Raw genomic sequence first — 57,671 nt, forward strand, 5'->3', positions numbered from 1 at the left:
CGGCAGGTCGAGGGCTTTCTTCACCAGCGTCGGGTTGGTGGTGCAGTCGACCGGGCGCAGGCGCTTGATGGCGTCGTAATCGCCGGTATCGGCGACGACGACGGACAGTTCACGCAGCTGCGCGAGCTTGGATGCAGTGCTCATGAGGTGCTCCGGATCAGGCGGGGGTGTCGCCATCATCGATGGCGGCGATGACAGCGGCGGTGTCCTGGTCGAAGGTCGGCGCGGCGAATGGCTGCGGGCCGGGGGTGCGACCAAACACGATGGGACGGGTGATGCCGCGGTAGCTGCCCAGCAGGGGGTGCTGCAGCGTGGTGATCATTTCTTCGGCCAGCACCTGCGGGTGCTCGAACATGTCCTCGACCTTGCGCGCGGCCGCGCACGGTACTTCTTCGCCGAACAGCGCTTCCCATTCCAGCGCACTGCGTGCAGCCAGTGCTGCATGCAGCTTGGCCAGCAGTTCGTCGGAATGCTCGGCGCGCTTGCGCACGGTGTCGTAGCGCGGATCGCTGCCCATTGCCGGCAGGCCGATCTTGTCGCACAACGCCTGCCAGAAGCGCGGCGTGTTGGCCGAGATGTAGAGATGGCCCTGCGCGGTCGGGTGGATGCCGGTAACACCGCCCGAGCGCATGTCGCGGCCCACGCCTTCGGGCTCGCCTTCGGCCCAGATCATCCGTGCCGACTGCATGGTCAGCGCACTGCGCAGCAGCGACACGCCCACGTACTGGCCTTCGCCACTGCGTTCACGTTCGAACAATGCCGAGGACACGCCGGCAGCGACCAGCGCGGCGGCGTAGTAGTCGACCACCGAGCCGTACAGGATTTCCGGCGCGCCGCCGGGCTTGCCCTGCATGGCGCACATGCCGGTCATGGTCTGCAGCACCTGGTCGTAGCCGGCCTTGTCCTTGAGCGGACCGTCCTCGCCGTAACCGGTGACCGCGCAGTACACCAGGCGCGGGTTGATCTTGTTCAGGCTGTCGAAATCGATGCCCAGGCGGGCCGGCACGCTGGGGCGGAAGTTGTGCACCAGCACGTCGGCCTCGCGCACCAGGCGCATCAGCACTGCACGCTGGTCGGCTTCCTTCAGGTCCAGCACCACGCCGCGCTTGGAGCGGTTCACGCCGAGGAAGGCGCGGCTCTCGGCCTCCAGCGTGGACGGGTATTTGCGCAGGTTGTCGCCAACCGGCGGTTCCACCTTGATCACTTCCGCGCCCTGGTCGGCCAGCAGGGTGCAGCCGTACGGCCCGGCGATATAGGCGCTCAGGTCCAGCACGCGCACGCCGCTGAGCGGGCCACGGGCACCATCACGCTGGGCGATGTCGAACGGAGATGGGTTGTTGCTTGCTGACATTGGCTGCACTCGAATCCTTGATTGCAGTTTCCTCCCGGTGGATGGGAAGAAACATATCGTGCGGGTATTTTCAGCGAGGACAAAAAGCAGGTATCGCGGTGTCATCGCCTTCAAAACCACCGCTGCCTTCACAGTTTCTGGTGACAGTCAGCGGTGACAGGCTTAGTGCGGGGCCAGCGACAGCCAGCTCAGGCGCCAGACGTCGTGCTCGCGGCCACCACAGCGGTAATACGGCTCGAACACCAGCGGCGCGCGGCATTCCAGCTGCATCGTCACCGGCGCGCCTTCACCTTCGTCCTGGCCTACCTGCAGCCAGCGCGAGGGATCCCCTTCCGGCAGCTTCACCGTTTCATCGGTCTTGAAGCCATCGATCAGCGTGGTGGCATAGACCAGCGGGCCGTAGCTCAAGCCAACGTATTCCCAGCGCAGCACTTCCTGCGCCACCGGCGAGCCGTCCGGTGCACGCGATTCCTGCACGTTGATGTTGGCTGCGCGGTGCAGCTGCGGCTGCATCGGCAGCTTCACGCTGACCAGATCGCCGGCCTGCCACTGGCGCTGCAGCTGCACGTAACCATCCGTGCCAACCTGCACCGGCACGTTGATGCCGTTGACCTGGATGCGGGCGTCCTCGGCCCAGGCCGGGATGCGCAGGCCGATGCCGAAGCTGGCGCTGTGCTCGGGCGTCACCCGCAGGCTGATCTCACCATTGAATGGATAGCGGGTCTGCTGCTGCAGCACCACCTTGCCGGCTTCCGCGTGATGAAGCGTGGCTTCACCGGCGCCGTACAGGTTCACCCGCAGGCCACCATCGGCGGCAACGCCATAGGCGACCTGCGGCAGCTCTTCCACCGCCATCGCGCCGGACGACTTGCAGCAACGCCAATACGTCGTATGCACGCGCTTGCCGTTGGGGAAGGTGTAGTAACACCAGTCCTCGCCGTTCGGTGCCATCGCTGCCAGCAGGTCGTTGTAAGCGGTGCGTTCCAGTTCATCGGCGTAACGCGCGTGGCCGCTGATGGCCAGCAGCTCGCGGTTGAGCTGCATCCATGCCAGCACCGAGCAGGTTTCCACATAGGCCTGCGGGAAGAAGGTGCGCGGTGCGTTGAACACCTCGCGCGAGCGATGGGCGACGCCGCCCCACGGGCCGCCGCCCAGGGTCAGGTGCTGCTCGCGGATGTTGCTCCACAGATTGTCGATGGCCAGCTTGTAATCGGCCTTGCCGGTGGCCTTGTACAGCTTGGCCAGTCCAACAAGATTCCACGACAGCTGGTAAGCCTTGCCGGTGGCGATGAAGGCGGCGTCTTCGTTGGCGATGCCCTTGTCGAGCAGGGCCAGGCGCGGATTGGCGTTGGCTTGCTGCAGGATCTTTTCGGCCAGCGCCAGATAGCGCGGCTCACCGGTGACCAGGTACAGGTCGGCGGCCGGGTCCAGCAGTACCGTCGCCGACATGCCGTGATGGTTGCCCAGCGTGGTGATGTCGATGCCCGATTCCAGCGCCTGCCAGCACAGGTCGGCGATGCGCCGCGCGGCCTGCAGGTAGCTGTCATCGCCCAGCGCACGCCAGGTTTCGAGGAAGCCGAGGATCAGGTAGCTGTGGGTCCAGATGTCCCAGGTGCGCAGCGCCGGCTCGCCGTTCCAGCTCTCGGGCTTGGGCGGCTGCGGCACGGTGAAACGGCGGTCGGCGGCGTAGTTGCCGAGATAGCCGTCTTCATCCTGCTGGCTGATCAGCCAATCGGCGACGCGGCGCAGGTTGGCTTCCAGTTCGGGCTGGTTGCCCTGTGCGACTGCGCGGGCGGTGGCTGACAGCCACTTGCCAGCGTGTTCGCCATACCAGTCACCTTCCTGGTTCTGCTGCTTGTGTGCCTGGCCGAAGATGCTGATCGAGGGGCTGGCTTCATCGACGATGAAGTGGCTCAGGCGGCCGCTGCGGTTGGCCGCCAGCATCTGCCCGAACACGCCGTCGAGCTTTACCGCCGCCGGCGCGATCAGCTGCTGGCCGCTGGTGATGGCCGCACTCATGCCGCGTCCACCACGCAGCGGAAGCCGAGCATGCCGCTGCGGTCCTTGGCCGGTGCCATCAGCAGGTACTTGCCGTGCTGGTCCAGGCGGTAGGCCTGCGGGAAATACCAATGCGAGGTCTGCGGCTGGTAGCTGGAACCACCGCGCAGGATCGCCGCACGGGTGTGCTCGTCGCTGAACTCATCGGTCCACTGCCACACGTTGCCGACCAGATCTTCGACGCCGAACGGGCTGGCGCCCTGCGGATGCGCATCGACATCGGCCGGGGCCAGCAGGCGGCGGCCACGGTTGACCTGCGGCGCACGGCTCTGGTCCCAATCGTTGCCCCACGGATAGGTGCGGCCATCGTTGCCCTGCGCGGCGTACTGCCACTCCCATTCGTGCGGCAGACGCTTACCGGCCCACGCAGCGTAGGCACGCGCGTCTTCCAGTGACACCCAGATCACCGGCTTGTTGTCCCAGCCGGCGCGGGGTGCGCCATCCACCCAATGGGCGAGGAAGTTGATGTCATCGGCCGGGTGATAGCCGGTGGCATCGATGAAGGCCTTGAACTGCGCATTGGTGACCGGATGGCGATCGATATGGAACGCCTGCATCTGCATCAGCTTGCGGTGATGGCGACGCGGGCAGTCTTCCCACGGGAACTGCACGTCCTGGCCGGCCCAGTTGAAGCCTTCGATCTCGACACCGCCAACGGCGAACACGAACTCGCCAGCCGGGATGGTGACCATGCCCGTCGGTGCTGCAGCCTGCGCGGTGGTGGCGGGAATCTCGCGCAGCTGCTGCGGGATTGCCTTCCATGCGCCGGAGAAACTGTTGAGCGGCTGCCCGGCGCGCTTCGCAGCTTCGATCAGGAACGCATCAAGGCCTTCAACGGCAACGCCCGGCTGCACGCTCAGCACCGCACCAAAGCCACGCGCTTCCATCGGCAGCTCGATGATGGCCACGCCATCACGCACGGCCGGTGACAGCTCAACGCCATGCCAGACATCGTAGTAACGGGTGCCGTCCACATGCGGCAAGCCGATCTGCTCACCATTGACCGCGTACTCATTGCGGTTGATCAAGGTGTGCAGGCTCAGGCCGTCGACCGGGAACTTGCTGGCGAAGATGCCGCCCTGGTAGCAGACCTGGTAGGGCTCCCAGTCCATGGCCACGATCAGCGCCGGGAACTGGCGATAGATGGCGGCGATGCGGCGCAGGGTTTCACCATCACGCGCGGTGAACTGGTTCCAGATGCCCCAGATGTTTTCCCAGGCGTTGTAGCCGATGCCGTTGAAGAAGCAGTACTGCAGGTCGTGGTTGCGGTTGCGGCCCCAGCGATTCTCGTAGTTGACCATGTGGCGCGGCTCCAGCCACTTCCACTTGGACACCGGCGGCACCGGGCCATCGGGTGCCTTCTTGCCCCAGCTCTGCACGTTCCAGATCAGCTGCTCTTCCGAGCTGATGGTGGACTCGGGCTGCACCACCACCGGGTTGCCGTTGGCATCGCAGGCATCGAAGAATGCACGCGGCACGCCGTTGAAGGTGTCGCCGTTGATGCCGTCGGCACCGGTGGCCTTGATGATCTCGGCCAGCCCGTCCCAATGCGTCACGCCCGGGTCACGGGTGCCGTGGTCCCACGGCTTGGCGGGCAGGAACACGCGCACGCCGCGCTTCTGGAATGCCTTCACCGCGGCGGTCAAACCTTCCAGGCCGCCCGGCAGCGTATGCGCCAGATCGAACTGGTTGCGGTCGTCGATGCCGATGTTCGGGTAGATGTACCAGATCAATACCGAGTCCAGGCCGCCGAAGCGTTCGATCAGATCGTCCAGGTACTTGTCGACGGTGTACTGCGCGGTTTCCACGTCGAAGAAATAGCGGTCCTCGACCATCATCTGCGCGTGCACGAAGTTGCGCTGCGCCCACTGCAGTTCGGGGCGACGGTAGTTCACGTCGGTATAGCCGATGCGCACCAGGTGTTCCTGGCGCCAGTCCTTCAGCTCGGTCAACCAGTCGGCGGCGCTGGCATTGGCATCGATCATCCAGCTGCCGATGTCGGCGAACGGCCACGCAGGTGCCTTGCCCGGCGTCGGCAGGTAGCGGCCGGTGGTGACGTGCGAGAACTTGTACTCGGTGTGGATCGCCTCACGCCCGTGATCGGGGGAATCGGTGTCGTAATCGGGGGCGGGGTAGGGGGAGGTCATGGCAGTCATCCAACAAAAACGGGGGGAGGCGTAACGGTTACAGCGCGCACCACGCCGCGAGTGCGGCATGGGCATCGGTGCCGGGCAGGCGGCTGGCGTCGGCCAGCAATGCCTGTACTTCGGCGTGTTCGGGAATACTGGATTGTGCACCCAGGCGCGTGCAGGCCAGTGCCGAGGCGGCGCTGGCAGCCAGCAGGGCCTGCTGCAGTGGCTCACCGCGGGCGAGCAGGGCGACCAGGGTGCCGCAGAAGGTGTCGCCGGCAGCCGTGGTATCGAGTGGCGAGATCGAGAACGCTGGCTGCACCAGGATCTGCCCATCAATGCGCGCCAGGCTACCGCGCGCGCCGAGAGTGACGATCACGCAGGGAACGTCGAGCCGTGCCAGGCCGGTGGCCAGGTCCGGCGGGTTGCCGGCAACCACGGCCAACTCGCCTTCGTTGACGATCAGCACGTCCAGCTGTGCCAGCAGTTCGGCCGGCAACACCTGCGCGGGTGCTGCGTTCAAGGCGACTTTCACCCCGGCGGCGCGGGCGGCGGTGGCATAGGCCTGTACCGAGGCCAGTGGCGATTCCAGCTGCAACAGCAGCCATTGCACGCCATCCAGTGCTGGCAGGTGTTCGGGCAGCAGTGCCATGTTGGCGCCGGGGGCGACGGTGATCGCGTTCTCGGCATCATCGGACAGGCAGATGAAGGCGGTACCGGTCGGCAGCTGCGCATCGCGCACGGCATGCAGCAGCACGCCAGCGTCGTTCAACGAGGCTTCAATTGGCTTGGCGAAGTCATCGGCACCTAGGGCAAGCAGCATCTGCGTGGCAGCGCCACCGGCACGCGCGCAAGCCACGGCCTGGTTTGCACCCTTGCCACCGGGGAAGGTACGGAATTCGCGGCCGAGCACGGTTTCACCCGGTGCTGGCACATGCGCCGCGCGCACCACGAAATCGAGATTGGCCGAGCCGGCGACAAGAACGGTGGAACTCATGGAATGGCCTGGTAAACGAGGTTGTAGAAACGTGTGGACGGTGAAGCAAGTGCCTTGTCACCGCTGGGCAGGTATTGCATCAGCAGGATGGCCACCAGCTTCTCCTTGCGGTCGATGGTGAAGTACGTGGACGCCGCACCGGACCAGCCGAACTGACCGACGCTGCCGAGCTTGCCGCGGTACGCCGGGTTGGTGATGACATAGCCGCCCAGCCCAAAACCTTCGCCCGTGCCATAGCTGCTGATGGCTGGCTCGAAGCCACCGAGCTGGTCGCTCATCATCAGTTCGACGGTCTTGCGCGCGAGCAGCTGCTGCTTCCCGCTGCGGCCATCATCGAGCAGCATGTGGGCGAACTTCAGGTAGTCGGCAGCGGTGGAATACAGGCCGCCGGCACCGCTGTCGTAGCCCTTCAGACGCACGCCCGGATTGCGCGCGCTGAGCGTGTCGGCCACGCGCAGGCTGCCATCGTCGTTGCTGGTTGGCAGTTCGACCACGCGACCACGCTGCGCCAGCGGCACTTCAAAACCGGTGTCGTGCATCGCCAGCGGGCTGAAGATGCGTTGTTGCAGGAACTGCGCGAACGGTTGCCCGCTGACCACTTCGACCACGCGTGCCAGCAGCTCGGTGTTGCTGCCTTCGTAATGGAAGTGGGTGCCGGGCGCATCGGCCAAGGGCAGCGTGGACAAGCGGCGTGCAACGTCCTGCAGCGAGGTCGCGCTGTCGACATCGGCCGCGGTCAACAGCTTGGTCGCCACCCGGTGCGTGTCCGACGCCGCCGCGAAGCCGCTGGTATGGGTGAGCAGATGGCGCAGGGTGATCGCACGCGGTGCATCTTCGGTCTGCGGATGCTGCAGGTCGCCGCCGGTCACCACGGTGCGGTCGGCGAACTCGGGAAGGTAGCGGGCCAGCGGATCGTCCAGCGACAGCTTGCCTTCCTCCAGCAACATCAGCACGGCAACCGAGGTCACCGGCTTGGTCATCGAATAGATGCGGAAGATGCTGTCGGCCTGCAGTGGCCGGTGGCCAGCACTGTCGGCGTGGCCGTAGTACTGCTGGAACACGATGCGGCCATCGTGCTCCACCAGCGCCACCGCGCCCGGAAACTGGCCCGGTGCGGTGCTGGCCTGCAGGAAACCATCCAGCCGCTGCCAGCGGTCTCCAGCGTGCAGCAGCGGCGCGGACAGGCACAACAGGAGTGCGGCGCCAAGGCGCAGCCAGCGGCGGCTGCGCGGTGTTGCGATGGTTTGATGCATGGCGTGCACTCCTGCGCTCATCAGCGGAACGTATACGAATAGCTCAGCGACACCACGCGACCGCGACCGGCCCAGTAGTTCTGCCAGCCATCGCCCTGCGAGCCGCTGAGGATGTAGTACTTGTTGAACAGGTTGTCCACGCCCAGCGAGAACGTACCGAAGCGCCCCGAATCATAGTTCACGCCCAGATCCCACAGCGTGTAGCCGTTGATCTTTTCGTCGTAGTCGTACTCTTCGCCGTCGTATTCGCGCACTGCCGAGCCGGTGAGGTGGCGATCGCGCAACATGCTGGCACCGAGGGTGGCGTCGAGGTTGGGCAATGCCTTCCACACCAACGCGACGTTGATCTTGTCCGGCGTCGCATCGAAGATGCCCAGCGGCTTCTTCATCGGGCCTGCGTCATAGCGGCCCTGCGGGTCCGGGCCCCAGAACGAGGTGTAGCCGCGCAGGTGCGTGTACAGGCCGGTGATCTTGAAGGTGTCGGTGAAGCGGAATTCGCCAGTGAGCTCGATGCCTTTGATGTCGGTGGGCGCGCGGGTCATGATGAAGTCGCTGGTCAGCGGGTCCACTTCCAGTGATGCGCCGAAGTCGGAGGTGGAGTGGTACCAGCTGCCACTCAGCGCACCGCGCGAACCACGCCAGTTGAAGCCGATGTCGATGTTGTCGACGATGATCGCCTGCAGGTCGAGGATGCCGGCCACGGTCTGGCCCGGATAATTCACGTTGCGCAGCGGGATGCCGATGTCGGGCAGGGTGAAGCCCTTGCTGTAGGCACTGAACAGGGAGAACTCATCGGTGACGCGCCAGATCGCGCCGATGTTGGGCAGGTTGGCGGTGTAGTCCAGGGTGCCGCCTTCGACGAAGGAATTGTTGCGGTAGGCGACGGTGGTATAGCTGTCGATGTCGAGCTCACCGTTCTCGCGACGGAAGCCGCCGCTGACCGTGACCGGGCCGATATCCCAGGACAGCTGCGCATACGGGGCAACGCTCCGGTAATCCATCGGCGGCACCCAGACGCGGTCGGTCATCACCAGTCGCTGCTCGGCGACGTCCTGCACGAAGTCCACGCCGGTATGCAGCTCCAATCCGTCCACGCCAAAGATGCTGGGGCGCGTCCACGAGGTACGCAGGCCCTTCTTGCGTGACTGGATCTCGGACTGGTCGAAGATGCGGTCGGCATCATCGGCCGGTGCCGGCTTCACCAGCTGGCGGTCGGCGCCGTTCTCCGGCAAGAACCGCATGCCCTGCTTGGCCTGGTAACCGACCAGGTCGAGCGTGCCGCCGTAGAAATCGCTGTGGGTGTACTGCAGGCTGTACTGGATGAACTTGTTGAGCGCATCGCGCTGGCCGTCGATGTGGCCCTTGATCGAGGTATTCGGTACTGGCGTGTCGCAGGGCGGCCAGTCGTTCGGGCCCTTGCAGCCGACCAGCTGGATGTAATCGCCGTTGCCGCCGATGTTGAAGTTGCTGTACGTGGCCTGCAGGCGCTGTTCGCCGTCCTCGCCGAAGTTGTAGCCGCCCTTCATGTACAGGTTGCGCGACTGCGAATCGGCCAGCGAGCCACTGGAATTCATGCCGATGCTGCGGTTCTTGGCGTCATAGGCCATGCCGCGCTCCAGCTGCGAGACGCTGGCCAGGAAGTCGTAGTTGTCCTGCTTGATCGCGTGGCTCAGGCCCAGCTTCCAGCCGACGCTGTCGTCGTTGAACTGGGTCTGGTAGCGCGCATTGATGGTGGTCTCGCTGCCGATCTGTTCCGGCACCTTGGAGATGTAGTTGATCACGCCACCGGTAGCGCCGATGCCCTCTGCAGCGGACGGACCGTTGATCACTTCGATGCGGCCGATCACGCCCATGTCGGTGAAGGTGCCGTTGCGGGTGCCTTCGCGCAGTGGTGAGCCTTGCGGGATGCTGTCGAACAGGCGCAGCGGAATGCGCCCACGCAGCGACTCACCGGAGTTGGTCATCGCCTGCGAGGATTCGGCATAGCCGGGAATGGTGCGTGCCAGAACCGCGGTGTTGTCCTCGGTGATGATCAGCGACTGCTTGATCTCTTCCGGGGTGATGATGGTGATGGCGCCGGGAATCTTGTCCACTGCCTTGGGCGCACGCACGCCGGTGACGATGACCCGGTCGAGCTCGGTGGCCTTTTTATCCTGCGCGCGCTTGTCGGCGCTGCGGCTGTCTTCTTCGTTTGCTGCCTGCATCTGCTGGGCCTGCACGCTGCTGCTGATCGCAGCGGCCAGGACCAGAACCCCCAACGCTACCGGTACCTTCTTCATGTTGTTTATCTCGTTTTTGTTTTAGATAAGACGTGCATGAACTGCTGCCGCGGACTGCGGCATTCCGATACTTCTGTTGGCTGCTGCATCCCTCCCGACGCAACTCCCCGACAACAGCAGCCTAGGCGTGCACAGGAGGGCATTGAAGGCGGGGGGCCTTGCTTCAGACGTGAGGTTTTGTTGCTTGAAGCAAGCTGTGGTTTTTTCTTGCGGCGCAACAAGAAAGGTTTTCTTGTTGCCGCTGGGCATCGTTTTTGTGGGAGCGGCGTAAGCCGCGAAGCAGGCCACCGTTCCTGTGACGAAATATCTGCAATTGCAGGATGCGCGGGCGCGGATGCTTCTCCAGCTTCGCGGCTTACGCCGCTCCCACAAACAACAAACATCAAACAAAAAAACGGCGCCACAGTTGCCTGTGGCGCCGTCTTCAAACTGCAGTCATCAGAACTTGATGGTGTGCGACAGCGACACCATCCGGCCGCGGCCGGAGAAGTAGTTCTGCCAGCCCGGCAGCTGCGACCAGGTCAACACGTACTGCTTGTCGAACAGGTTTTCGATGCCCAGCGACAGCTGGCCGAAGCGGCCGGTGTCGTAGTTCACGCTGAGGTCCCACAGCGCGTAGCCATAGGTGTTCTCTTCGTTGACGTAGACATCGCCGTTGGCCGGATTGGTGAAGGTCTCACGCAGGTCGCGGCTGAAGGTCTTGCTCACGCCCAGGGTGGCGTTGAGGGTATCGGTCGGGGTCCAGGTCAGCGAGGCATTCACCTTGTCCGGCGAGATGTCCAGGATGCCCATTTCCTTCTTCAGGCCCGAGCCCGGGTAGTACTGGGTCTGGCCACGGATACGCGAGTACAGGAAGGTGGCCTTCCAGTGCTGGTTGAACGTCCAGGCGCTGTTGAGCTCGAAGCCTTCGATCTCGACCGGCGAACGGGTCAGGATGAAGTCGTCGGTTGCCTTGTCCACGGTCAGGGTGGAGCCGAAGTCCGAGGTGGAGCGGTAAACCGACGCACCCACCTGGCCCTTGGCACCGCGCCAGTTGAAGCCGATTTCCTTGTTCTCGGTGATCAGCGGCTGCAGGTCGGTGATGCAGGACACGGCCTTGCACGGGCTGCTGGCCTGGATGTTGCGCAGCGGGATGCCGACGTTGGCGATGCCGAAGCCTTCGGAGTACGAAGCGAACACCGACCAGGCATCGTTGATGCGCCAGATCGCGCCGAAGTTGGGCATGGTGGCCTTGTAGTCCAGCTTGCCGCCCTGCACCGGGGTGTGGTCACGGAAGGCGACCGTGGTGTAGCTGTCGATCTCCAGCTCGCCGTCTTCGCGGCGCACGCCGGCGTCCAGCGTCACCGGGCCGATGTCCCAGCTCAGCTGCGCGTACGGCGCCATGCTGGTGTACTTCATCGGCGGCACCCACAGGCGGTTGGTCAGCGCCAGGCGCTGTTCGGCGGTGTCTTCCACCAGGTCCAGGCCGGCACGCAGGCGCAGGCCTTCGACCTTGAACAGGTCGCTGTAGGCGTAGCCGAAGCGCAGGCCCTTCTTCTCGCTGTTGATTTCCGACTGGTCCCAGATGCGGTCGGCATCATCGGTCGGGGCCGGCTTGGTCAGCTGGCGGTCGTCGCCGTTCTCCGGCACGTAACGCATGGCCTGCTCAGCCCAGTAGGCATCAACGCTCAGGTCGCCGCCGAAGAAATCGGCATTGGTGTACTTCACCGCGAACTGCTCGAAATCGTTGAACTCGGCCAGCGAGCCAGCGATGGAGCCCTTCTCGGCGGTGTTGGTGGTCGGGTTCGGGCACTCCACTGGATCGAAGCGGCAACCTTCCACCGGGATGTAGTTGTGCTTGCCGCCGATGTGGAAGTTGCTGTAGCTGGCCTGGATGCGCTGCATCTGGTCTTCGCCGAAGTTGTAGCCGCCCTTCACGAAGAGGTTCTTGCTGTACGAATCGGACAGCGAACCGGAGGTGTTCAGGCCGACGCGGCGGCCGTCGCCGTCATAGGCGATGCCACGGTCGATGTAAGCGCCGCTGATCACGAAGTCGGTCGCATCGCCACGGAAGGTGTGGGTGACGCCGATCTTGGACTGGTCGCTGTTGTCCTTGAACTGGGTGCCGTAGCGGGTGCTGATGATGGTCTGGTGGCCATCCACTTCCGGGTTCTTGGACAGGTAGTTGATCACGCCACCGGCGCCACCAATGCCTTCGGCGGCGGACGGGCCATTGATGACCTCGATGCGGCCGATCACGCCCATGTCGGTGAAGGTGCCGTTGCGGTTGCCTTCGCGCAGCGGCGAGCCCTGCGGCACGCCGTCGAACAGGCGCAGCGCGATGCGACCACGCAGGGTCTCACCGGAGTTGCTCATCGCCTGCGAGGATTCGGAGTAGCCCGGTACCATGCGTGCGAGCACGGCGGTGGCGTCTTCGGTCAGGTTGAGGGTGCGCTGCACCTGCTCCTGGGTCACCAGGGTGACGGCGCCGGGGACCTTCTCGATGGCGACCGGGGTGCGGCTGCCGGTGACGATCACCTGGTCCAGGTTGGTGGCGGCGTCGCCGGCGTCTTGTGCAAAGGCCGGGCTCATCGCGCTGGCGAGCAGCACGGCGCTGATGGCGGCCGAAAGTGGCTTGATCATGTTGTTCTCTCCCCCAGGTTTGAATGTGTGACGCGACCGGCCTGGGAGCCGGCAGAGCCAGAATGCGACGGGGACTAGCGCCCCTTTGATCCTGCCGTTTGCTGTTTTCGGTCCCCGACCAGGCGGGCACCGGACGCAACTCCGACGTTGGGCGAAGCCTAGGCGGCGCCCCGGCGCGATAGAAGCGCACCTGTGTATGTTCAAAGCCTAGGGTTTGTTGCGATTGGCCTTTGCATCGGTAGTGCCGAGCCATGCTCGGCAGGGGCTTTGCCGGGACGTATCCGGCAGACGTGTCCCATGTAGGAGCGGCGTAAGCCGCGAAGCCACCGCAAAATCAGAAGCGGAAGGGCTGACTCCTCCTCAACCCTCGGGAGCTGTAGTGCCGAGCCATGCTCGGCAGAGGCTCAACCGGTAACGCTCCAGCCGAGCATGGCTTGGCACTACAGGGGATCTACGGGTAATGCCCTTGCCGAGCATGGCTCGGCACTACACGTGAACTTCGTTCAGTCCGTCGGCTGCAGCAAAGCCGTGCGCGCCTCGTCCAGCAGCACATTGACCTGGCGCAGGCGCACCGAGGAGCGCGACCAGACCATGCCGATGCGGCGCGGCTCGCTGGGCTCGGGCAGGGGAATGCGCACCACCGAAATGCCTTCCGGCCACGGCTTGGCCCAATCCGGCACCAGCGACACGCCCAGGCCGCGATCAACCATAACCGCGATCGCATTGAGCGCATTCAGCTCGAACCGTTCGCGCGGCACGATGCCGGCCTTGCGCAGGTATTCATCGGCCTGGCGGCCGCCCCATTCATGGCGGTCGTAGCGGATCAGTGGTTCCTCGCGCAGCAGCTGGTGCGGATCGGCACCGGCCATGCGCGCCGGCGCCAGCACCACCAGCGGCTCTTCACGCAGCAGCTGCCAGTCGCAGGTCTTGGGCAGCGAGAACGGTGCCTGCAGCACCATCGCCGCATCCAGGTCACCCGATTCCACCGCGCCATAGAGGTCGGCCGAGTAACCGGGTTTGATGAAGACGTTGATCTCGGGGAACTTGGCCACCATCCGCGCCAGGATGTCCGGCACCAGCCCGCCCAGCGCGGTAGGGCAGGCGCCCAGCCGCAGTTCGCCGGCCATGCCGCTTTCGTTGGCGACGCTGCGCAGGTCGGCCACGCCACGCAGCAGGTCGCGCGCCCGCTGCAGGATGCGCGCACCTTCCTCGGTGACGCTGACGGTGCGGCCGGCGCGGGCGATCAGCGGCGCGCCCAGCTCGCGTTCCAGCGTGCGGATCTGCTGGGCGACGGCGGCCGGGGTGATGTGCAGCAGGCGTGCGGCCGCGGCCATGGAGCCACGGTCGACCACGGTGACAAAGGTATTGAGGAACTGGGTTTCCACGCGATTAGACCTCTCAGCTGCGCGCCAAACTACACCAGCAGGCGCGGCGGCGCGATCCGACCAACGTCATGGTCGTTGCTGAAGCTGGCTTCACGCCGCCGCGGAACCGGCCCGCAGCGGCGTGCCGACCGGTCTTCACACCGCGTCCTGCTTGTAGATGGTCAGGCCCTTCAGCGAACGGCTCGGGGCCGGGAAGAACAGGCTGGCCAGATAGCCGATCACGATGCACAGGAAGATCGAGATGGCCAGGTAGAAGTACGGATGGACCAGGTTGAACCACCATGCGACGAAGGTCAGCACGATGCTGGCGGCCACGCCGATCGCCACGCCGGCGGAGTTGGCGCGGCGGGTGAACATGCCCAGTGTATAGGCACCGGCAAAGCCGCCGCCGAGCAGGCCAGCCAGTTCGATCGACACGTCGAACAGCGAGTGGATGTCGTAGCGGGTCATGATCAGCGCCAGGCCGATCGCGGTCAGGCCGACCAGCACCGTGGAGATCTCGGCGAACAGCACGCTCTTGCGTGGGGTCGGGTTCTTGGCGATGCGCTCGTAGAAGTCGACCGAGATCAACGTGGCGACGCTGTTCATGATGCTCGACAAGGTGGCCATTGCCGCGGAGAACACGCCGGCGATGATCAGGCCGGTGACGCCAGGCGGCAGTTCGGCGGCGATGAACAAGGGGAAGGTCGCATCGATCGGCAGCAGCGGGTCAAGGCGCTGCGGGTTGTTCTTGTAGAACACCCACAAGGCGGTACCGATGCCGTAGAAGATGAAGCCGCCCGGGATCATGATCGCAGCGAACGCCCAGATCGAACGGCCAGCTTCCTTGTCCGACTTGGTGGCCAGGGTGCGCTGCATCAGCACCTGGTCCTTGGGGAAGGTCAGCACCACGTCGAACACGACCAGGAAGATGAAGCCCCACACCGTGGCCTTGGTCAGGTCGAAGCTGAAATCGAACAGCTTGGTCTTGTCTTCCATCGCCGCGGTGGCCACGAATTCACCGAAGCCGCCCTTCAGCGTCCACACGATAAAGAGGATGGCGAAGATCGCGCCGCCCATCTTCACGATCACCTGCACGAAGTCGGTCCAGATCACCGCCTTCATGCCGCCCATCGCGGTGTAGAGGATGGTGAACACGCCCATCATCATGATGCTCCACACCACGCTGATGCCGGTGATGGTGGCGATGGCCAGCGCCGGCAGGAACAGCACCACGCTCATGCGCGCACCGATCTGCATGACGATGCACAGCGCGCTGGCGAGCATGCGGATGGCCGGATGGAAGCGGGTTTCCAGATAGGAGAACACGCTCATCAAATCCAGGCGGCGCAGCAGCGGCACGATCCACACCGCCACGAACATCAGCCCCAGCACTGCGATCAGGTTGTTGGTCAGGTACTGCCAGTTGGTCTCGAAGGCCTTGGCCGGAATGGCGATGAAGCTGATCGAGCTGGTGTTGGTGGCGTACAAGCTCACGCCCGCGGCCCAGAACGGAATGCTGCGGCCACCGACGAAGAAGTCGGCGGTGCTGGCGCGCTTCTCACGGAAGTAGAAGTAGGCGCCCATGCCCAGCATCGCGCCGAGGTAGATGACGATCACCGCCCAGTCCATCCAGCCCAGCAGGTGCTTGCCGCTCTGCAGTTCAAAGGTGTGCAGGCTGCCATCGGCATTCGCCCAGGCCAGGCCATTGCCCCAGCTGGCGCTGGCCAGTGGTGCGTTGGCATCGGTATCGGCCAGGTCGGCCCAGGCGCTGGTGATGGTGTGGAAGGTACGCGCGTGGCTGCTGCCAACCGCGTCGGTCACCTGCATCAACAAGTGCGCCTGGCCGAGTGCACGCAGCGAACCCGGGACAACGTCGCCACCGATGGCGGGCAGCTCATGCCAGCCCTTCTCTGCGTTCCAGCGCAGCAGTTGCTGCGCACCGTTGTTGCCGACCACCGCGTACAACGCGCCTTTCTGCGCCTGCAGGGCGACAACCGCGGCAGCGCCCGGCCAGATCGGCTGCGGCTGCCACTGCGTGGCGTCGGTCGGTTTTTTGTACAGCTGGGTCACGCCGCTATCGTCGACACCGGCCACAAACAGGGCACCATCCAGGGCGGCTGCATGCGCATTGCCCAGTGGTGTTGGCAGTGCCAGCGACTGGCCCTTGCCGAGGCTTTCGCCCTTGAGCGTGAGCTGCTGCAGCTGATTGCTGTGGTTCGCATCCGGGCCGGTCAGCACCCAGGTTTTGTCGCCGCTGCGGACGATGTCCTGTACGACCTCGTTGCTGATGCCGGTGGCGGCCGTCCACGCCTTGCCGTTCTTGTCGAGCAGCCAGGCCTTGTCGCCGGAGCGGGCCAGCAGGCGGCCATCGACATCCAGCAACTGCTGCACCGGCGCGGCCTCCGGCAGGGCTGGCAGCGAGCCGGGCTTCACTGCATTCAAACTCTCGTCGGCGGCCGCCGTGCCGGCCAACGCCAGCAAGGTGGTGACGACGAGCAGACGGAAGCCGAGCGAGAAGCGGTGCGACAGCGCGGCGAGCGCGGTGGCCATGGGCGTGGGCATGGATGGAATCCCGGTAATGAACGGCGTGGCGGCGAACCGCCAGGTGGAAAGATCAGGCGCGCAGGGCGCCGGCGAGCAGGGCTTCGGCCCGGCGCAGGTAGGGCACATCGATCATGCGTCCCTCGAACAGGAACGCACCGCGGCCCAGATCGCTGGCCGCCTGCGCGGCGGCAACAATACGCCGTGCTTCGTCCAGTTCGGCCTCGGCCACGCTGAAGATCACATTGGCCTGGCCCACCTGGCGCGGATGGATGCAGCTCTTGCCGATATAGCCCAACTGCTGCGCGAGCATGGCCTCGGTACGGAAGCCCTCGGCATCGGCCACATCCGGCCAAGCCCCATCACAGGCGAACACGCCCGCTTCGGTGGCGGCCATTTTCACCGCGAACAGCACTGCATGCACATTGGCCGGCGTGCGGGCGATGCCATTGGGCGCGAACAGATCGCCCAGGCCCAACTGCAGGCCGGCGACGCGCGGATGCGCGCCAGCCAATTCAGCGGCCAGACGCAGGCCGCGCGGGGTTTCGATGTTCAGCAGCAGACCGATCGGGCGGTTGACGCCATTGGCGGCCTCGGCGCGTTCCAGCGCAACGACCACCTGCCGCACCTGCGCGGCCGATTCTACCTTGGGGATATTGAGCAGCCACAGGCCGGGCACCGCCATCGCAGCCAGATCGGCGGCGAAATGCGGGCTGTCGGTGGCGTTGGTGCGCACGATCAGCAGCTTGTTGCTGGCAAGCACGTCGGCACGGGCGAGGAAGCTGGCGATGGCCGCACGCGCCGCCTGTTTGCCAGCCTCGGGGACGGAATCCTCCAGATCGAAGGACAGGGCATCGGCCGCACTGGCCAAGGCCTTGTCGAACAGTTCCGGACGTGCACCGGGCACAAACAGCTTGCTACGCATGGCTTCCCCTCACTTTGAGAGGCAGTCTGCGCGAATCGGAACGCTGAAAAAGTGTATTCCCCGACATTCACCCGATAGGTTTTGTTGTGGTTTGCGGGGTTTGGCGGGTGGGGAGAAAGACTCAGCAAGGCATCCAAGCGCGGGCTGTCCCTTCCCCCGCCCGCGGGGGAAGGTGCCCGAAGAGCCTGCCCCCGCGAAGGCGGGGGGCGGAAGGGGGGCGCTTTTGACCTTGCCTCAGTTGCGGGGAGACAAGCCGCAGCGACGGGAGAGCCAAAGCCAAAGCCAAAGCCAAAGCCAAAGCACCCCTCCCCAACCCTCCCCTTGGCCTGCGGCCAAAGGGAGGGAGCAGGCTGCTGCGGCACCCGGCCATGCCAGGCCGCAAGCAACACCGCAGAACCCCAGCGCCGCCCCCTCTCCCGCTTGCGGGGGAGGGAGCCCGAAGGGCGGGTGAGGGTGCTTGGGGCACTTCGCGAGCCGCCTGCCTGCAAGCAACGCCAAAGCGTCCCAGGTTCTTGGCACAACAGTGGGAGCTGGTCGTTGCTCCTCTCGGTCAATGTTGCGGGAACTCTCGCCAGCGGCGCAGCTAACTGAATGAGTTCATGATCAAAACCCCGTCGGCCGCTTGGTCAGGACATGAGCGCAGCGGTGGGCTCAATGGGAAACGCCTCATAAGTCCGGCTTTGGCTATGCAGGCTGCGAACCGCGTTCTGCGTGCCAATAGGTTCAATGCCCCGCTTGCGCAACGTGTCGGTCAAATCGGCGAGCAGTGCCTCACGATGAAGGACGAAGTTCGATGCGAAGCAACGCCAGAAGTGCCAACCTGCACGCTCCAACACGCGCTGACGCCGCATATCGTGCTCCCATTGGTCTGGCCCGTGATATCTGTCGCCATCACACTCCACTGCCAAACGCGCGTCCCGTTCACCCTCCACGACAAGATCGATGCGGTAGCTGCCGACCTTCACCTGCGGCTGCACGCGATAACCGCGCTCAACCAGTGCATCAAACACTTCCCGCTCGAAGGGCGACTCACACAACTGGCGCAGGTCGCTCACTTCCTCTTCGTTCTGGGTGTAGGGGGTCTGGAAGTGCTGTATCAGACTGCTTCGTAGCTTATCGGTCTTGCTGAGTTCGTCCTGGGTGATGCTGCGCACCAGATACATCCGGTCGCGGGCGCGTGAGGCTGCGACGTTATAGCGTTGGCGGAACATATCTTGCGACGAGGCTTGAGCACGGCCGGAATCAACCATGGACAGGAACACGATATCGCGCTCCTTGCCCTGGAAAGTACGGGCATCGCCGAAAGCCATCTGGTGGCGCTGGACCGCGTCCTCTCCGAGCTCCTTTACGACGAGGCTCCAGACCAGTTGGGCTTGTTCACTACCTAGCAGCGACACAACGCCGATGCTCCGGCGGCTCATGCTCTGGTCGCCAACGATCTTTCGTATCTCTTCCAGAATGAAGAGCGCTTCACCCTGATTGGTCTTGCCGTTGCCGCGTTGCCCGTCGATGACATACACGTCGATCAACGGTGGATCCATGCGCTCAGAGGCAAGCGGCATGCGCAACGGCCGCAACTCGTGGTTGTAGAACTCGCGTTTGGAGTATTCGATGATCGGACCAACGCAGCGGAAGTGCTCGCGCAGCATGATTTGGCCTTGCGCAAATACCACTTTGAACAAGTCGTAGATGGATTTATCCGGCGACATCTGCGGCCGATACAGGCCCACCTGCTTGCCCAGGAACTGTCCCATCAGACTTCGGATCTTCTCTTCCTCCAGTCCAACGCCTTCCGGCGAAACCTGCTGGTCATCGCCGACGATCAACACCTTCTTTGCACGCAATAGCGCTGGCATTGCGCTCAAATCGGACTGCGAGGCCTCATCGATGATGACCAGGTCAAATTCTCCCAGTGCAACGGGCAATGATTCACTGATCCGATAGTGCGGCATGATCCAGCAAGGAATGGCGGGACTAGCCTGTGCGGCTGCATCGCGTGCATCCTTTCGGTAGCGCGGCGCGCGAACGCCGGTGCCGCGGCCAATGCGCGAGATCGCAACGCGGTAGGCTTCCAGCGCAGATCGAACCATCGGTGTCGCCTTCTCGGCCATTTTCAGCCAAGTGCGTGTTGTTACCGCTTTCTGATAAAGCCGGGACAGGTCTTTCTCCAGCTCATTGCGTTGCTGCGACAACAATGCCAGCTCGGCCCTGCCATCCATGGATTCGACCAAGGTGAGTAGGCGGCGATAGCGCCAGAGTTCTTTCCAATTGTCGGGAAGCTGAGGGTCTTGTGCTGCTGTTGCCAGGTCGGTTCGTAGCTGCTGCGCCCACTTCGGCGCACCTGATGCTTCAATTTTTGCGGTCGCATCTTGCACGCATTGCAGCTGTGGCCTTTTGCTGTGCTGACGGCGCAGTTCCGTCATCAGTGTGGTCCACTCGGCCATCAACTCGGTCTCTATCACCGCGCTATCGCCCAGCCGATTGTTCAAGAAAGCACCGATCGCATCAACAATCTCTCCCTCGGCGTCGCTCAGGGCTTCAGTAAAGCGATTCTTTACCTTCCAAGTGTCGGCCAGCCTGTTGCGGGTTAGATTCTTATCAAGAATCTCCAGTGCTTGCTGCATATGCTCGCGGTCGTATGGCCTCTTACCCGCCTCCTGCCACGTTGGTAATAGCGCCTGGAGCAGATCTGCGACTGCTTTTTCTTCCCGCAGCAGATGTTGCAGCTTATCCAACGCCAACAGGTAATCGCTGCCTTGCACGATCAGTGCCTGCGGAGTGATGAAGCTGGGTAGACCCAGCTCCAGCGCCAAAGCATCCCAGCGCACAACCATCGCACTGCAGCTCTGCAGGAAGCGCAGGTACTGCAGCACGTGAGCCCAATCACCTTCTCCTTCAGGCACCTTTCCAACCAGCTGGATCTTTTCGATCAGCTTCTTCTCAGCCGACTTGCCGAACAGGCCAGCCAAACCAAACGGCTTTTTGCCCTGCGCGAGGTTGTCAATTGCCTCGATCACTTCTGGGTTGTTCGCCAGCCCCTCAGGCGCGGTCACCGGACGCGCGACAAACTGCGTGCGGTAGGCGAGCAAATCACGAATCTCGATGCGGATCGCGGAGAGAAGCTTGAGCAGCGCATCCTGTGGATCGGCTTGACGTATCCGCCGTTCCAATAGCTTCAGCCAGTCATGGCCTACGTCATCCACCCATTCGCGGCTCTCACGCAGCCCGAAAACACGGGTATGCAGCAGGATCGCCTCGTCCAGCGTGGTCTGCTCTGCATCTCGCAATGGCGGCAACGCGGCGCTGCTCACCTGCGCATTCAATTCCACCAAGCGTCCCAGGTCCAAGTGCACCTGCTGCAGCTTTGTTGGCTCCGGGAACGCATCCAGCGCAGGCAGGCGCTGCTGCAGCAACGACAGATCCTCAGCCAAGGCCATGCGTGCATTGCGTAGCGCAACGATGTCAGCATCTCCGAACTGCGGGCGATGTTCGGCTGCAATGGTCAGGGGGTCGGAGATCCAGGCGGCTTCAACCGGGTGTAGGGCAACCTCCTTTGCGATTTCCAGCGGTTGCAACGCATCGCCGTCCAACGAAATGGGCTCCAGATTCTTCTTTGCCCACTGCCCGATCTGGTACTCGGTCTTTGCTATTTGTCCATGCTGGCGATCAATATCCAATTCGTACTGATCGATCTGCGTGCGCATCTCCTGCTTGTTGATGCGGCTGACTTCAGCAGCAATATGCCGGATGGCGTGTTCAAACTGCTTCATTCCATCGGCTTCACTGCTGAGCAGGCTGATTGCCAGCGGACGAATCTCAGCCGGCAGCTTCTCCTGCAGCACTGCCAATGCGGGATCCTTCATCGATGTGACCAGTACACGCTTGCCCAAAGCCAGGTAGTGCGAAATGACATTGGCGATGGTGTGGGTCTTACCGGTTCCCGGGGGGCCCTGCACGACGACGCCGTCCTGATGGTCCAGCATGTGCACGATCTGCACCTGCTCATCGTTGTAGGGCATCGGGAAGAACAGATCTTTGGCCTTGGCCGAGGTACCAGCCTGACGGTCGATATTGGACAGCCCACGGTAGTTGGCCGGTGCTGGCTCACGAATCTGCTGCGATGGATCGGCGAGCAGTGCCAATGTGGCCGGAGAGAGTGTGTCCAGATCTACCCCCGTTTCCACCAAGGCCTCAAAGCGCTCCAGGTCCTGCACGAACAGGTTGGACGTGCGTGGTCGCACAAACAGTACCCAGGTGTCGGTCACCAACAGGTGCTCGCCGGCTTTCGGTAGCTGCCGATCTTCGGGCGTAGTGTGCGATGGCCAGTACGCTCCTTTGCTGTCCAGTAGTGACGAGGCGGCTTTCAGGACCGGCTCGAAGGTACTGGGTACGAATGGGTTGACCTGTCCGTCGCCGGCTTTGAAGTGTTCCTTGCCCAGGCGAGCAACCTCGGCCACTCCCGGATTGTCCAACGCGGTATAAACATCCAGCTCCAGGCGTGCATCCAGCGAGCGGGGGCGCACTTCTATAGCGTGGCTGTGCTCGTCAATGGATAGCTCCACCAGCTGTGAAATCAACGGATAGCTCAGCTTTCCGTCCGGCAGGTCCCATACGGCAAGGCCCACACCCAGCACCAGTTCCAGCGGGGAATCTACGAGGTTGCCCTGCAACATCTGGTAGCTGGCAAACAGGTCTGCGTACTTCGAAATGGTCTTGCGAACTTCCTTCTCCCGCTCGGCCCAGGGCTGCCAAACGTGCGTGATATAGGTTTTCAGTTCGCTATGCAGCTGCTCTTTGATCGACAGCGCGGCAACAGCCACTGTCTGCTCGGGCTTTTCGCCTTCCGCCAAGGCCGGTGCTTCGATCCCAAGGGTGATGAGCTGCGTGCGGGAGACATGCGACGCCAGCCCCGGTTCTTTGGCGGGGGTGTTGGACTGGGTGACAAGTGCAGCCAGCAGCGGCGTCTGCGGGGCAGGCGGCTTGCTTTCGTGCAGGCGCTCTACCCGCAGCCAGGTGTCTTCGTCCGACGTACCGGTGTCAAAGTGAATTCCAGGAAGTCCACGCAACTCGTGTTCGTAGGCTTTGAAGCTGTTGTGCTGCTCCACCTGACGACTTGGTTTGCCCTTCAGGTATGCCGTCTGTCGCACATACTCCAACAGGCCTTTGAAGCGCTCAATGATGTGGGGATCCGTCATACGCTTAGGCGCCTGCTGGTTGAGAGGAGGGGGGAGCTGGGCGGGCTCGAGTTTCGGCGAAGCATCCATTGCCGCTTCAAGACCGATATCTGGTGAGTAGGCCTCTGGGATACTTGGCGCCTGCAGCAGGGTCGGCTTCTTCTGCGCTTTGAGAAAAACATTAAGCTTGCGCTTCAGCTGCTGGGCAGCCGGTCGGTCGCGATGCCTGAGCTCGTGGGCCAAGGCCTTCAGCGTTGGCAGATCCTGCTGCGTTGCCGCGATATCAAATAGCGCGGCCAGTTCCTGCGTGCTGTTGTTGAAAAAGGGTCTTAAGCTCATGGATTCCCGTGCCATGTCCGTTGCCTGTCCCTGAAACTGAGGGCATTGCGACCACTCGTATAGGGTTCAGTAACTCGTGCTTCCTGCAGGTGTGAATTCTAGCCCGAATTGGGACATGACCCGGCATTTGCTCACAGCGCTTTCAGTAATTTCGGTGGTCGGCACCGCGAACTCCCTGATTCCTCTTCAACCACGTCCCGTTCAACTGGGTGGGAAGAAGGCAAGACTGTGCCTTTCCATTGTTGAAGGGCGATAGGCCTGGATCTTGGTGCGAAGGAAGATTGAGCGACCACTGCCGCCCAAACAAGACTTGGCGCTGGAATCTCCAACGCCGAGTCTTGGCTCGCGATTAGTTCAACACAAAGGCTGATCCTGCCAGGCGAGATGAATCTCCTAAGTGGCGATTGCAGAGGAGCCCTTGCTCATGGCCGTCTGAATAAGCGCCATTAGCAGCTCAGCGCGCTGGGCGTAGAAAGCTTCGAAATCGTCACCACGTAAACTGGCGCTTGGAATGCCATGGCTTTGAAGAACCGCATCCATCTCGGCATCACCGAGCTGCACTTGCTTATCCTGCTGCAGGGCGCTGAGGTAGTGCGATGGCGCTGCACCACCAATCTTGCGATTGGCGCGATAGGAAATCGCGGTCTTGTTGATGATGGAGTCGTACACCTTGGCTTCGATGCCCTGCTTGATGCACCATTCGCGGGGGAAGATGTGGTGGATGTCCAGTGCTACTTCGTCGGCATCCAGTTCGCGGATGGTGGACTTCCAGTAGAAATCCTTGGCACCTGCGCGCTGGACCAGAACATTGACCCCTTTGTAGGCCGCGCTCTGGCGGCTGCGCAGGGACTTGAGCCGGTCGGCCTGGAAGTTTGCATCCTGTACGGTGCGCGGGACCTGGCTGTCGTCATCCAGCCAAGCCAATACATCTTCAACATCGTTGGCGACGCGGGTCTCCACCGCGCCGCCGTAGAGCTCACCCAGCACGCCGCACCAATACCAGGAGGCCAGCTTCTGGTAGATGCGCGGCTCGCGCCAGCGGTTTGGTCCGAGCTCGGCCATGACCGCTGCCAACGGCGCCAACTGGGTGCGATAGGGAAGGTCGCGGGTCTGCCTGACGCATTCATCGCGCAGGAACCTTGCGGCCTGGATGAAGCCGCCTTCCAGTGCGTCTGCGCGTTGCTTGTAGGCTTCCAACGGCAGCTCCAGCACGGCGGAGCGCTTTGCACTTACCGGTGCGATGCTCTTGCCCTGCTTGTTGGCGGCAATGTCTTCGCGGCGGCGCTGCAAGGTGTGCAACAAGGTGATCGACTGCAGGAAGTCGGTGTTCTGCACCGTTTCAAGCAGTGCTTCGGCATTCTTCATGCGCTTGTAGCGCGACAGCGTCTTGCGTTGTGCGCTGCCGTACCAGTCATCACGCAGGTTGTAGCCGTCGGCGGCGTAGCTGGCGGTGACCAGTTCAAACACCGACAACGGAACGCCGCCGGTGTTGACCTTCTCGAACACCAGGCACACCGCTTCCTTGCTGGTTTCCTTCTTCAGCACGATCAACGGCAACTGGTATTCGTTGTAGGCATCGAGCACGGCCTTCTTGAACTCGAAGAACTGTGCAACCGCCGCCGGGTTGTGCTGGTACAGATCCTGCAGCCAAGTCATCGGGTCGAGGATGGCCGAGCAGGGGAAGTACAGGTGCTGGCATTCCAGTTCGCGGCTGGATAGGTCCAGATCCAGCTTGCGCTTGAACTCACTGCGCTGCTGGCGGGTCTCATCGGTGGCGATGATGGCATCGTCCAGGCGGTCCGGGCCTTCCAAGGCGGTTGGGATATGGATGTAGTAGAAGCGCTGTACGTCACGCCCCTTCTCGTTGCGGGTCTGCACCGGGCCATCGAGTCTCAGCACCTGGGTGAGCGTGGTCAGGCGTTGCTGGCCGTCCAGGATCAGCTGCTCGGGTGCAAGCAGCCCCTGTTCTGGCACGTTCTCCACCGGGCGTACCTGGAAGCGTACATTTCCGCCGGTTTCCAGCAGCATCACTGCGCCCACCGGGAACGAGCGGCCAAGGCTGACCAGCAGGCTACGGACATGCTCGTCATCCCAGACCCAGCCACGCTGGAAATCCGGCAGCTGGATCTTGCCCTGGACGATGTCTTTGAGCAGTTCCTTGAGCGGCAGTTTGGTGCTGTCGAATGTAGTCATGGTTGGCTCCCCTCAGCCTGGTTGATGTGGTTAGTGTGCTGCCGCCTTGCGGCCGCGCTTCGGTTTTGGATCGGCGGCGCGCTGGGCGGCAATTCGCTCCAGCAGCACGCTGGCCGGTTCGTCATTTGGATCCTGCGATACCAGTTCGCCACGGAAGGCCTTGGCGAGGATGCTCTGGGTCAGCGCATCGACGCGCTGGCGGGCATCGGACAGGCGGGCTTCGAGTTGGTCGGCGAAGGAGAATAGTTGTTCGACGCGGCGGACGACTTCCAACTGCTCGGATATGCCGGGGTAAGTTACGCATAAGCTTTTAAGGTCTTGTCCGGAAATTCCTTTCTGTCCTGACGTCGACTTCACCAAATTCATAACACGCTGTCTCGTAGAGCATTCTGAGAAGAAAATTTCCAGATACTCGGGAAGGATGATATCTGTCTTGCAGCGAACGCGAATGATCTTGTCCGGATACACGATGACTTCGTGAGATGTTTGCTTCACAAGGCCACAAACGCCAACAAAATCGAGGCTTCCGTTATAGCGAGTAAACAACAGGTCGCCCTTCTTTATTGCGTACCGTCGCTTTTCCACTTCGTCACATTCAAGGAATCGAATATCGGCCTGGTCGACCGAGCCAGATCGCACAGCACTGATTCGAAGAATGGGCACCCCTTGCGAGCTCTCATTTGGCTTCGCCGAGAGACCATTGCGCATTTCTTCAATCAGTTGCCCCAGTTGGTCTCTAGACTCTTGAACATCGGCGGGATTTCGCTCGCGCCACGAATCAGTTAGCGCCCCCGATACTGCATCACTTAGCACGGATTGACGGAAGCGTTTGATCAGCGCGGGCAGGGCGTCGAGGCGGGCCTTGAGGGTGTCCACCTGAGTCAGAAGGCCATTGAGTGCGTTCGCGATGCGGGCTTGCTCGCTCAGCGGAGGAAGGGGTATCTCAATTGACCGAAGAGCATCTTGAGAGATGTTGCGCATTGAGAGCTGATTGCCCGTGGCCATCTTTTCAATCTGGTGACGGCCCGATGCTGATCTCAAACAAGTTAGAACCCAAGCGCGCAGCCCCTCATCGAGCTCAAGGCGCAGAACCTTATCGCTCAGGTAAAGGTTCTTAGTGACGGTGCTTACAATCACGGGAGCTCCAACGAGCTCCAGCGTGTTAGCTCTGGAGATCAGAAGGTCACCTGGACGAATTTTGTTTCTTTGATCTAGGCCATCATCGGTAAGCAGCGTCTTGCTTTCTGTTTCATCGAATACCCCCCAAGTGACAGCGCTGATCTTTACCAATCCTGGCTCTTGGCCCTCTGGTGGCCGTTCATCACACTTGACGCTCTTTCCTGCTCGAATGTGGCTTAGTAGATCTCCGAGGTGGCAAGAATCCCACCCTCTTGGCAGCTCACTCACGCTCCACCTCAACAGCATCCGCATCCAAGCCAAGTACCTGCGCCAGCAGTTGCTTCTGCTGATTGGCCTCATCGCCCGCGCCCAAAGCCTGCATCAACGCATCCAGCTCACGCAGGGCCTCGCTCAACTCGGCCATTGCCTGCGCGGCAAGCTCTTCCGGCGGCGGTAGATTTGCGGCATCCACCGCGTCGGCATCCTTCAACCAGCTGATATCCAGCGAGTCACCACGCTCGGCGATCTGTGTGCGGGTAAAGCAGCGGAAGCGGCCTTCTTCGCCTTCATCCACGCGCGGGCTGCCGCCATCGCGGTCAGCGCCATATGCATCTTCAAATGGCTTCAGATGGGTGGGGCCGAACGGCGTGCGTTTGCCAAAGGACGGCATATTGCTGCGCAGGTCATAGACCCAGACCTGCCGGGTGCAGCCGGTGTCCTGTTTGGAATTGGTAGCGCTGCCCTTGCGGAAGAACAGCACATTGGTTTTTACGCCCTGTGCATAGAAGATGCCGGTAGGCAGTCGCAGGATGGTGTGCAGCTCGCACTTGTCCATCAGGTCGCGGCGCACGTCGGTGCCGACGCCGGCTTCAAACAACACGTTGTCCGGCAGCACGACTGCGGCGTGACCATGTGGTTTCAGGTTGCGATAGATGTGCTGCAGGAAGGCCAGTTGCTTGTTGCTGGTGACAAACGGCAGGTCGTCGCGGCTTGGCCCGCCGCCGCCCTTGGCGGTGCCGAATGGCGGATTGGACAGGATCACATCGGCACGCGGCAAGGTGGTGCCCAGGCTGCCCAGGCTGTTGCCCAGCAGCACCACGCCTTCGCCTTCGCCTTGCATGCCGTGCAGCAGGCAGTTCATCAACGCCAGGCGGCGGGTACCCGGTACCAGTTCCACGCCGGTATAGGCCTTGGTGCGCTGGAACTTGCGTGATTTGTCGGTGACCTTGGGTCCGTACAGGTCGTCGTGCTCGGCCTTGATATAGGCGTCGGCGGCGATCAGAAAGCCGGCTGTGCCTGCAGCCGGATCCTGGATGGTTTCGCCCAGCTGCGGCTGGATGCAGCGCACGATGCTGTCGATCAGCGGCCGCGGGGTGAAGTACTGGCCGGCGCCGGACTTGGTCTCGCCAGCGTTCTTTTCCAGCAGGCCTTCGTACAGGTCGCCCAGCCCGTCCTGACGGGCGGAGAACCAGTCCAGCCCGTCCAGGCTCTTGATCAGCTGCTCCAGATGGCGCGGTTCTTTCAGGCGGGTCTGCGCATCGGTGTAGATGGCGGCCACCATCGGGTCGCTGCTCTGGCTGAGGTTGAGCAGCATCTGCTTATAGAAGGTGTGCAGCGGCACGCCCGACTTGCTGGTCAGGTCCGGCCAGCGTGCGCCTTTGGGCAGGCGGTGCTCGAAGTTGTCGTTGGACTGGGCCTGTTCGTACTCCATCTTCACAAACAGCAGCAGCACCAGTTCGGTGACGTAATCGCTGTAGTTGATGCCGTCATCGCGGAGGATGTCGCACAGGCTCCACAGCTTGGCGACGATATCGTTGTTGGTCATTGGCTGCCGTCTCCTGACGGAATTGCGTTGCCGGCGTGGCCGGGCAGGTTGATTTGATAGCGGGTGCTGCGGCCGCCGCCGGGCAGGCGCCGCAGGCAGCCCTTGTCCAGCAGGTCGGTCAGGTGGCGGGTGGCGGTGGCTTTGGAGACCTTGGCCACGGCCTGGTACTGGGAGGCGTTGATGCCATTGGCAAAGCCGCGTTCACCGCCATCGAGCAGGCGGTTGAGCACCTTGGCCTGTTCGGTGCTCAAGGCCTGCTGCGCATGCAGTTGCCAGAAACGGGCCTTGTCGATGACGCGCTGGATGCGGGCCAAGGCCTGCTGCAGGCTGTGCAGCAAGGTCTGCAGGAACCACTGCAGCCAGGCGCTGATGTCCAGACCGCCGCGTTGGCTGGCTTCCAGGATGCGGTAGTAGCCTTTGCGGTCGTCCAGGATGCTGGCCGACATGGCGTATAGGCGGGCGATACCCGGCGCGGCTTGGGCAAGGGCCAGATCGGTGATGGCGCGGGTGAGGCGGCCGTTGCCGTCGTCGAACGGGTGCAGGGTGACAAACCAGAAATGGGCGATGCCGGCGCGCAGCAGCGGATCCAGTGCGGGGTCGTCTCTGCTGGCTGCAAACCATGCAAGGAAGTGCTGCAGCTGTTCGTCCAGCCCTTGCCGCGGTGGTGCCTGGAAATGCACGGTGGGCCGGTCGATGCGACCCGAGACCACCTGCATGGGCTCGTCGCCGCGCAGTTGACTAATTCGAATCCGCAGTGGCAGCAGCCCGTCGTGACCGGCAAACAGCAAGGCGTGCCAATGCAGCAGGCGCGGCAGGTCCAGTGGTTTGCCCACATCGCCGGTGGCATCGAGCATCAGTTCGGCCACGCCCTCGGCGCGCGCGCTGTGCGGGGCCGGTTCGGCGGCGTCGGGGATGCCAAGGCGCCGGGCCAGTGAGGAGCGCACCGAGCCGACATTGAGGTTTTCACCCTCGATGGCGGAAGAGGTGACGATGTTCTGCAGCAAGGTATCCAGCGCCTGCCGCCCGTCTTCGGGCAGCACCCCGGCCAGGGCGCTCAGCTGGCCTTGGGCCTGCTGACACTGGCGTAGCAGCGGTGCCAGCGCAGCGTCCTGATGGACAAAGGCTGGCCAGTCCGGCTGTTGCCAGATCCAGAGCGGCGGGGCGGGGGCTTGGCTGGCGTCCATGAGCCGAATAATAACGCTATTCGGCTCAATCAGTGAGCCGAATAAGCCTGTTCAGTGATCGGATTCGGCTCATTGCAGGCGGGGCAGGGCTCAAGCCACTTCCTCCCATACCGCCTCCTTGAACTGTTCGATCAGCTGGTCCAACTGGCCGGCAAACACGGTATCGAGCAGCTTGACCCCGCCATCCGGTGCGCAGGCGTGCTGGATGCTATCGCGGTCGATCACCACCTCGGTCACCAATTGGTTGGCAAGGCGTTTGAGCCAGCGTTGCTGCACCGGGGTCCAGCTGCGGCTGACCAGGATGCGATCCAACGCCCTGTGCACGCGCTGTTCGTAAGGCAACAGTGCCTCGCCGATGGCGGCCCGACGGATATAGCCGATGATGCCGGCGGCGATGTCGCGGTTGGACTGCTGGCGCTCGGCGCTGTGCAGGTGGGCCTCGTTGTAGCCCTTGCCATCCAGCAGCAGGCGCACCTCGCGCAGTTGTTCGCGGGTAAGGTCGCGCGGGCGGTTGACCACGGCTGCAAGTGCAGCGGACTGGTTGAGCTGGGAACGGATGAAATCGGTAAAGCTTTCCAGGTAGTCGGCTGGCTTCTGGTTATTGCCGCCGTAGCTCACCTCGCGCAGCAGCAGCGTGTCGGTGTGATGGGAAATGATGGGGTATTGTTCGCTGGCCAGCAGTGCACGCAGCTCGTCGATCTGGGCTTCCAGCGCCGGCAGGCGGGTGGCGATGAAGCTGGCGGCCTGCTCTGGGCCTAGACCGTGCAGGTGCTGGTGCAGCTTGGCCGGCTCAACGCCCCAGGCGGTTTCCAGTTGCTCCAGTTGTTTGCGCAGCGGTTCGCGGTTCTGTGCCTTGTGGCTGGCACGGCGCAATACGCGCATCAGCTTCTGGCTGAGCTGGTCCAGCACATCCTGGGCGTGGCTGCTGGCCTCGGGGCTGGAACCCGGTTGATGGCTGCGCGGGTCCTGCAGCTCGTGCAGCAGCTGGCCGACGCTGATATTGGGGTCCTTGACCAGCGGCCGCATGGTATCCACCGCCTCCAGTGCTTCGTATAGACGTACCGGGTCGTAGATGCGGAATACAGTCTTGCCGATGTCATCGCAGCGGCGGGTAGCGCGGCCCTTCATCTGTTCGTAGAGAATGCGCGAGCGCACCCGGCGCATGAACACCAGGTTGGTGATGGCTGGCACATCGATGCCGGTGGTCAGCAAGTCCACGGTAATGGCCACGCTGGGCAGGCGCTCGGTCTTGTAGCGGCGTATCACCTTGGCCACTTCGTCGGTGCGGCCGGTGATGACCTGCACGGCGGCCTGGTTCCAGTCGTCGCCATAGACCTTGTGGAAGGCCGCGTTGAGCAGGTTGCATACGCGTACCGCATGTACCTGGTTGACGCAGAACACCAAGGTCTTTTCTTCACCCAGCGGGTCCAGCTCGTCTGCCAATGCCTGGCAGATGACCCGATCAAAATCGGCAGTGATGACGCTGCGGTTGAAAGACTCGATATCGAAGGACAGCTCGTCGTCGAGTTCGGCGCAGTCCACCTCGCCTGTCAGCGCGTTGACCACCTCGACCAGCTCGCCTTTATCGAAGTGGATGCCGTTGCGACTGAGCTGCGTCTCGAAGCGGATGGGCGGCTCGTGGTCGATCAGCCAATCATCGGCTACGGCTTCGCGGTAGCTGTAGGTATAGACCGGTCGACCGAAGATTTCGGTGGTCTGCCGTGCGGGGGTGGCGGTCAGGCCGATACGGCAGGCGTCGAAGTACTCCAGCACACGTCGATATTGGGACAGGTATTGCGCGTGGTCGCGCAGCGAGAGCTCGCCCTCGGTCATCTCCTGGTCCAGGGTGTAACCGCGGTGCGCCTCGTCGACGATGATGCAGTCGAACTGGTCAATCGGCGGTGGCGCATCGGACTGGAACAGTCGCCGCACCATGGCCTGCACGGTGGCGACTTGGACGCGGGTCTCTGCCTTGGCGGCCATGTCGCCAAGGTCATTGACGTTGTAGATCTGCGAGAGGCTTTGGCCCTGCTCCAGCGACATGTCGTCAAAGGCTTCACGTGCCTGGGTGCCCAAGCTGGTGCGATCGACCAGGAACAGGACGCGAGTGAAGCGCTCGGCCTTGAGCAGGCGGTAGATCAAGCCAATGGTGGTGCGGGTCTTGCCGGTACCTGTGGCCATCGCCAACAAGCAGTGGCGTTGGCCTGCTGCCAGGGCTTTCTCAACGGCAGCAATGGCCTCCTGCTGATAGGGGCGGAGCTTGAGGTAGCCGTAGGGCTCGGTGCTCAGGCGCTGTTCTGCCAGTTCTCGGTCACGCAGCATCAGCTCGGCCAAGCCCTGCGGGGTGTGGAATTGCTGCAGCGGTCGTTTGAGATTGGCCGGGCTGCGCAGGTCACGGAACCAGATGCCGGATTGTTCGGCCAGCTGTTTGATCCACGGCCGGCCGTTGCAGGCATAGGCAAACGGCACCTGGAAATGCGCGCCTTGGCCGTCAGCCCAGGGGCCACCGGCGGGACCAATGCCGGCCAACTGCAGCGGTGCGCTGATGGGAAGGTCGCGGGAGTAGCGCTCGGCTTGGTCAATGCGATCGGCAATATTCACCCGTCGGCGCTTGGCTTCGACGATAGCTACCGGAGTCAGGCCATCAAACAGTGCGTAGTCGGCACAGGCCTTGGCGCTACGCGTTGGCCATTCGGCAATTGCCATGCACCGGCCCTTCTCCGGGCGGGCGCCTTTGGACCAGGTCAGTTGCAGTGAATCTGCTTCCCAGCCTGCGTCACGCAGTTGCTGGTCAATCAGGATGCGGGTGAGCTCTTCGTCCGGATCGAAGGCCGCGGCCGCCAGGCGGCTGCGTTTGGCGAGGGCGGTAGCCTGCGGTTGGTCTGTGCTGTTGGCCTGTTGCAGCGCTTGCAGCTGCGCGTGGAACTGGATGCGTTCCTGCTCGAACTGCGCTGCGCGTTCGTCCAACTGCACTTTCAGTGCGCGGGCCTCTTCATCCATGGCCTCGGCCAGCGCCATGCTTTGCGCACTCTCCTCGATGCGCAGTTCAGCGAGCTTGCGGCTGCCCTCAAGGGCTTCATCACGCTGACGCAGCTCCTGCTCCAGCGTGTCGATCTGGCCGTGCAAAGCACGCAGAGCCGCACTCGGGTCCGTCGGTGCGGTGAATGCGCCGGGCCGGAAGGCGCTGTCGGCTTTGCCGGAGGCGCGGTGGTACCAGATGCTGAGTTCACGGGCGACGCGCAGCCCATCCATGGCTTCCCGGTGCTGGGTGGAAAAACCATGGGTGGCGCGATTGCCTTCCACCCGCAGGGTGTGGAACAGATTTCGGATGCCCGGATCCAGGTCCAGATGCCGGTTCAATAGTTGGATCAACTCCAGCTGGGTTGTCTGGGCGTCAAACTTCAGCCCCGCCTGTGATGCCAGCGCCTGCGCCAGCGCCTCGCCAAGTTGGCGCAGCTTGATCAGGGTGGTGTTGGGGTCGGAAGCGAAAACCTGTTCGGCGGTCGTCGCCAGCCGCAACAGGACGGGATCGTGTTGGCCGAGAAAGGTGAAGTTACCTTGTGTTGCGGACATCCATTTGTCTCCGGCGCTCCCCCCTTGGAGCACAGATCTGCATGGTAGGCGTTAGCTGGCGCCGCAGCCAGCCAAGCGCGCTGGCGCATTTAGGAAAATTGCTCGTGGAAGCTGTGGCCGTCCCTCTCCCGCACGTGGGGGAGGGTGCCCTGAAGGGGCGGGAGGGGGGGCTTTTGATCTTGCTCGAGCTGCTACCTACAAGCCAACGCCAAAGCACCCCTCCCCAACCCTCCCCTGCGCCTTTGGCGCAAGGGAGGGGGCTGGTTGCTGCCGCCTTCAGCTGAGAGGAGGGCCATTGGCCCCAGCCCCGGCTAGAATCCCCTGCATGAAAATCGCTTCGTGGAACGTCAATTCGCTCAATGTCCGCCTGCCGCACCTGGAACAGTGGCTGGCCGACTTTGCCCCCGACGTGGTCGGCATCCAGGAAACCAAGCTGGAGGACCACAAGTTCCCCGATACGCGGCTGCTGGAACTGGGCTATCGCAATGTGTTCGCCGGGCAGAAGACCTATAACGGCGTGGCGCTGCTGTCGCGGCATCCGATCGAAGACGTGCAGATCGGTATTCCCGGCTTCGAGGACGAGCAGAAGCGGGTGATTGCCGGCACCGTCAATGGCGTGCGCATCATCAATCTGTATGTGGTCAACGGCCAGGACGTGGGCACCGACAAGTACGCTTACAAGCTGCGTTGGCTGGAGGCGGTGCACGCCTGGGTCGCGGCCGAGCTGCAGAAGCATCCGCAACTGGTAGTGATGGGCGATTTCAACATCGCGCCGGATGACCGCGATGTCTACGACCCGGCGGTGTGGAACGGTGACCACATCCTGACCTCCACCGCCGAGCGTGGCGCGCTGCAGAAGCTGCTGGATCTGGGCCTGCACGACGCTTTCCGCCTGCACAACGATGCCGCTGGCATCTTCAGCTGGTGGGATTACCGTGCGGCCGGTTTCCGTCGCGACCTGGGCCTGCGCATCGACCTGACCCTGGTCTCCGATGCGCTCAAGCCGCGCGCTGTCGCCTCCGGCATCGACCGTGAGCCGCGCACCTGGGAACGCCCCAGCGATCACGCTCCGGCTTGGGTGCAGCTGGCACCGGCCTGAAACAACAAGGCCCGGCTGTTGCCAGCCGGGCCTCGGTCGAATCGGCGCCAGAACGGTTAACGCACGCTTTTGCGTGTGAACAGATTGACGATGGCCAGCAGCACTACCGCGCCGACCAGTGACAACAGGAAGGAGCGCACGGTGATCGCACCATTGATGCTGCCGCCGCTGAAGAAGAAGCCGGCGATCATGGCGCCGACGATGCCCACCACGATGTTCAGGATGATGCCCTGCTGCGCATCGCGGCGCATGATGATGCTGGCCAGCCAACCCACGACGCCACCAATAATCAACCAGATGATGATGCCCATGCGCGAACCTCCCTGCCGTGAAGCACCCCGAAAGGTGCGGTGGCGACAGTCAACGCGCAGTGGCGTTAAGAACATGTTTGTCCGGGCAGGAGCCTGTTCAGCATGAGCCCAGCTGGTCGCCATTGGCAGTTTGGTCAGGTGGAGGTGTGGCTGTTGCCGCATACCCCTGGAACCCGTGGTGAGCCGCAGGCCCGCGAGGTGCTGGCCGGTGTTTTCGACACCACGCCCGAGACCTTGCCGCTGACCCGCGATGAGCGCAGCCGGCCGTGGCTGATCGGTGAGTTGGCGCATTACGGCACCGGCTGGAGCCATAGCGGCGGTCATCTGCTGGTGGCGCTGGGCGAGGGCGCACGCCTGGGCGTGGACCTGGAGCGGCAGCGGCCACGCAAGCAGATGCGCGAGGTGATCCGTCGCTTCTTCCACCCGGAGGAGATTGCCTGGCTGGATGCACTGGACGACAGCGGCTGTGAGCACTGGTTCTTCCGCGTGTGGTGCGCCAAGGAGGCGCTGCTGAAGGCGCACGGGCATGGCATTTCGTTCGGGCTGGAGAAGCTGCGCTTCGCGCCGGATGCGACGGGGGCCTTGCAGCTGGTGTGGTGCGATCCGGGCCTGGGTGATGCGGCCCGCTGGCATTTATATGAGTGGCAGGCGACGGAGGATTTCCGGGCTGCGCTGGCGTGGTACCCGCTGTAGCTTCTGCCTCCTCCCTTTGGCCGCAGGCCAAAGGGAGGGCCGGGGAGGGGTGGTTTTGCTCCCTCCCTTGCGCGAAGCGTAGGGGAGGGCCGGGGAGGGGTAGCTGTTGCCGTTGCTCTTGCCCTGCGCGACAGATCAAAAGCCAGATCCAGAGCACCCCTCCCCAACCCTCCCCTGTGCTGCGCACAAGGGAGGGGGCCTAAAGCGAAAGCAGCCACTCCTGCGATAATCCCTGCCATGAACGACACCACTCTCCCGCGCGAAGTCGCCAGCGACCTCGACCACGGCTTGAAGGCCATGGGTCTGGACGCCGCCTTGGCCAAACCCCTGCTGGCTTACCTGACCCTGCTGGTGCGCTGGAACCGCACCTACAATCTCACCGCCATCCGCGACCCGCGCGAAATGGTCACCCGCCATCTGCTCGACTCGCTGGCCATGGCCGAGCATGTCAGCAGCGGCAGCTTGGCTGATCTGGGTACCGGTCCTGGCTTGCCGGGCATTCCGCTGGCGATCACCCATCCGCAGCTGCAGGTGACCCTGGTCGAGAGCAACGGCAAGAAGGCCCGCTTCATGCGTGAGGCCGTGCGCCAGCTTGGTCTGGGCAATGCCCGTGTCGCCGAATCCCGCGCCGAAGCGCTGGACGAGCCGGGTGCTTATGACAACCTCACCGCCCGCGCCATGGATACGCTGGCCGGCATCATCGAGGTTGGCGGTCATCTGCTGCGTCCGGGTGGCCAGCTGCTGGCGATGAAGGGGGTGTACCCGCATGAAGAGATCGCCCAGCTGCCGGCCGGCTGGCAGGTATTGGAAGTGCGCCCGCTGCAGGTGCCGGGGCTGGTTGGTGACCGGCATCTGGTGGTGGTGGAGCGCAAGGGCTAGAGCTGTAGTGCCGAGCCATGCTCGGCAGGGGCTTTACCGGCCAAGGCCAGAAGCTACCCCTCCCCAACCCTCCCCTTGGCTGCGCCAAAGGGAGGGGGCTGAAGCGGTAGTGCCGAGCCATGCTCGGCAAGGGCTTTACCGGCCAAGGCCAAAAGCTGTCCTCACCCCAACCCCTCTCCCGCGAGCGGGAGAGGGCTTTGAGCAAGGGCGGAGCGTAGTGCCGAGCCATGCTCGGCAGGGGCTTTACCGGCCAAGGCCAAAAGCTGCCCTCACCCCAACCCCTCTCCCGCAAGCGGGAGAGGGGCTAAAGCAGTAGTTCCGGGCAATCCCCGCGGCCAAGGCCAAAAGCTACCCCTCCCCAACCCTCCCCTTAGCTTCGCCAAAGGGAGGGGGCAGAAGCGTAGTGCCGAGCCATGCTCGGCAGGGGCTTTACCGGCCAAGGCTAAAAGCTGCCCTCACCCCAACCCCTCTCCCGCAAGCGGGAGAGGGGCTAAAGCGGTGGTGCCGAGCCATGCTCGGCAAGGTGCTTTACCAGCAAAAGCCGCCCGTTACCCGGAAACCGATTTCCGCCTGCGCGCCGCTACCCCCATAATGACCAGTCCAACTTCGCCAACGAGGCTCTCCTGCATGGCTCGCATCATCGCCATCGCCAACCAGAAAGGCGGCGTCGGCAAGACCACGACGGCTGTCAATCTGGCTGCTTCCCTTGCCGCCGCGCCCAAGCGCGTGCTGCTGGTCGACCTGGACTCGCAGGGCAACGCGACCATGGGCAGTGGCGTGGACAAGCGTGAGGTGGCTGCGTCCACCTGTGACCTGCTGCTGGGCGAGGTCACCGCCGCCGAAGTGCGCGTCACCACGCCGGAAGGCTTCGACCTGCTGCCAGGCAACATCGACCTGACCGCGGCCGAGATCCAGCTGATGGACCAGGGCGAGCGCGAGCAGCGCCTCAAGCGCGCGCTGGCGCCCATCCGCGATCAATACGACTACATCCTGATCGACTGCCCGCCGGCGCTGTCGCTGCTGACGCTGAACGCGCTGGCCGCCGCCGACTCGGTGATCGTGCCGATGCAGTGCGAGTACTACGCGCTGGAAGGCCTGAGCGCGCTGGTCGAGACCATCGATGCGCTGAAGATCAACCTCAACCCGGCGCTGGAAATCGAAGGCGTGCTGCGCACCATGTTCGACGTGCGCAACAACCTGGCCAATGCGGTGTCGGCGCAGCTCACCGAGTACTTCGGCGACCGCGTGTTCCGCACCATCGTGCCGCGCAACGTGCGCCTGGCCGAGGCACCCAGCCATGGCCAGAGCATCGTCGGCTACGACCGCGCCTCGCGCGGTGGCGTGGCCTACCTGGGCCTGGCCGGCGAGATCATCCGCCGCAACAACGAACGCAAGCAGCCCTCCCGGGCCGTGGAGGCTGTCTGATGAGTGCAGCGAAAAAGCGCGGTCTTGGCCGTGGTCTTGATGCCCTGCTGGGCCCGAAGGGCGCCGTAACCCCGGTCACCGTCGCTGCCGTCGCCGAGCCGCAACCCGGCGAAGTGCTGCGCAAGCTGCCGATCGACCAGCTGCAACCCGGCAAGTACCAGCCGCGTCGCGACATGGACGAAGGCAAGCTGGCCGAACTGGCCGAGTCGATCAAGGCACAGGGCATCATCCAGCCCATCCTGGTGCGCCAGATCGAGGGCGGCAGCTACGAAATCATCGCCGGTGAACGCCGTTGGCGCGCTTCGCGCCTGGCCGGGCTGGACGAAGTGCCGGTGGTGGTGCGCGAGCTGGAAGACCGCACCGTCATCGCGATGGCGCTGATCGAGAACATCCAGCGCGAAGACCTCAACCCGCTGGAAGAAGCCGAAGCATTGGCACGCCTGGTCAGCGAGTTCACCCTGACCCATGCCGAAGCCGCGCAGGCGGTTGGCCGCTCGCGCGCCTCGGTATCCAACCTGCTGCGCCTGATCGATCTGCCGATCGGCGTGCGCGTGCTGCTGGAAACCCGCCGCCTGGAAATGGGCCATGCCCGCGCGCTGCTGACGCTGGCGCCGGAACTGGCCACCAAGCTGGCCGAAGAAGCCGCCGAGCAGGGCTGGTCGGTGCGTGAAGTCGAGCACCGCGCGCAGCAGTTCGCCGCCGGCAAGGTGCCGGGCGCACGCAAGGCCAAGCCGTCGCCGAGCGCGCCGCAGGCCGATATCGCATCGCTGGAGACCGAGCTGTCCGAATCGCTGGGTGCGAAAGTGGCGATCAGCCACGGCCGCGGCGGCAAGGGCAAGCTGGTCATCCACTACACCGATCTGGACACGCTGGACGGCGTGCTGGAGCGGCTGCGCGTCCGCCAGAACGGCTGACGTACTTCATTCCCCACGAGGTGCACGCAAGGCAATGAACCCCACCAAGGTCGACCGCAATCATCTATTGCGTCTGACCGACCTGCCGAATGTCGGGCCGGCCTGTGAAAAGGATCTCCGTCTGATCGGAATCCGGGTTCCCGCGCACCTGCGCGGGCGTGATCCCTACGATATGTATGCGCAGCTATGCCTGAAGACCGGCGTGGTGCACGATCCCTGCGTGATCGATGTCTTCCTGTCGGTGGTGCGCTTCATGGGCGGCGATGCGCCGCAGCCATGGTGGGCATACAGCAAGGAACGCAAGGAAACCCTGGCCAAGGACGCGCCGCTCACCCTGTGGTGAGGCAGGGGCGATGCTCGTGGCCACCAACCGGAGCAGTGCATGAGCAACACAGGCGACGAAATGAGCCCGGGCGGCAGCCGCATCCTGGCCCATGGCCAGGCCAGCGATTTCGAGCCCGCACGCGGTCATTCGCACGGTGCGGCGATCAGCGCGCACATCGAGCACCATCTCGGGCCGATAGCCAACGTGCTGCATGAAATCGTCTCCGATACCGTGCGCGTGGACATCCATGTGGTGCCGCCGTGCGGGGACTGCCCGAATACGCGCCTGGTCACTTCCGGCATGAGCGATCTGCCGATGCAGCTGCCCGATGATGCCGAGGTCTCGCCCTACCTGGAGCTGATGCTGACCCTGCCGGGCGACTGGCCGCTGGATCACGCCCAGCTGCAGGACGAGCGCAATTACTGGCCCATCCGCCTGCTCAAGACGCTGGCGCGGCTGCCGCACAAGCACAACACCTGGCTGGGCCTGACCCATACCGTGCCCAACGGCGATCCGGCCCAGCCGTACGCGCCCGGCGTGGCGTTCGATGGTGCGATCCTGCTGCTGGCGCTGTCGGCACCGGAAGATTTCGACACCCTGGTGGTCGATGACGACACCAGCATCGAGTTCCTCTCCGTGGTGCCGTTGTACCCGCAGGAAATGGCCTTGAAGCTGCGCGAAGGTGCCGATGCGCTGATCGACCTGCTGAGCGACAACGACATCGGTGATGTCATCGAGCCGGGCCGGCATAATCCGGTCCGCGAACACCCGTCCGGACTTCCTGCATGACCATTCTTGTTACCGGCGCCGCCGGTTTCATCGGCGCTTATACCTGCCAGGCACTGGCCGCCCAAGGCGAGCGCGTGGTCGGGCTGGACAACTACAACGATTACTACGATCCGCAGCTCAAGCGTGACCGCGTCGCTGCCCTGTGCCCGCAGCTGGATATGCGCGCGCTGGACATCACCGACCGCGATGGCCTGGCCGCGCTGTTCGATGAAATCCAGCCGACGCAGGTGATCCACCTGGCCGCGCAGGCCGGCGTGCGCTATTCGCTGGAAAACCCGCACGCCTACGTGGAAAGCAACCTGGTCGGCTTCGTCAACCTGCTGGAGCTGTGCCGGCACCGCAGCGTCCGGCACCTGGTCTATGCGTCCAGCAGCTCGGTCTATGGCAACTCGGCCACGCCACCGTTCTCCGAAGACCAGCGCGTGGACCAGCCGCGCTCGCTGTACGCGGCCACCAAGGCCGCCAACGAGTTGATGGCCTATACCTACGCGCAGCTGTACGGCCTGAAGGCCACCGGCCTGCGCTTTTTCACCGTGTATGGCCCCTGGGGCCGGCCGGACATGGCGCCGCTGCTGTTCTCGCGCGCGGTGCTGGCCGGGCGCAGCATCGATGTGTTCAACAACGGCCAGATGCGGCGTGACTTCACACATGTTTCTGACATCGTCGCCGGTATCCTCGGGGCGCTGTCGCATCCCTCCGCCCAGGCCACACCCCACCAGGTGTTCAACCTGGGCAACCACACCCCGGTGGAGCTGGAACATTTCATCGACGTGATCGCCTCGGCCGCGGGGCACCCGGCGCACAAGGTCTACAAGCCGATGCAGCCGGGCGACATGGTGGAAACCATGGCCGATACCTCGCGCGCCCAGGCCGCCTTCGGCTACGCGCCGGACACGCCGATCGAGCTGGGCCTGCCGCCGGTGGTGGAGTGGTGCCGCAACTACTTCGGGTCAAGCGCCTGACTCACCTTCCGCTAAGTTGAGTTTTGGAAAATGCGTGACCTTTCTTCAAATGCACAACCTGCGGAACCAGCAATGAACCAACCCAGCCTTTCAGTGGTTGTTCCCGTCTTCAACGAACGCGACAACGTCGCGCCGCTGGTCAATGAAATAACCGCTGCGCTGCGCGGCCAGATCGATTTCGAGATCGTTTACGTCGACGACAACTCCAAGGACGACAGCCTGCAGGTGCTGCAGGCGCTGAAGGCGGCAAACCCGGAGCTGCGGGTGTTGCACCATGTCAGCCAGAGCGGGCAGAGCACGGCGGTGCGTACCGGCGTCAAGGCCGCGCGCGCGCCGTGGATCGCCACCCTCGATGGTGATGGCCAGAACGATCCGGCCGATATCCCCAAGCTGCTGGCCGCGCGCGCCAAGGCCGAACCGCAGGTCAGGCTGTTCGCCGGCTGGCGCGTCAACCGCCAGGATTCGGGCAGCAAGCGCTGGGCCAGCAAGTGGGCCAATGCCATCCGCGCGCGCATGCTGCGCGATGACACCCCGGACACCGGCTGCGGCATCAAGCTGTTCGAGCGCGCCGCCTTCCTCGACCTGCCGTACTTCGACCACATGCACCGCTACCTGCCGGCGCTGATGCAGCGTGCCGGCTGGAAGACGGTGAGCGTGCCGGTCAACCATCGCCATCGCACCGCTGGCGTATCCAAGTACAACAACCTCGGCCGCGCGCTGGTCGGCATCCGCGACCTGCGTGGCGTGGCCTGGTTGATCACCCGTTCCAAGCGCACCGCGGTGGAAGAGGTCTGAGCATGGATTTCATGAACCAACCACTGGTGTGGCTGGAGTGGACCGGCGTGCACATGTCGCCGTGGAAGCTGATCGGGCTGACCGGTGCGTTGATGTTCGGCGGCCGCTGGCTGGTGCAGTTCGTCGCCTCGCGGCGTGCTGGCAAGCCGGTGATCCCGCGCCTGTTCTGGTACATGAGCGTGCTCGGCAGCCTGATGACGCTGAGTTACTTCCTGTTCTCGTCCAAGCAGGATGCGGTGGGTGTGGTGCAGAACCTGTTCCCCGCGTTCACCGCGCTCTACAGCCTGCGCTTGGATATCAAGCACCGTGGCTGGAAGCGCGACAAAGCCGGTCACTGAGCCGGCGACTGTGCCCAAATCCGGCGGTTTGCCGCCCGAATCCGTCTAGGTCGGGCGGCAGCTTCAATGCGATGATCGGGGTGAATGAACCACCTGGGGAATACCGATCGTGAAATCGCCGTTGACCGTTGCGCTGCTGCTCACCCTTGGCCTGAGCGCCACCCCGGCCTTTGCCGCCGCACCGTCGGCCCCGGCCACGCTGGCCACCCAATCGCTGGATGACCAGTTCAAGGCCATCTATGAGAAGGAGTGGGCCTGGCGCCAGACCGGCGGCGGTGAAGCCAGTGAAGACAGCGACGCCCCGGCCAACAGCACGCGCCTGCCCGACGTCAGCGCCGAAGCACAGCAGGCGCGCCTGAAGGTATGGGACGAGGTGCTGGGCCAGCTCAAGGCCATCGACCCGAGCAAGCTCTCGGCCGAAAACCAGATCAACTACGCCATCTATCACTACCAGGTCGAAAGCCTGGCCGATGAAGTGCGTCTGGGCAGCTACGAGATGCCGTTCAATTCGGATTCCTCGTTCTGGTCGAATCTGAGTTTCATGGCCCGCCGCGAGATGAAGACGGCGGAGGATTACCGCAACTACATCGCGCGCTTGAATGATGTGCCGCGTTACTTCGACCAGCAGATGGTCAATATGCGCGCCGGCCTTGCCCGTGGTTTCAGCGTGCCGCGTGCGGTGCTGGAAGGGCGCGACGTGTCGATCTCGACCGTGGCCGAGCTGAAGGACCCGACCGAGTCGCCGTTGTACGAGCCGCTGAAGAAGCTGCCCAACAGCATCCCGGCGGCCGAGCAGGCCAAGCTGCAGGCCGATGCCAGGCAGGCCATCAGCGGCAGCGTGGTGCCGGCCTTCGGCAAGCTGCTGACCTTCTACCGGCAGGAATACGTGCCGCAGTCGCGCACCACCCTGGCGGCCGAGAAAATGCCGGGTGGCAAGGAGTTCTACCGCCAGCAGATCCGCGAATACACCACGCTGGACCTGAGCCCGCAGCAGATCCATGCGCAGGGCCTGGCCGAGGTGAACCGCATCCAGCAGGAAATGAATGCCATCATCGACAAGGTGGGCTTCAAGGGTAAAAGCGAGCAGACCCGCTTCGCTGACTTCCTCGAATTCCTGCGTACCGACCCGCAGTTCTACGCCAAGACGCCGGACGAACTGCTGTGGCGTGCGGCGTGGATCTCCAAGCGCGTGGACGGCGTGATCGGCAAGTACATGACCTTGCCGCGCGCGCGCTTCACCATCGTGCCGGTGCCGCCGGATATCGCCCCGTTCTGGACCGCCGGCCGTGGTGGCATGGGCACCTACTGGCTCAATACCTACAACCTGCCGGCGCGCCCGCTGTACAACCTGCCGGCCCTTACCCTGCATGAGTCCGACCCCGGCCACGCCCTGCAGGGCGCACTCGCCGCCGAGCAGACCGGCCAGCCCGAGTTCCGCCGCACTGCGTATATCTCGGCCTATGGCGAAGGCTGGGGCCTGTACACCGAGAAGCTCGGTGTCGACATGGGCATCTACCAGACCCCATACGAAGACTTCGGCCGCCTGACCTATGAAATGTGGCGCGCCTGCCGCCTGGTGATCGACACCGGCGTGCACCACTACGGTTGGGACCGCGACCGCGCGATCGCCTACCTGCGTGACCACACCGCGCTGAGCGAGCACGAAGTCACCACCGAAGTGGATCGCTACATCTCCTGGCCGGCGCAGGCACTGAGCTACAAGCTGGGCGAGATCACCATCGTCAAGCTGCGCGCGCAGGCCGAGAAGGAACTGGGCGACAAGTTCGACATCAAGGGCTTCCACGACGCCGTGCTCAAGCAGGGCTCGGTGCCGCTGCCGGTGCTGGAACAGCAGATCCAGGCCTACATCGCCGAGCGCAAAGCAGCGAAGTGAGTGCTCTGCTCCCTCCCTTGCGCAACGCGCAGGGGAGGGTTGGGGAGGGTTGGGGAGGGGTGCTTCTAACTCCCTCCCTTTGGCGCAGCCAAGGGGGTGAAGAAGGCCTGCTTGCGCGCCACTGGCGCGCGGCCTGATGAACGACCGAAGGCTGTGCCTTCGGGCCGGGCGGGTTGGGGAGGGGTGCTTCTAGCTCCCTCCCTTTGGCGCAGCCAAGGGGAGGGTTGGGGAGGGGTGCTCTTCGCAGTGACCCAAAGCAACAAGCGAAACCCACAAGCAAAACCCACAAGCAAAACCACCCCCTCCCAACCTCCCCCTTGGCTGCGCCAAAGGGGAGGGGCAACAGCCGGTACCTGAACCACCCCGCAGCTCTTGCGATTGTGTAACCCCACAAGCACCCGCTAACCTGCGCCGATGCTGCATGCCCTGCGCCACCGCCGCCTCCACCTGCTGCGCCTGCTGATGCTGGCGCTGGTCGGCCTTGGCGTATTTGGCACTTCGCTGGCCGCAGCACTGACCGACATCCACATGCTGGCGCACACCGACATCGGTGCCGACGTGCATGAGCACGACGACGCCAAACTGGCGACCGCTCCGGATGCCGAAGACAGCGCCAACGCCCTGCTGCATGCCTTGGTGCATTGCGTGGACTGCCACGGCCACGGTGGCGTGTTGCCCACCGTCACTCCCGCCTGGATCGTGGCATCACCGCCTGCACAGCAGGCCGTGGCCATCCTGGGCACGCAAGCGGTCACGCACCCGACCGAGAGCCTGTTCCGCCCCCCGATAGCCGTCTGACGTCCCGGCCCCTTGGCCGGTCCCCACGTCTGAACCTGCTATCTGGAGAAACCCATGTGGATGCGCTTGGCGGCTGTTGTCGCCTTTGCGCTGGTGCCGTGCGCGTATGCGCAGGTGCCGGCGTCTGCTGTGCCGTTGACGCTGGACGATGCCATCGTCCGCGTTGCCCTTGATCACCCTGAGCTGCGTCTGATCGATGCGCAGCGTCCTGTACTTGAAGCCCGCCGCGACGCCGCGTTGCTGCGCCCGCCGATGCAGCTGGGCGTGGAACTGGAGAACCTGCTCGGCAGCGGCGATACCCGCGGCGTGCAGGGCGCTGAAGCCACCGTCAGTCTGTCCGGTGTGCTGGAGCGCGGCGACAAGCTCGATGCGCGCCGCATGCTGGCCCAGGCCAATATCGATGCGTTGGCCCCGCAACGCGCCACCGCCAGGCTGGATCTGCTTGCCGAAACCGCGCGCCGTTACCTCGCGGTGGCACAGGCGCAAGCAGCACTGCAGATCGCCAATACCGATATCGAGCAGCGTCGCCGCGCGGTTTCCGCCGCGCGCCTGCGCTTGCAGGCAGGCGCTTCGCCAGAGTCGGTGCTGTTCACCGCGCAGGCGATGCTGGCGCAGGCGGAACTGGATCGCGATCGTGCCATCGAAGAAGCCAGCGCAGCGCGGCTGTCGCTGGCCGCTTTGTGGGGTGCGCGTACGCCTGACTTCAAGGCGGTGAGTGGCGATGCGCTGCAACTGCCGGCACTGCGTGATTTCGCATCGCTCAATGACGATCTGCAACGCGCACCGGAGCTGGCCGAACTGCTGGGCGAGCAACGTATCCGCGAGGCGCAGCTGCAACTGGTGCGCACCCGCAGCCGTCCGGATTGGAACTGGCAGGTAGGCGTGCGCAACAGCCGCGCCGACAACGCCACCTCGCTGGTTGGCGGCTTCAGCATCCCGCTGGGCAGCGCCCGCCGTGCCGCGCCGGAAATCCGCGAGGCAGAAGCCGATCTCGCCCTGCTTCCTTACCAGCGCCAGGCCCGTCAGCAACAGCTGTACGCCACCCTGGCCGAGGCACACGGACGCTACGTCACCGCGCGCTTGGAAGTACAGCGCATGCAGACGGATGTGCTACCGCAGTTGCAGAAGGCCGAACGTGCCGCCGAGCAGGCCTGGCGCGCCGGTGCCGCCAGCTACATGGAGTGGGCGCAGCTGCAGGCCATGCGCATTGAGTCGCGCCAGCGCCAGTTGGACGCAGCCATCGCCGCACAGACCGCGCTGATCGAGATCCAGCGCCTTACCGGTCAGGGAATGCTGGCCACCGATGCAACCGTTGCCGTGGAGAACGCACGATGAGCCGTCCGATGAATGTTGTAGCTGCCGGCGTGCTGGCAATGAGTCTGCTGTTGGTGGGCTGCGGTGCAAAGCCGGTGGCTGAATCCGGTGCCGGTGCAGCAGAAGAAGCGGGCCACGATCACGATGAAGAAAAGGGCAGTGATGCAGACGGTCACGCCCACGACGAGGGCGAGGAAGCAGCTACCGACAGCACCACCATCAAAGCCGCCATGGCCGAGCAGTCCGGCATCCGCAGCGCTGCGGTGCAGGCCGGCACCATCGCCGATGAGCACGAGGTGCAGGGCCTGCTGACGCCGGTGGATGGCCGCGTCGCCCAAGTGATGGCACGCTTCCCCGGGCCGATCCGCACCCTGCGTGCCAATGTGGGTGATCGCGTCAGCGCTGGCCAGACCCTGGCCAGCATCGACAGCAATCTCAGCCTGACCACCTACAGCATCAGCGCGCCAATCAGCGGCGTGGTGTTGTCGCGGCAGGCGCAGGTGGGCGCGGTGGCGGGCGAGGGCACCCCGTTGTTCGAGATAGGCGACCTGTCCGAACTGTGGGTGGACCTGCACATCTTCGGCAATGACACCCAGCACATCACCGCCGGCGTGCCGGTCACGGTCACCCGCATGACCGATGGCGTCAGCCAGGGCACCACGCTGGAGCGCGTATTGCCGGGCACCGCCACCGCAAGCCAGAGCACCGTGGCCCGCGCCAGCGTGCGCAATGACGACGGCCTGTGGCGCCCCGGTGCAGCGGTGAAGGCGCGCATCGTGGTGGCGATGCAGCCGGCCGCGATGGTGGTGCCGCTCTCCGCACTGCAGACCATGGAAGGCCGCGAGGTGGTGTTCGTGCGTGAGGGCGATATCTATAGCGCGCGTCCGGTGGTGTTGGGCGCACGCGATGCCGGCAAGGTCGAGGTCAAGGACGGCCTGCGCGTTGGCGAGCAGGTCGTGGTCGAGCAGAGCTATGTGGTCAAGGCCGACATCGGCAAGGCGGGGGCCGCGCATGAACATTGATCATCGCCTCTTCCAACGCGGAGGGCGCCGCCATGCTTGAGCGCATCATCCGCAGCGCCATCGCCCATCGCTGGATGATGATGGTGCTTACCTTCGCATTGATCGCGATCGGCAGCTGGAGCTTCACCCGCCTGTCCATCGATGCAACGCCGGACATCACCAACGTACAGGTGCAGATCAACACCGCTGCCGACGGCTACTCACCGCTGGAGACGGAACAGCGCATCACCTATCCAGTGGAAACGGTGATGGCGGGCCTGCCGAAACTCGAACAGGTGCGCTCATTGTCGCGCTACGGCCTGTCGCAGGTGACGGTGGTGTTCAAGGACGGCACCGATCTGTACTTCGCCCGCCAGCAGGTGGCCGAACGCCTGCAGCAGGTGAAGTCGCAGTTGCCGGAAGGCCTGGACCCGCAGCTGGGACCAATCGCGACGGGTTTGGGCGAAATCTTCATGTACACCATCGACGCCGATCCCAAGGCCCGCAAACCTGATGGTTCGGCGTATACCGCCACCGACCTGCGCACCTTGCAGGATTGGGTGGTGCGACCGCAGCTGCGCAACGTGCCCGGCGTCACCGAGGTCAATACGATTGGTGGCTACCAGCGGCAGATCCACATCACCCCGGATCCGGCCAAGCTGCGTGCGCTGGGCTTCACCCTGGATGATGTTGCCGAAGCCGTGGAAGGCAACAACCAGAACATCGGCGCCGGTTACATCGAACGCAACGGCCAGCAGTTCCTGGTGCGTGTGCCCGGACAAGTCGCGGGACTGGAGGAAATCGGCAACATCGTGCTGGCCCGCCGCGAAGGCGTGCCCATCCATGTGCATGACGTTGCAGATGTCGCAGAAGGCCCGGAGCTGCGCAGCGGTGCCGCCACCCAGAACGGCCACGAAGTGGTGATGGGGACGGTGGTGATGCTGGTCGGGGCAAACAGCCGCGAGGTGGCACAGGCCGCTGCGGCGAAGCTGGAACAGGCGCAGCGCAGCCTGCCGGAAGGCGTCACCGTTACCGCCAGTTATGACCGCACCGCGCTGGTCGACCGCACCATCGAAACCGTCGCCAAGAACCTGCTGGAAGGCGCGCTGCTGGTGATCGTGGTGTTGTTCCTGTTGCTGGGCAACTTCCGTGCAGCGCTGATCACCGCGGCGGTGATTCCGCTGGCAATGCTGTTCACCCTGACCGGCATGGCGCGTGGCGGTGTCTCCGCCAACCTGATGAGTCTTGGTGCGCTGGACTTCGGCCTGATCGTCGATGGCGCGGTGATCATCATCGAGAACTGCCTGCGTCGCTTCGGCGAACGCACGCATGCGCTGGGCCGGGCGATGACCCGCGAGGAACGCTTCGCCGAAACCGCCAGTGCCACTGCCGAGGTCATCCGGCCCAGCCTGTTCGGCCTCGGCATCATCACCGCGGTCTACCTGCCGATTTTCGCGCTGACCGGTGTCGAAGGAAAAATGTTCCACCCGATGGCGATCACCGTGGTGCTGGCGCTGAGCGGTGCGATGCTGCTGTCGCTGACCTTCGTTCCTGCGGCTATCGCGATGTTCCTCGGCGGGCGTGTGGAGGAGAAGGACAACCGGCTGATGGCGTGGTTGCGCGCACGCTATGAGCCGCTGTTGGCGTGGGTGATGCGGCGCGGCCGTCTGGTGGTTGCCGGTGCCCTGGTGCTGGTGGTTGGTTGCGGTTTGCTGGCGACGCGCTTGGGCAGCGAGTTCGTGCCCAATCTTGATGAAGGCGACGTCGCCATGCATGCGATGCGCATTCCCGGCACCAGCCTCACGCAGTCGGTGAACATGCAGAAGCAGGTGGAAGCGCGCCTGCAGCAGTTGCCGGAAGTGGAGAAGGTGTTCTCCAAGATCGGCACGCCGGAAGTCGCCGCCGATCCGATGCCGCCCTCGGTCGCCGACACCTTCATCATGATGAAGCCGCGCAAGCAGTGGCCGGACCCGCGCAAACCGCGCGCACAGCTGCTGGCCGAGCTGGAAGCGGCGGTGGAGGAATTGCCGGGCAACAACTATGAGTTCACCCAGCCGATCCAGATGCGCATGAACGAGTTGATCTCGGGCGTGCGTGCCGACGTGGCGGTGATGCTGTTCGGCGACGACATGGAAACGCTGGCGCAGGTCGGCCAGCGCATCGTCGCAGTGGCCAACAAGGTGCCGGGTGCGGCCGATGTGCGCCTGGAGGAGACCAGTGGTTTGCCCTTGCTCACGGTTACGCCGAACCGCGCGGCATTGGCGGGTTATGGACTCAATCCGGGCCAGCTGCAGTCCACGGTTTCCACGGCGGTGGGCGGGCGCGTTGCGGGGCAGTTGTTTGAAGGTGATCGACGCTTCGACATTGTCGTCCGTCTGCCGGAAAGCATTCGCCAGGACCCGGCGGCGTTGGCCGATCTGCCGGTGTCACTGGAACCTGCCTTGGCACAGGACAGTGCGGATGAATCCAGCCGTGCGGGTGGCTGGCGCAGCGGTGATGCGCGCACGGTTCCGTTGCGTGAGTTGGCGAGCATCGAAAGCAGCGAAGGGCCAAACCAGATCAACCGCGACAACGGCAAGCGCCGCATCGTGATCACCGCCAATGTACGTGATCGCGATCTTGGTGGCTTCGTCAGCGAGTTGCAGCAGGCCATTGACGCGCAGGTGAAGGTGCCTGCCGGCTACTGGGTGGAATACGGCGGCAGCTTCGAACAGCTGATTTCAGCCAGCCAGCGTCTGGCGGTGGTGGTACCGGTGACCTTGCTGCTGATCTTTGCCTTGCTGTTCTGGGCGTTCGGCTCGGCGCGCGATGCCAGCATCGTGTTCAGCGGGGTGCCACTGGCCTTGACCGGCGGCGTGCTGGCGCTGGCGCTGCGCGGTATTCCCTTGTCGATCTCGGCGGGCGTTGGTTTCATCGCGTTGTCCGGTGTGGCCGTGCTCAACGGCCTTGTGATGATCAGCTTCATCCGCCACCTGCGTGAGCAAGGGCGAAGTCTGGATGTGGCCGTGCGCGAAGGCGCGCTGGGTCGTTTGCGGCCTGTATTGATGACTGCCCTGGTCGCATCGCTGGGCTTCGTACCAATGGCCTTCAACGTAGGTGCCGGTTCGGAAGTGCAGCGACCGCTGGCAACGGTGGTGATCGGCGGCATCGTTTCTTCCACGCTGCTGACCTTGCTGGTGTTGCCGGTGCTGTACCGCTGGTTGCACAGGAATGGAAAGTAGCGCCTGCTTGGCTTGAGGATTTTGCTTTTGCTTTTGCTTTTGCTTTGGCTTTGGCTTTGGCTTTGGCTTGAAGCTTCTGCTTCGCTTAAAGCCCCTCTCCCGCATGCGGGAGAGGGGTTGGGGTGAGGGCAGCTTTTCGCTGGTAAGGCCCCTGCCGAGCATGGCTCGGCACTACCGCTCCAGCCTTGGCCGTTGTTTCACCCGTCTCTACAAGCCCGCGCACATCAGCGCGATAATCCAGCAGGACTCTCCCCCGGAACCAAGATGAGCGACTGCTGCGGCTGCGGCAAAACCCTGGAAGTCGAGCGCATGCGGGCGCAGCAGCGCCGCGTGCTCTACCAGGTGCTGGCGATCAACCTGATCACCTTCGTGATGATGATGCTTGCCGCCTGGCACAGCGGCTCGGCCTCATTGCTGTCCGGCAGCCTGGACAACCTCGGTGATGCGCTCACTTACGCACTCAGCCTGGCTGTGGTCGGTGCCAGCCTCGCTGCCAAGGCGCGCGTTGCCATGCTCAAAGCAGTGTTCATCCTGTGCGCGGCAATTGCAGTCGCCGCAGGCATCGGCTGGAAGTTGGCGCATCCGCATCTTCCGCTGTTCGAGAGCATGGGCATCGCCGCGCTGCTCAACCTCGCCGCCAACCTGGTCTGCCTGCGCCTGCTCTGGCCCTACCGGCTGGGTGATATCAACCTGGCGTCGGCATGGGCGTGCTCAGTGAATGACGTCTACGAAGGTTCGGCGGTGATCCTTGCGGCGCTGGCAGTGTGGGTATTCGGCGCCGGTTGGCCGGACCTGCTGATCGCAGTGGCCCTGCTGCTGCTGTTCCTGCGTTCGGCCTGGAAAGTCGCGCGGGCAGCGTGGCGCGAGCTGCGCACCCAGCGTGCGACTGCCACGGTCGGCCAATCCTGAGTCACGTTGTCGGTTGGTGGTGCTTCCGGCCGATCTGAGCGTGTCAGATCCAGTTCGGCGTCCCACTTTGTTGCTATTGATGGCATTGCACGAGGGGGCCAAGTACGCTTTCACCATGCGTACAAAGCCCAATGCCCAACCCAACCAGAGCCTGATCGATGGCATCGCCACCTTGCAGGCGCTGGCCTCGTCTCCCGAACCGGTCGGTTGTCGCGAACTGGCCCGCCAGCTCGATGCCAACCCGACCCGGGTCAACCGCCTGCTCAAGACCCTGGCCTATCTGGGCATCGCCCGGCAGACCGCCGACCGCAAGTACACCGCCGGGCCCGGCATGCATGTGCTGGCCGCGCAGAGCCTGTTCGCCTCGGGCTTGATCCGGCGCGCGTTGCCGGTGCTGGAGAGCCTGCGCCGCTTCGGCCACACGGTGGCGATGGGTGTGCTGTGGAATGACAGCGTCAGCTATCTGTTCCACGCACCGCCGGGAATCGAGGCGGCACGCGGCCTGGGCCGCATCGGCCTGCTGCCGGCGACCACCAGCGGCATCGGCATCGCCTTGCTGGCCCAATTGTCCGACGAGGAGGTGCGCGAGCTGTACGCGGACAAGCCGATCCCGATGTTCCCGAACGGCATCGAGCAGCTGCTGGTGACCCTGGCCGTTACCCGCAGCCAGGGCCATGCGCGCGTGCATGTGGCCGATGAGCGCGACCACCATGTCGTCGCCATCGCCATGGGCGACCCGGTGCATGCCGGCATCGCGATGTCAGGCTGGATCCCGGAATCGGCCACTGACGAACTGGTCCGCGCGCTGCAGGCCGCCGCCGCTGAAATCGGCTGATCCAGCCGGATCAGCCGTGGCGCAGTGCGGCTTGACCTGTTGCTAAAATAGCAATACGTTGCAGCCTTCCGAAGGGGAGGCGTTGTCGATGGCCAAGCGCGGGTTCGCATGACGGGGACGGGCAGGACCAAATGGGTTTTGCTGGGGCTGCTGTTCTTCTCCACCGTCATCAATTATCTGGACCGGCAGGCGCTGTCGATCCTGGCCACGACCATCCAGGCCGACCTGGACATGTCCGACTTGGAGTACGCGCGGGTCGTGCAGGTGTTCCTGTTCGCCTATGCCGCGGCCTACGTGATGGCCGGCCGCGTCACCGATTGGTTGGGTGCACGGCTGTCGCTGCTGTTGTTCGTTGGTTGGTGGTCGCTGGCCAACATCGCCACCGGGTTGGTGCGCACGCCGCTGGAACTGGGCGCGGCACGCTTCGCGCTGGGGCTGGGTGAGCCGGGCAATTACACCGTGGGCAGCAAGGTGGTGTCCGAGCAGTTCCCGTCGCGTCAGCGCGGGCTGGCGTTGGGCCTGTACACCGCAGGCGCGATGATCGGTGCGACCCTGGCGCCGCCGCTGATCGGCGGTATCGCGTTGGCCTATGGCTGGCGCAGCGCGTTCTGGATCACCGGCGCGGCAGGCTTGCTGTGGATGATCGCGTGGTGGTGGGTTTACCCGCGCGGCAAGGCCAAGGCTGCGGCCGCGACGCCTGCGCAAGCAGCCGCAGCAGATGCGGCGCCGGTCGCCGATGAAGCACTGCCGGCAGCAGCGCCGTCGATGAAAGGCGTGTGGGGCAGGTTGGCGCGTGATCGCACGGTGTGGGCGCTCGTTGCTTCGCGCGCGGTGGCCGATCCGGTCTGGTATTTCTATCTGTTCTGGTTCCCCAAGTACCTCGGTGATGCGCGCGGCATGAGTCTGGCGACGATCGCCTCGCTGGCCTGGGTTGTGTACGTGGCCGCGGATATAGGCAGTGTCGGTGGTGGTCTTATTTCCGGCCGGTTGGTGAAGCGCGGCATGGACCCGGTGCGTGCCCGCCTGACCACCATGGTCGGCGCGGCCTGCCTGGCGCCGGTTGGCATCTTCGTCGCGATGCACCCATCGATCCCGGTATTGCTGGGGCTGGCCTGCCTGGTGACGTTCGCGCACCTGACCTACCAGATCAACCTGACCACGATGACCCTGGATATGTTCCCGTCACGCTACATCGCCTCGGTGGCGGGATTGGTGGGTTGCGGCAGTGCGCTGGGCGGCATGTTGTCGGCGCAGGTGGTGGGGCATCTGGTGGCGGACGGAAACTTCGATCGCGCCTTCATGCTGATGGCCTTCCTGCATCCGATCGCGGTGGGGCTGGCGTGGACTGCATCGCGGCTGGCGCGGCGCTCGCCGATGACCTTGATCGGACCACAGGCGGCAAGCGTGGCTGGCTGAATCCTTGCTGCACTGAAAAGGCCGGAGCGGGTAACCGCTCCGGCCTTTTGCCTGCCGCTCAGCTGATTGCTTCGGCGTGTTCCCAGAACAACGCGTTGGGCGTGGCGCCCAGGCCATTGCCGCTGGGCAGCTGATAACCCTGGCGGCCGTAGGCCATGTCGGTGTCGAGCATGCGCAGCGAGCGCGAGAAGATCGAATGCTGCCACTCATGCCGCCACAGGCCTTCGATCACGGCGGAGGCCTGCAGGCTGGCCGCCATGAAGATGCCGCCGCCAATCGTCGCGTGCGGTGCCACCTGCACGCCGCGCGCAGCGGCGAGGCGGGCAATGCGCAGGAACTGGGTGATGCCGGTGTGGCCCATCTCCGGCTGCACGAAGGCAAGACTGCCACCGTCGATGCGCGGCCGTGCAACGTATTCGGTGGGCCACTCTTCGCCGGCGGCAACCGGAATCGGACTGTCCTTGCCGAGTGCGATCAGGCCGGGCACGTCTTCCGGTTTCAACGGTGCCTCGATGAAGGTCAACTTGCTGGGCTGCAGTTGCTGGGCCAGCTGCAGTGCCTGTGCGTGATCGAACTTCCAGTGCAGGTCGACCATCAATTCGACCTCGTCGCCAAGGGCTTCGCGCAGTGCCGCCATTTCCTCGGCGATGCCTTCATGGCTTACAACGGCGTGCACCTTGAACGCGGTGTGGCCATCGGCAGCGAAGCCGCGCGCCATCTCGATCTTCTCGGCGACGGTGGCGGCCGGCAGGCCGGACACATAGCCGGCGATGCGCTCATGCCGGCGTTCGCCCAGCAGTGCCCACAGTGGCTTGCCCTGCGCGCGTGCGCGCAGGTCCCACAGTGCGATATCGAGTGCGGCAATCGCATCGGTGTGGAAGCCGCTGCCACAGCCGCGTACGCGCATCAGCCCGTACAGGTCATCCCAGATCGCTTCCACGTCCTCGGGCTCGCGCCCAAGCAGTTCCGGTGCGAGCAGGTCGTTGATGATTTCGCAGGTCGCACGCGGTGCGCAGATGCCGTAGGTCTCGCCCCAGCCGATGGCACCATCTGCGGTGGTCACCCGTACCAGTACCGACCTGTCCACGGTTGGATACAGCGTGCCGTTGCCACGTCGCACCAGGTAGCCGCGTGCATTGACCCGCTCACCTGCGGCCAATGGGCCCAGGTAAGGGGTGCTGCGCGGCACGGTCAGGATGAAGGTTTCGACGCGGGTGACGGCGCTCATGCAGGACTCCGTGGCGCGCGGCCGGGAACTGCATCCAGCGGCAGCAGATCGGCGATGCGGGCCAACAGGGTATCCAGTTCGCGCTGGTCGTAGGCATCCAGTGCCGGGCCGGGTGCACGCACATGGTCGCTGGCGATCAGGCCGCGGCGCAGCAGCACGGCCTTGGTCAGGCGCCAGCGGAACACCGCCTGCATGCTCAGCAAGGGCAGCGTGCGCTCGAACAGCACGCGTGCTGTTTCCGGGTCACCGGCGGCGTGCGCGGCCAACATCGCCACGTGCACTTCGGTGATTTCGCAGGCGGGCATGGTGCCGACCGCACCGCGGGCCAGTTCATCCAGCACGTAACGGGCACCGGCGCCGCCGAATATCGCTTCCACCGAGTCGCCAGCGCGCTCGGACAGCGCGGTGATGCGGTGGCCGGACGGCATGGTTTCTTCCTTGACGTAGCGGATCGCAGGCACGCGCGTGGCCAGCGACAGCAATGCGTCCACGCCAAGGCCGATGCCCATCGGTGCCGGGGCGTTCTGCAGCATGATGGCGACGCCGGATTCTTCGCCGAGGCGGGCGAAGAACGCCGCCATCGCATCTTCGTCACCGGCCAATGCATGCGGGGTCAGCACCATTGCCGCCGCCGCGCCAGCCTGGCCGCCGGCGCGGGTGACCTGCACCGCGTCCTCCAGCGTCTTTGCGCTGCCGCCGACGATGAAAGGCACGCGGCCGCGGTTCCAGCGGCCGATGCAGGCCGTCAGGTGCAGCCGCTCCTCCAGGCTGAGCATGTCGTACTCGCTGGCCAGGCCGGGAAACACGACGCCTGCGGAACCTGCGGCCAGCAGGTACTCGAACACTGCCTCGGTGCCGGCCTCGTCGATGGCGCCAGTGGCAGTGAAGATCGTGGGGAGAATCGGGAAGACGCCTTGCAGAGCGGCCATTGCGCCGGGTCCTTGTTCTATTGGTGTGCCATTCGTAGCAACACGCGTTAAAGGGGATTTCCAAGTGTCCGCTGGTACATCGACTTCTTTCGCTGCATTGCAGCGTGCGCGGCCAAAACATATTGCTATATTAGCGACAACACTGCCAAGTCGCAGTGCAGCAGCAATGACGGATTTCGTTGGATCCGGGCGGCAGGCTGGCAGTGCGGGGCGGGGCAGCGGACGGAGAGGGTCCGCGCCGGTCCTGATGGCAGGCTGCAGGATCCCTACCTTGGGAGAGGGCACGACATATGCATCGTTTTCGACGTTCGACTTTGTTCACCGCACTGGGCGTCTGCCTGTTGGCACCTGCACTGGCCTCGGCACAGGACGCAGCTGCCCCGCCCGCAGGCGGGCAGGAAGCGCAGACCCTGGACGCCGTTGCCGTGGTCGGCATCCGCGGCAGCCTGGAGGCATCACGCGACCTGAAGCGCGATTCGGCGCAGATAGTCGACGCAATCGTCGCCGACGATATCGGCAAGCTGCCCGACACCAACGTCGCCGAATCGCTGGGCCGCGTGGCCGGCGTGCAGATCGAGCGCGGCATGGGTGAAGGCAGCGACATCCTCGTGCGCGGCATGAAGGAAAACGTGCTGCTCTACAACGGCCGGCAGATCGTCGATGCCACCGGCCGCGGCGGCAATGGCCTGGACCAGTTGGCCACCTCCACGTATGGGCTGTTGTCATTGGTGCCGTCGGAGCTGATCTCGCGGCTGTCGGTGACCAAACTGGCCGGTGCCGACCAGCTGAGCGGTGGCCTCGGCGGCATCGTCGACATCAATACGCGCCAGCCACTGTCCGGCGACAGCGAGCAGAACGTGGTCAGCGTCGCCGGTACCTACGATGACATGGCCGATGCCTACGGTTACAACGCCTTCGGCTTGCTGTCGCGACGCAGCGAGGACCGTCGCTTCGGTGCGTTGATCTCGGCCACCTATGGTCACCGCAACGTGGTCCAGCAGGGCCTGGATACGTTCTCCGGCTATAGCCGTTTCACCGATCCGACCGACCCGGGCAAGACCCGCTTCGGCAGCACCGACATGCGTGCGCAGAACATCGACGATGACCGTACCAAGGTTGGCGTCAGCGCGGTGCTGCAATGGCGGCCGGTGGATGGCGTAGAGCTGACCTGGGATACGTTCTATTCGCGCCAGGAAGCCGAGCGTGATCGCTACTGGATTGCTTTCAACCCGTCAGCCGGGCTGAGCAATGCGGTCTACTCCGAGCACAACATCCTGCTGGCCGGTCGCTCCACCGGCACCGTGCTGCTCAACTCGGAAGTGGCCGACATCGACGCGGACACGCTGTCCACCGCCTTGCGCGCCAGCTTCCGCGTCGGTGAGCGTTTGGACGGTTCGGCCGAGCTCAACTGGGGCCGTTCCACCGCCAGCTATGACCAGCACTACATGCGCCTGGCGCCAATGGCCGGGCTGACCTCGGTCACCGACTTCGACCTGCGCAATGGCAGCTTCGGCAGCTTCAATGTCAGTGGCGTCGACCTGACCGATCCGGCGCAATGGCGCATGACCATCCTGTTCGACAACAACTGGCGCGCCCAGACCGATTCCAGCGCGTTGCGTACCGACTGGAGCCTGGCCTTCGATGATGGTCCGCTGCGCTCGCTGGATTTCGGCGCGCGTTTCAGCCGGCTGGAAAGCCTGCAGAACCCGCTGCGCGCCGACATCCGCCCGAGTGGCGGCATCCCGGTATCGCAGATGGGCGGCTACGTCAGCCAGTACAGCAACCATGACTTCCTGCCCGGCGAATTCAGTGGTTTGCCGCGCGACTACCTGGCCGGCCTGCGCGGCCAGCTGGCCGGCTGCGAAACCTATACCAACCTGCCGGTGATCTCGCAGAACGCGCAATGCCTGGACCTGCGCAACACCGTGCTGACCCATGGTTCCACCTTCAGTGTCGATGAGGATTTCCTGGAGGGTTACGCCAAGCTCAACTGGGACACCACGGTTGGCGACATGGGGCTGACCGGCAACATCGGCGTGCGCTTCCTGCACCGTGAGCTCGAGTCGCGCGGCAACCTGCTCAGCGGCACCGGCGTGGTGACGCCGGCCACGTTCAAGCGCAACGATGACGAGATGCTGCCGTCGATGGTGGCCAAGCTGCAGCTCAGCGATACGCTGGTGTTGCGCGGTGGTGCCGCCAAAGTCGTGGCGTTCCCGAACACCGAGGACCTCAACAACGGCGTGACCCTCAACAACAATGCCGTGTTCGATGGCAATGGCGTACAGACCTCGCCGGGCACCGGCAGTGGCGGCGCACCGGACCTGGATCCGTTCAAGGCCACCCAGTACGACCTGTCGCTGGAGTGGTATTACGGCGGCCAAGGCCTGCTCTCGGCCGGCCTGTTCTACAAGGATGTCTCGACCTTCATCGTGCAGCGGCAGAGCAACGAGGTCTACAACAACACCAACTACCTGGTGCTGCGCAAGATCAACGGTGACAAAGCCAAGGTGAAGGGTGCCGAACTGCTGGCGCAGGTGCCGTTCACCGGCATCCTCGATGGCTTCGGTGTGGTGGCGACCTACACCTGGATCGACTCGGAAACCCCGATCACCGACATCAATGGCAATGCGATGAGCTTCCCGGGCTTGTCGAAGAACAACGCCAACC

The 57,671-nt window shown here is 64.0% G+C and carries 39 protein-coding genes (1 of these 39 running past the window's edge); 19 read left to right on the forward strand and 20 right to left on the reverse strand.

Annotated elements, in window-relative coordinates:
* The 17 genes from AC1VWL_RS04740 to hsdR all read right to left on the reverse strand — a co-directional run.
* On the reverse strand, window positions 1-144 hold a 144-nt coding region (locus AC1VWL_RS04740), incomplete at its 3' end, for a transaldolase family protein (RefSeq protein WP_482985969.1).
* 13 nt (window positions 145-157) lie between these two features.
* Window positions 158-1,351: a CaiB/BaiF CoA transferase family protein gene (locus tag AC1VWL_RS04745; RefSeq protein ID WP_482985928.1), complete on the reverse strand. Its 1,194-nt coding sequence runs from the start codon at window positions 1,349-1,351 to the stop codon at window positions 158-160.
* 162 nt (window positions 1,352-1,513) lie between these two features.
* Complete coding sequence (locus AC1VWL_RS04750; protein WP_482985929.1) at window positions 1,514-3,370, reverse strand: glycoside hydrolase family 127 protein; 1,857 nt, start codon at window positions 3,368-3,370, stop codon at window positions 1,514-1,516.
* Window positions 3,367-5,556: a formylglycine-generating enzyme family protein gene (locus tag AC1VWL_RS04755; RefSeq protein WP_482985930.1), complete on the reverse strand. Its 2,190-nt coding sequence runs from the start codon at window positions 5,554-5,556 to the stop codon at window positions 3,367-3,369. Before AC1VWL_RS04755 ends, AC1VWL_RS04750 begins: the two co-directional genes overlap by 4 nt.
* A gap of 37 nt (window positions 5,557-5,593) precedes the next feature.
* Entirely contained in the window at window positions 5,594-6,535 is a 942-nt protein-coding gene (locus AC1VWL_RS04760; protein ID WP_482985931.1) for a ribokinase, read from the reverse strand.
* Window positions 6,532-7,788 (reverse strand): serine hydrolase domain-containing protein, encoded by a 1,257-nt coding sequence (locus tag AC1VWL_RS04765; RefSeq protein WP_482985932.1) that lies wholly within the window; start codon window positions 7,786-7,788, stop codon window positions 6,532-6,534. The genes AC1VWL_RS04760 and AC1VWL_RS04765 overlap by 4 nt, the downstream gene beginning before the upstream one ends.
* A gap of 20 nt (window positions 7,789-7,808) precedes the next feature.
* A complete protein-coding gene (locus AC1VWL_RS04770) occupies window positions 7,809-10,067 on the reverse strand; it encodes a TonB-dependent receptor (protein ID WP_481615449.1) in 2,259 nt (752 codons plus the stop codon).
* A 438-nt stretch (window positions 10,068-10,505) separates the two neighbouring features.
* Window positions 10,506-12,689 (reverse strand): TonB-dependent receptor, encoded by a 2,184-nt coding sequence (locus tag AC1VWL_RS04775; protein ID WP_282267477.1) that lies wholly within the window; start codon window positions 12,687-12,689, stop codon window positions 10,506-10,508.
* Window positions 12,690-13,192: 503 nt separating this feature from the next.
* Window positions 13,193-14,074, reverse strand: a complete 882-nt coding sequence (locus tag AC1VWL_RS04780) for a LysR family transcriptional regulator (protein ID WP_296250076.1) — start codon at window positions 14,072-14,074, stop codon at window positions 13,193-13,195.
* A 135-nt stretch (window positions 14,075-14,209) separates the two neighbouring features.
* Window positions 14,210-16,618, reverse strand: a complete 2,409-nt coding sequence (locus AC1VWL_RS04785) for a sodium:solute symporter family transporter (RefSeq protein ID WP_482985933.1) — start codon at window positions 16,616-16,618, stop codon at window positions 14,210-14,212.
* Between the two features lie 52 nt (window positions 16,619-16,670).
* A complete protein-coding gene (locus AC1VWL_RS04790) occupies window positions 16,671-17,522 on the reverse strand; it encodes an HpcH/HpaI aldolase/citrate lyase family protein (protein ID WP_482985934.1) in 852 nt (283 codons plus the stop codon).
* A gap of 626 nt (window positions 17,523-18,148) precedes the next feature.
* Window positions 18,149-23,050, reverse strand: coding sequence for an AAA domain-containing protein (locus AC1VWL_RS04795; RefSeq protein ID WP_482985935.1), 4,902 nt, complete (start codon window positions 23,048-23,050; stop codon window positions 18,149-18,151).
* Window positions 23,051-23,428: 378 nt separating this feature from the next.
* Window positions 23,429-25,228 carry a GmrSD restriction endonuclease domain-containing protein gene (locus tag AC1VWL_RS04800; protein WP_482985936.1) on the reverse strand — a complete coding sequence of 600 codons (1,800 nt, stop codon included), beginning with the start codon at window positions 25,226-25,228 and terminating at the stop codon, window positions 23,429-23,431.
* A gap of 30 nt (window positions 25,229-25,258) precedes the next feature.
* Entirely contained in the window at window positions 25,259-26,518 is a 1,260-nt protein-coding gene (locus AC1VWL_RS04805; protein WP_482985937.1) for a restriction endonuclease subunit S, read from the reverse strand.
* 109 nt (window positions 26,519-26,627) lie between these two features.
* Window positions 26,628-28,172, reverse strand: coding sequence for a class I SAM-dependent DNA methyltransferase (locus tag AC1VWL_RS04810; protein ID WP_482985938.1), 1,545 nt, complete (start codon window positions 28,170-28,172; stop codon window positions 26,628-26,630).
* Complete coding sequence (locus AC1VWL_RS04815) at window positions 28,169-29,356, reverse strand: Fic family protein (RefSeq protein ID WP_482985939.1); 1,188 nt, start codon at window positions 29,354-29,356, stop codon at window positions 28,169-28,171. Before AC1VWL_RS04815 ends, AC1VWL_RS04810 begins: the two co-directional genes overlap by 4 nt.
* A gap of 90 nt (window positions 29,357-29,446) precedes the next feature.
* Entirely contained in the window at window positions 29,447-32,929 is a 3,483-nt protein-coding gene (gene hsdR / locus AC1VWL_RS04820) for a type I restriction-modification system endonuclease (RefSeq protein ID WP_482985940.1), read from the reverse strand.
* A 325-nt stretch (window positions 32,930-33,254) separates the two neighbouring features.
* On the opposite strand from hsdR, the gene xth reads away from it, so the two are divergent.
* Window positions 33,255-34,028 carry an exodeoxyribonuclease III gene (gene xth / locus AC1VWL_RS04825; RefSeq protein WP_482985941.1) on the forward strand — a complete coding sequence of 258 codons (774 nt, stop codon included), beginning with the start codon at window positions 33,255-33,257 and terminating at the stop codon, window positions 34,026-34,028.
* 56 nt (window positions 34,029-34,084) lie between these two features.
* On the opposite strand, the gene AC1VWL_RS04830 is transcribed toward xth, so the two are convergent.
* Window positions 34,085-34,339, reverse strand: coding sequence for a GlsB/YeaQ/YmgE family stress response membrane protein (locus AC1VWL_RS04830; RefSeq protein ID WP_282270042.1), 255 nt, complete (start codon window positions 34,337-34,339; stop codon window positions 34,085-34,087).
* Between the two features lie 102 nt (window positions 34,340-34,441).
* Here AC1VWL_RS04830 and AC1VWL_RS04835 point away from each other — a divergent pair, with 102 nt between their 5' ends.
* The 17 genes from AC1VWL_RS04835 (at window position 34,442) to AC1VWL_RS04915 (ending at window position 52,847) form a co-directional block, all read left to right on the forward strand.
* Window positions 34,442-35,032, forward strand: a complete 591-nt coding sequence (locus AC1VWL_RS04835; RefSeq protein WP_481614544.1) for a 4'-phosphopantetheinyl transferase family protein — start codon at window positions 34,442-34,444, stop codon at window positions 35,030-35,032.
* Between the two features lie 237 nt (window positions 35,033-35,269).
* Window positions 35,270-35,911, forward strand: coding sequence for a 16S rRNA (guanine(527)-N(7))-methyltransferase RsmG (gene rsmG / locus AC1VWL_RS04840; RefSeq protein WP_282270046.1), 642 nt, complete (start codon window positions 35,270-35,272; stop codon window positions 35,909-35,911).
* Between the two features lie 627 nt (window positions 35,912-36,538).
* Window positions 36,539-37,336 carry a ParA family protein gene (locus AC1VWL_RS04845; RefSeq protein WP_282270048.1) on the forward strand — a complete coding sequence of 266 codons (798 nt, stop codon included), beginning with the start codon at window positions 36,539-36,541 and terminating at the stop codon, window positions 37,334-37,336.
* Window positions 37,336-38,250 (forward strand): ParB/RepB/Spo0J family partition protein, encoded by a 915-nt coding sequence (locus AC1VWL_RS04850; RefSeq protein WP_282270050.1) that lies wholly within the window; start codon window positions 37,336-37,338, stop codon window positions 38,248-38,250. Before AC1VWL_RS04845 ends, AC1VWL_RS04850 begins: the two co-directional genes overlap by 1 nt.
* Window positions 38,251-38,284: 34 nt before the next feature.
* Window positions 38,285-38,593 (forward strand): helix-hairpin-helix domain-containing protein, encoded by a 309-nt coding sequence (locus AC1VWL_RS04855; RefSeq protein ID WP_296250089.1) that lies wholly within the window; start codon window positions 38,285-38,287, stop codon window positions 38,591-38,593.
* Window positions 38,594-38,632: 39 nt separating this feature from the next.
* Complete coding sequence (locus AC1VWL_RS04860; RefSeq protein WP_482985942.1) at window positions 38,633-39,364, forward strand: suppressor of fused domain protein; 732 nt, start codon at window positions 38,633-38,635, stop codon at window positions 39,362-39,364.
* On the forward strand, window positions 39,361-40,326 hold the full coding sequence (locus tag AC1VWL_RS04865) for an SDR family NAD(P)-dependent oxidoreductase (RefSeq protein WP_482985943.1): 966 nt from the start codon (window positions 39,361-39,363) through the stop codon (window positions 40,324-40,326). Before AC1VWL_RS04860 ends, AC1VWL_RS04865 begins: the two co-directional genes overlap by 4 nt.
* A 72-nt stretch (window positions 40,327-40,398) precedes the next feature.
* Window positions 40,399-41,121 (forward strand): glycosyltransferase family 2 protein, encoded by a 723-nt coding sequence (locus AC1VWL_RS04870; RefSeq protein WP_482985944.1) that lies wholly within the window; start codon window positions 40,399-40,401, stop codon window positions 41,119-41,121.
* A gap of 2 nt (window positions 41,122-41,123) precedes the next feature.
* Complete coding sequence (locus tag AC1VWL_RS04875) at window positions 41,124-41,459, forward strand: lipid-A-disaccharide synthase N-terminal domain-containing protein (RefSeq protein WP_482985945.1); 336 nt, start codon at window positions 41,124-41,126, stop codon at window positions 41,457-41,459.
* Between the two features lie 109 nt (window positions 41,460-41,568).
* Window positions 41,569-43,353, forward strand: coding sequence for a DUF885 domain-containing protein (locus AC1VWL_RS04880; RefSeq protein ID WP_481614547.1), 1,785 nt, complete (start codon window positions 41,569-41,571; stop codon window positions 43,351-43,353).
* A gap of 414 nt (window positions 43,354-43,767) precedes the next feature.
* Entirely contained in the window at window positions 43,768-44,151 is a 384-nt protein-coding gene (locus AC1VWL_RS04885) for a hypothetical protein (RefSeq protein ID WP_482985946.1), read from the forward strand.
* Between the two features lie 54 nt (window positions 44,152-44,205).
* On the forward strand, window positions 44,206-45,486 hold the full coding sequence (locus tag AC1VWL_RS04890) for a TolC family protein (protein ID WP_482985947.1): 1,281 nt from the start codon (window positions 44,206-44,208) through the stop codon (window positions 45,484-45,486).
* The gene (locus AC1VWL_RS04895; RefSeq protein ID WP_482985948.1) at window positions 45,483-46,487 is read left to right on the forward strand and encodes an efflux RND transporter periplasmic adaptor subunit; all 1,005 of its coding nucleotides are present in this window, start codon (window positions 45,483-45,485) and stop codon (window positions 46,485-46,487) included. Before AC1VWL_RS04890 ends, AC1VWL_RS04895 begins: the two co-directional genes overlap by 4 nt.
* Before the next feature lie 32 nt (window positions 46,488-46,519).
* The gene (locus tag AC1VWL_RS04900) at window positions 46,520-49,687 is read left to right on the forward strand and encodes an efflux RND transporter permease subunit (protein WP_482985949.1); all 3,168 of its coding nucleotides are present in this window, start codon (window positions 46,520-46,522) and stop codon (window positions 49,685-49,687) included.
* A gap of 264 nt (window positions 49,688-49,951) precedes the next feature.
* Window positions 49,952-50,596 carry a cation efflux transmembrane domain-containing protein gene (locus AC1VWL_RS04905; protein WP_482985950.1) on the forward strand — a complete coding sequence of 215 codons (645 nt, stop codon included), beginning with the start codon at window positions 49,952-49,954 and terminating at the stop codon, window positions 50,594-50,596.
* Between the two features lie 115 nt (window positions 50,597-50,711).
* Window positions 50,712-51,431: an IclR family transcriptional regulator gene (locus tag AC1VWL_RS04910; protein WP_482985951.1), complete on the forward strand. Its 720-nt coding sequence runs from the start codon at window positions 50,712-50,714 to the stop codon at window positions 51,429-51,431.
* 108 nt (window positions 51,432-51,539) lie between these two features.
* A complete protein-coding gene (locus tag AC1VWL_RS04915) occupies window positions 51,540-52,847 on the forward strand; it encodes an MFS transporter (protein WP_482985952.1) in 1,308 nt (435 codons plus the stop codon).
* Window positions 52,848-52,905: 58 nt separating this feature from the next.
* Here AC1VWL_RS04915 and AC1VWL_RS04920 read toward each other — a convergent pair whose 3' ends face one another.
* Both AC1VWL_RS04920 and AC1VWL_RS04925 read right to left on the reverse strand, forming a co-directional pair.
* Entirely contained in the window at window positions 52,906-54,075 is a 1,170-nt protein-coding gene (locus tag AC1VWL_RS04920; protein ID WP_482985953.1) for a mandelate racemase/muconate lactonizing enzyme family protein, read from the reverse strand.
* Window positions 54,072-55,004, reverse strand: a complete 933-nt coding sequence (locus tag AC1VWL_RS04925; protein WP_282270150.1) for a dihydrodipicolinate synthase family protein — start codon at window positions 55,002-55,004, stop codon at window positions 54,072-54,074. Before AC1VWL_RS04925 ends, AC1VWL_RS04920 begins: the two co-directional genes overlap by 4 nt.
* A gap of 290 nt (window positions 55,005-55,294) precedes the next feature.
* Between AC1VWL_RS04925 and AC1VWL_RS04930 the strand changes: the two genes are divergently transcribed.
* On the forward strand, window positions 55,295-57,671 hold the 5' portion of the coding sequence (locus AC1VWL_RS04930; protein ID WP_482985954.1) for a TonB-dependent receptor. 287 nt of this gene lie beyond the right edge of the window; only the first 2,377 of its 2,664 coding nucleotides appear in the window; the start codon lies at window positions 55,295-55,297; its stop codon lies off the right edge, out of view.

It is taken from the genome of Stenotrophomonas sp. STEN063 (genome assembly GCF_056854515.1).

What these genes read in the sequence shown, in the direction of transcription:
- AC1VWL_RS04800 (WP_482985936.1), bottom strand. Translation starts at nt 25,228, where the DNA reads ATGACTACATTCGACAGCACCAAACTGCCGCTCAAGGAACTGCTCAAA.
- AC1VWL_RS04765 (WP_482985932.1), bottom strand. Translation starts at nt 7,788, where the DNA reads ATGCATCAAACCATCGCAACACCGCGCAGCCGCCGCTGGCTGCGCCTT.
- AC1VWL_RS04860 (WP_482985942.1), top strand. Translation starts at nt 38,633, where the DNA reads ATGAGCAACACAGGCGACGAAATGAGCCCGGGCGGCAGCCGCATCCTG.
- AC1VWL_RS04910 (WP_482985951.1), top strand. Translation starts at nt 50,712, where the DNA reads ATGCGTACAAAGCCCAATGCCCAACCCAACCAGAGCCTGATCGATGGC.
- AC1VWL_RS04865 (WP_482985943.1), top strand. Translation starts at nt 39,361, where the DNA reads ATGACCATTCTTGTTACCGGCGCCGCCGGTTTCATCGGCGCTTATACC.
- AC1VWL_RS04890 (WP_482985947.1), top strand. Translation starts at nt 44,206, where the DNA reads ATGTGGATGCGCTTGGCGGCTGTTGTCGCCTTTGCGCTGGTGCCGTGC.
- AC1VWL_RS04885 (WP_482985946.1), top strand. Translation starts at nt 43,768, where the DNA reads ATGCTGCATGCCCTGCGCCACCGCCGCCTCCACCTGCTGCGCCTGCTG.
- AC1VWL_RS04760 (WP_482985931.1), bottom strand. Translation starts at nt 6,535, where the DNA reads ATGAGTTCCACCGTTCTTGTCGCCGGCTCGGCCAATCTCGATTTCGTG.
- rsmG (WP_282270046.1), top strand. Translation starts at nt 35,270, where the DNA reads ATGAACGACACCACTCTCCCGCGCGAAGTCGCCAGCGACCTCGACCAC.
- AC1VWL_RS04830 (WP_282270042.1), bottom strand. Translation starts at nt 34,339, where the DNA reads ATGGGCATCATCATCTGGTTGATTATTGGTGGCGTCGTGGGTTGGCTG.
- AC1VWL_RS04850 (WP_282270050.1), top strand. Translation starts at nt 37,336, where the DNA reads ATGAGTGCAGCGAAAAAGCGCGGTCTTGGCCGTGGTCTTGATGCCCTG.
- AC1VWL_RS04855 (WP_296250089.1), top strand. Translation starts at nt 38,285, where the DNA reads ATGAACCCCACCAAGGTCGACCGCAATCATCTATTGCGTCTGACCGAC.
- AC1VWL_RS04905 (WP_482985950.1), top strand. Translation starts at nt 49,952, where the DNA reads ATGAGCGACTGCTGCGGCTGCGGCAAAACCCTGGAAGTCGAGCGCATG.
- AC1VWL_RS04790 (WP_482985934.1), bottom strand. Translation starts at nt 17,522, where the DNA reads ATGCGTAGCAAGCTGTTTGTGCCCGGTGCACGTCCGGAACTGTTCGAC.
- AC1VWL_RS04875 (WP_482985945.1), top strand. Translation starts at nt 41,124, where the DNA reads ATGGATTTCATGAACCAACCACTGGTGTGGCTGGAGTGGACCGGCGTG.
- AC1VWL_RS04795 (WP_482985935.1), bottom strand. Translation starts at nt 23,050, where the DNA reads ATGGCACGGGAATCCATGAGCTTAAGACCCTTTTTCAACAACAGCACG.
- AC1VWL_RS04745 (WP_482985928.1), bottom strand. Translation starts at nt 1,351, where the DNA reads ATGTCAGCAAGCAACAACCCATCTCCGTTCGACATCGCCCAGCGTGAT.
- AC1VWL_RS04920 (WP_482985953.1), bottom strand. Translation starts at nt 54,075, where the DNA reads ATGAGCGCCGTCACCCGCGTCGAAACCTTCATCCTGACCGTGCCGCGC.
- xth (WP_482985941.1), top strand. Translation starts at nt 33,255, where the DNA reads ATGAAAATCGCTTCGTGGAACGTCAATTCGCTCAATGTCCGCCTGCCG.
- AC1VWL_RS04835 (WP_481614544.1), top strand. Translation starts at nt 34,442, where the DNA reads ATGAGCCCAGCTGGTCGCCATTGGCAGTTTGGTCAGGTGGAGGTGTGG.
- AC1VWL_RS04870 (WP_482985944.1), top strand. Translation starts at nt 40,399, where the DNA reads ATGAACCAACCCAGCCTTTCAGTGGTTGTTCCCGTCTTCAACGAACGC.
- AC1VWL_RS04785 (WP_482985933.1), bottom strand. Translation starts at nt 16,618, where the DNA reads ATGCCCACGCCCATGGCCACCGCGCTCGCCGCGCTGTCGCACCGCTTC.
- AC1VWL_RS04900 (WP_482985949.1), top strand. Translation starts at nt 46,520, where the DNA reads ATGCTTGAGCGCATCATCCGCAGCGCCATCGCCCATCGCTGGATGATG.
- AC1VWL_RS04750 (WP_482985929.1), bottom strand. Translation starts at nt 3,370, where the DNA reads ATGAGTGCGGCCATCACCAGCGGCCAGCAGCTGATCGCGCCGGCGGCG.
- AC1VWL_RS04775 (WP_282267477.1), bottom strand. Translation starts at nt 12,689, where the DNA reads ATGATCAAGCCACTTTCGGCCGCCATCAGCGCCGTGCTGCTCGCCAGC.
- AC1VWL_RS04755 (WP_482985930.1), bottom strand. Translation starts at nt 5,556, where the DNA reads ATGACCTCCCCCTACCCCGCCCCCGATTACGACACCGATTCCCCCGAT.
- AC1VWL_RS04845 (WP_282270048.1), top strand. Translation starts at nt 36,539, where the DNA reads ATGGCTCGCATCATCGCCATCGCCAACCAGAAAGGCGGCGTCGGCAAG.
- AC1VWL_RS04895 (WP_482985948.1), top strand. Translation starts at nt 45,483, where the DNA reads ATGAGCCGTCCGATGAATGTTGTAGCTGCCGGCGTGCTGGCAATGAGT.
- AC1VWL_RS04810 (WP_482985938.1), bottom strand. Translation starts at nt 28,172, where the DNA reads ATGACCAACAACGATATCGTCGCCAAGCTGTGGAGCCTGTGCGACATC.
- AC1VWL_RS04915 (WP_482985952.1), top strand. Translation starts at nt 51,540, where the DNA reads ATGACGGGGACGGGCAGGACCAAATGGGTTTTGCTGGGGCTGCTGTTC.
- AC1VWL_RS04770 (WP_481615449.1), bottom strand. Translation starts at nt 10,067, where the DNA reads ATGAAGAAGGTACCGGTAGCGTTGGGGGTTCTGGTCCTGGCCGCTGCG.
- AC1VWL_RS04815 (WP_482985939.1), bottom strand. Translation starts at nt 29,356, where the DNA reads ATGGACGCCAGCCAAGCCCCCGCCCCGCCGCTCTGGATCTGGCAACAG.
- AC1VWL_RS04925 (WP_282270150.1), bottom strand. Translation starts at nt 55,004, where the DNA reads ATGGCCGCTCTGCAAGGCGTCTTCCCGATTCTCCCCACGATCTTCACT.
- hsdR (WP_482985940.1), bottom strand. Translation starts at nt 32,929, where the DNA reads ATGTCCGCAACACAAGGTAACTTCACCTTTCTCGGCCAACACGATCCC.